Below are 57,671 nucleotides of genomic sequence, written 5' to 3'. Positions count from 1 at the left end.
GGAGTCGTGGGCACGATGGAGCGTTTTACAGCGTTCTTAATTGAGCAGTACAAGGGCGCTTTCCCGGCTTGGTTGGCCCCGACGCAGGCCGTTGTGGCATCCGTGGCAGACGACTTTGCTGCATATGCTGAAGAAGTTGCGGATAGATTGCGCCAGGCAGGCTTGCGTGTCGAAGCGGACGTCCGCCCGGACAAGATTGGCTACAAGATCCGTCAGGCGCAGATACACAAAATCCCTTATACGCTCGTCGTTGGCCAACGCGAGTTACAAGAGGGCACGGTCTCCGTGCGCAAGTATCAAGCTGGGGATCAGGGTCAGATGGCCATTGACGCGTTCGCGGCGCGCTTGCGTGCTGAGGTCGACGCCAAGGAGCTGTTGGTTGACCCGTAAGAACCTTGACTTTCAAAAACATATTGGCTAGAATAGGCATGTTATTGTACGAAGCTGACTAAGCAGAAGCCTGCCGCTTCTCACCTGATTGGCGTATGCTGACAGGTTCCTAGACATCGCGAATCTTATCGATATCGCATGAAATCGATAGGTACGCGCGTGATACACGGTCATCTAGGGAGCGCAGGCACATGTGCCTGCGCTTTTGTGTTGCGGTTTGGGTCGGATTTCATGGAGGTGACACCAGATTAGCAAAGAAGGGTATCAGGTAAACGAAGGTATTCGCGCTCGCGAAGTGCGTGTCGTTGACGCCGAAAACCAGCAGTTGGGTATTATGCCTTTGCGCGATGCACTGCGGCTGGCTGAAGAACGAAACTTGGACTTGGTCAATGTTGCGCCCAACGCGAAACCGCCTGTTTGCCGCATTATGGACTACGGTAAGTTCAAGTACGAGCAGAGTAAGAAGGAAAAGGAATCCCGTAAGAACCAAAAAGTTGTTCTGCTCAAAGAGGTCCGGATGACGCCCAATATTGACGAACACGATTTGAACGTCAAATTGAAGAACGTCATCAAGTTCTTGAAAGAGGGTTCGAAGGTCAAGGTGTCCGTTCGTTTTCGTGGACGGGAGATCACGCACCAAAATCTCGGTCAAGAATTGTTGCTGCGGTTGGCCAAATCAGCGGAAGAGCAGGCGATTGTCGAGCGCATGCCGAAGCTGGAAGGCCGCCACATGGTGATGATCCTCGCCCCGCGACAGCCGAGTGCTTGACCTCTGCACTGTTGCGAAGATACGAAAAGATCTGCCGGGATGCCGGCTAATCAATATTGGAGGACAGAAACGATATGGCGAAGGTAAAGATGAAGTCGCACAGCGGTCTCAAGAAGCGCGTCAAGCGGACGGCGTCTGGCAAGCTGAAGCGTCCGCACGCGTTCGCATACCACAAGGCTGAACACAAGGCACCGGGACGCAAACGCCGCCTGCGCGGTACCACGCTGGTCTCGCCGAGTGACGTCAAGCGCATCAAGCAGTTGGTCGCTTATAAATAATTTCCGGAGCACTGAACGTACCAGCGCCTGGCTCGTCATGAGCGGGCGATCCAACTGAGGAGGATTTGCAACTATGGCACGTGTGAAAAGTGGTAAGGTGACGCGTCGTCGCCACAAGAAGATTTTGAAGCTTGCCCGCGGTTATCGCGGTTCCAAACATACGCTGTTCCGTACGGCCAAACAGCAGGTTATGAAGTCGCTGATGTACGCGTATCGCGACCGTCGGGTTCGCAAGCGCGACTTCCGCCGTCTCTGGATTCAGCGCATCAATGCAGCAGCGAGATCGAACGGATTGTCTTACAACAAGTTCATGTACGGCTTGAAGCTTGCCGGCATCGAGGTAAACCGCAAGATGCTCGCTGATCTGGCTGTGACGGACGGCGCCGCATTTACGCAATTGGTCAACGTGGCACGCGAAAAGCTGAACGCCTGATGGCAGAGTCCCGGTCGCTGGCGACCGGGTCTTTTTCTCATTTGCGATCCGGACGGAAGGCGGTGACGGCGTGTATATCGAATCGATACATAATGAGCGCGTACGAGCCTGGAGCCAATTGAAGACCAAGAAAGGCCGCCTGAAACAAGGGCGCTTTCTCGCCGAGGGGAAGCGATTGGTCGCCGAATTGCTCAACAGTGCGTATGAAGTGGATGCCTTGCTATGGGATACCGGATCGGACGAAGTTCCTTTCGAACTGAGGGAACACCCGAAAACGTTGAACAAGTGGTTTGAACTCTCGCCCAACGCGTTTGCTGCCGTTGCCGATACGACGACGCCGCAAGGGGTGATTGCCGTCGCCCACATACCTCATCCGGCTCCGACCATCGGGGCGCGTTGCGTCCTTTTGGATGGCATCCAGGATCCGGGCAATGTCGGCACGCTGTTGCGCACAGCGGAGGCATTTGGATACACGGCAGTTTGTTGCGGCAGTCAAACTGTCGATCCATTCGCGCCAAAGGTGGTACGCGCCTCCATGGGCGGCATGTTTCGACTTGACCTGTATACCGAGGACAGTGTCACCTTCATCGAACGTTGGCGCCGTTTGCACCCAACAGGTCGTGTGGCTGTTGCGGCGGCAGAGGGATCAGATCCGTGCTACGAGGCGAATCTGTCTGGCGATCTGCTGGTCGTGATTGGCAGTGAGGCACAGGGGGTCAGCGTGGAAGTTCGCCATCTCGCCGACATGATGACTGCGATCCCGATGGCTGGAGAAGCAGAAAGTTTGAACGCCGCCGTCGCTGGCAGCGTCCTTTTGTACGAATCGTTTCGGCAAAGTGTCGATGGAAATCGCTAGTAGAAAGGAGCGTTATGGCTTGCTGCACGTGTGGTCAGACATGTGGGCCGCGCCGCTCGTGGCGATGATTGTCGCCCAATTGTTGAAGCCGGTGTTTATCATGATCCAGATGCGGACTTGGGATTGGCGACAGGTACGAAATTCGGGCGGTATGCCAAGTTCCCATACAGCAGCCGTGATCGCACTCGCTGCTGAACTTTGGATGCACTCGGGAGGATCTGACCCTGTTTTGGGGATTGGCTTCTTTGTTGCAGCCGTCGTGATGTACGATGCGGCCGGCGTGCGCTGGCAAACGGGGCGGCAAGCTGCTGTGCTCAATCGTCTATTGCGCGATCTCCGCGGACAACATCTGCTCGAACACAACGGTGAAGGCGGGGAGCAACACCCGCGCGATGCGCTACACAAGCCCAGCCCAGGTGAGCGGGTGGCTGGTATTCGCCCTTTGTCGGTGGTCAAGGTGCCTTGGTGGCTGATCGATTGGCCTGTGTTGAATGAGCAGGTGGGCCACAAACCGATTGAGATCCTTGGCGGCATTGTCGTTGGCGTGATCGTCGCGATCGCGCTGCATGGTTGAGCGAGGCGTTGTCGTTGGCGTGAAAATCTCGTCGAAACGGTGGACTTTTCGTTATCCCATCTGCATATAGATTGGCTGAACACGCCATGACAGGAGGGGATTTGTCCACCGTGGAAAGAACGCCGTCACAGTGGCGCGTCTATCGATCCTACCACAGTCCGTTTGATCCATGCCCACCCCGTACAAGATACTTCAATGTTCCTCCTAATGTATTACAGCCGTTTCAAACCAGTGCTCGCAAACAGTTTGCTCCACACGAGGCGCTTCGCAAGGGAACGTTGTGGCCCGAATACTTCAGCCCGTATCCACCAGAGGCGCGGGGAGGCGAAGCCGAATGAGCGAGACACCGTCACAAATGCCCAAAGCCTATTACCAATACCTTCACGAGTTGCAGTCCATTGATTTTGTCCTCTGCGAGTTGACGTTGTATCTCGACACGCATCCGGACGATGAGCAGGCCCTTGCGCAGTTCACTCAGTTTCAGAAGCGAAAGCACAATCTGATGACACAGTTTGAAGCTGCATTCGGACCCTTGTATGAATTTGGGGTCAGTCCCATCAGCGGCAACAAGTGGACGTGGTCGCAGACTCCTTGGCCATGGCAGGTCTAATCCGTGTCGAAATGGCACAGGCCACAACCTAGGGGGTGAAGGCCATCTGGATCTATGAAAAAAAACTTCAGTATCCCGTCCGTGTAAGCAAGTGCGATCCGAGACTCGCGAAAATGCTCATCGAGCAATACGGTGGTGCGGACGGTGAATTATCTGCGGCGCTCCGGTATCTCAATCAACGCTATTCAATTCCAGACAAGGTCATCGGGCTGCTGACAGACATCGGTACGGAGGAATTTGCTCATCTCGAGATGATTGCGACAATGGTCTATAAGTTGACGAAAGATGCTACACCGGAGCAATTGCGGGCGGCAGGATTGGCCGATCACTATGTCAATCACAGTCATGCGCTGTTTTACCACGACGCCGCAGGGAATCCGTGGACGGCAACATACATCCAGGCTAAAGGCGATCCAATCGCCGATCTGTACGAGGATATCGCTGCCGAAGAAAAGGCGCGCGCGACATATCAGTGGATCATCGATAACACGGACGATCCGGATATCGTAGACAGTTTGCGATTTTTGCGGGAGCGAGAAGTGGTCCACTCACTCAGGTTCCGCGAAGCAGTCGAAATTTTGAAGGAGTACAATCATACGAAGAAGGTGTTTTAACGAGTGAGCCGCCCCAGATGCAGCAGGCGCAGGGGCGGCGCATGCGTTTCTGTTCAATCGTTCATGCCCTTGCCCTGCAGGATTTTGTCCATATACTTGTCGATCCTGGCGCTGCGCGTCTTTGTCTGTTTGGGCTGTGCAAAATACAGGAGATACGCACGCTGGCGACCGGGTGTAAGATTTCCAAACGCGTCCTTCAGCTCAGGTATTTCGGCAAACTTGACTTGCAGTTCCTCTGGAATTGGGAAGTCATCTGTGTGCTTGCGTTCGATTTTCAGGCCGGCCTGTTCGACGGCAATGGCGCTTTGGATGTACTCTTTGAGCACGTTTTCCATGGCTAGGATATCTTGAACAGTCGTAAACCGAACTTGCCGCGTCGATTGCACGTTTTCGGTTTGTTGGACAAGAATCTGCTTGGGATCCGCCAGCAGAGCCCCCTTAAAAAACAAAAGCGCACAATACTCCTTAAACCCATGTATGAGAACAATATTTTTCCCTTGTGCCGTATAGCAAGGCCATCCCCATTTGAGCTCTTCTGTTAGACCACAATCGAGGGCAAGGGACCGCATAGCGGTAAATTCTTCTTTCCATGTTGTTAGCTCTCGAAAAAAGGCATCGACCTTGGGATGGGTGACGTGTGCCGCCATCGTCTGACTCTCCTTATATTTCATGTGCTCAAGGACATATTTGCGTGGTTTCATGATACTGAATGGCTGGGTGTCCGGACAAGACTCGGTATCGGCACTTTCGATGTCCAGTGTTCAAGCAAGACTCGGCAAACGGATTTCCTGTGGAACCGGTCAGATAGCTTACGCAAGACGGCAACGGTGAGAATGGAAAATTGGGCATAATACAATCGAGATCGAAACGAAAAGGAGTTCAAAACAGGTGCCTTCCTTTGCCGATGTTGAAACGACCCGCAAAGCTTTGTCGCACTTGCTGTACGAGCATTGGGTAAGTCACGAACTGTTTCGCTGGCAATGGTGGCTGTCCGTTGTATTGCTCTTGGTGCCGTGGCTGGTGTGGATTCGTTTTGTGGATACCCGGCGTTTGTTTGAAATGCTCGTGTATGCGTCATGTATCGGAATCACGGCGAGCATTCTCGACGTGATCGGTACCAGTTTGGCGTTGTGGGGCTATCGCCAACGACTCGTCTGGTTCATGTATCCTCCCTTGTTGCCCATCGACCTGTCCATTATCCCGGTCGTGTTCACGCTCGTATATCAGCTGTGCCCGACCTGGTCGAGGTTTGTGTCTGTTGTCGCCATCCTTGGAATCTTGGCTTCGTGTGTCGAACCGCTTTTCACATGGGCGGACATCTATCAGTCGTACGATTGGAGTCCTTTATATTCCATTCCCATCTATGTTCTATTGGCGAGCGGGGCGAAGTGGGGGGTTCAACGATTGCTTTCGATTGAGGAGAAATCCCGATCGGTCGCAGCCAGATCAGCAATGAGACGACCACATAGGTGATGGCCACTTGCCTCGGTTATATGTTTCAATGTGATGTAGGCGGCAGCAACCTTTGAGGGAATCTTAGGACTGCCCGCTCGAAGAGGAGTCCGAGGAGGCAGGCCATGATTCAAGGAATCGGACACGTGGCGTTGACGGTTGCAGATATGGAGACATCGTTGCACTTTTATTGCGATGTTCTCGGTTGTCATCGGGCGTTTGACATTCATCGCGAAGACGGCACGCCATGGATTGTCTATTTGCGCAGTCCCGATGGACGCTTTATTGAGTTGTTTTATGGCGGTACATTGAAAACGCCTTCGGCGCCGAATCGCGTCGGGTTTGCACACCTCTGCTTTGAAGTCGACGATATCCATGTCGTTGCACAGGCGTTGCGCGATCAAGGCGCACCACTGGATGTCGAACCAAAGCAGGGCCTAGATAGGAACTGGCAGTGCTGGTCGCATGATCCGGATGGCAATCCTATCGAATTCATGCAACTCGATCCCACATCTCCGCAGGCCGCTGCTCGTGCGGCGTTGGCAGGTGAGGTTCAAGTATGAAACCGTGTCTACATCCGTCGCTTGTCGAAATGAATGAGTTGGAAGCTTATTTGGACTTGGCGGCACATTGCGGTTATGAATGGGTGGACGTGCCACTTCACTGGATTCAACAGGAAGCGGAGAAACGAGGAGCATCTCGCGTCGAAGACATGTTTCAATCGCGTCGTCTTCAACTTGCAAGTTTTGGCTTGCCCGTCAACCTCTACGCTGATGAGGCTGACTATGTGCGCGATCTCGCTCTGCTGTCAGAACGGGCGGCTTTCGCTGTGCGCGTGGGTGCCGTTCGCTGTACCACATTTCTCTGGCCGTCGATCGATGAGCGGCCGGTTCCGTATGCTGCGCGCCTGGCCCGTCGCCTGCGGCAATGTGCGGTCACTTTAATGCCGCACGGCGTGCGTTTGGGCTTGGAATATGTCGGCCCGCATCACTTGCGGAACAAGGCATATCCGTTCATCCAGAATCTCGCGGATCTAGCTGTTTTTCTGGAAGCCGTCGGCGCACCCAACGTCGGTTACTTGCTCGACAGCTTCCATTGGTATACGGCCGAAGAGTCGACGGACGACCTCGCTCTCTTGAAACCGGAGCAGATTGTGCATGTCCATGTCAATGACGCCGTGGAAGAGCCTTCTCTGGCGCATGATCAGAAGCGGCTGCTGCCCGGCGAGGGGCGCATTCCACTCGTTCCATTCCTGCAGGCTCTCTATGAAGCAGGATATCGCGGGCCGGTATCAGCCGAAGTGTTGCATCAGGAGCCGCTTGCCGGAACGAGTGAGCAACGCGCACAGACTGCGTATGACCGCCTTATAGAGATGATTGCAAACGCGAAAGGAGATTGTTAAGTTGGCTGAAATCGGACTTCAAATGTACACATTGCGCGATTTGCTCGCGGCGGACTTTGCAGGTACCTTGAAAAAGGTTCGCGAGATCGGTTATCGCGTCGTCGAACTGCATACCTATGGTGGCTATACGGCTGCTCAGTTGCGTGATTTGCTCGACGAGTTGGGTATCCGCGCCGTGTCCTGCCACGTTCCGCTTGTCCGTTTGGAATCTGAGTTGGACAAGGTGATCGAAGAGGCGAAGCAGCTTGGCCTTGACTATGTCGTTTGCCCGTGGCTGCCGCCGGAACGCCGGCAAACGAAGGCGGACTACGACGCATTGTTTGCCATTTTGCATAACGCGGCTTCGACACTGCAAGAGGCCGGTCTTCGTTTGGCTTACCATAATCACGATTTTGAGTTTCAGAAATTCGATGGTAAAACCGCACTCGATTCATTATTGAGCGGACTTGCCGCAGATGGGGTCCAAATGGAGCTGGATGTGTATTGGGCGCACAAAGCTGGGTACAACCCAGTTGATTATCTCAACCGTTATGCAGGGCGTGCCGATTTGTTGCACATGAAGGACGCAGACGGTGAAACGGGGGCTTTCGCTGAGGTCGGATCCGGTGTGCTCGATTGGTCTGCCATCATCGCAGCGGCTGAAGCGGCAGGTGTTCGCTACTATATCGTCGAACAAGACGTATGCCCAGGGGATCCGCTTGCGGCGATTCAATCGTCCCTCGCGTTTTTACAGTCTCGAGCGAAAGCGTAACCATGAGAATCCATTGAATACAAGAAGGAGGATGCGTATGAAACTTGGCATTTTTACGGTCTTGTTTGGAAACATGCCGTTTTCCGAGATGCTCGATCACGTTGCCAAGGCCGGCGTGGATACGGTCGAGATCGGGACAGGCGGTTATCCAGGCGGAGCGCATTGTGATCGCGAAGGGCTTTTGGCGAGCGCAGAGAAGCGCAAGGCATTTTTGGATGAAATTTCGTCTCGGGGACTTTCCATCAGTGCGCTCAGTTGCCACTGCAACCCGTTGCATCCGAACGCGGCGAAGCGCGAACTGGCACAGCGCGAGCTGCGTGAAACCATCGAATTGGCCGCGTTACTTGGCGTCGATACGGTCAACACCTTCTCAGGTTGCCCGGGTGAGTCGGAACACTCGCAAAACCCGGTGTGGGTCACCTGCCCTTGGCCGGAGGAGTTTTCGCAGGTACTCGAGTGGCAGTGGAATGAGAAGGTCATCCCGTACTGGACGGAGATGAACGCATTCCTGAAAGAGCGCGGGGTTCGCGTCGCAATCGAAGCACATCCAGGCTTTGTCGTCTACAACGCAGAGACGATGATTCGCCTGCGTCAGGCCGCCGGCGAGCAGATTGGCGTGAATTTCGATCCGAGTCACATGTTCTGGCAAGGTATTGATCCGGTGGAGGCGATTTATGCGCTTGCGCAACATCAGGCGATTTTCCATGTGCATGCCAAGGATACCGGCTTTCATCGCCACAACACGGCAACCAACGGTGTGCTCGACACGAAGCCGTATGCGAAAGAGCGGGATCGCTCATGGATTTTCCGCACGGTGGGCTATGGCCATGACAGCCAGACCTGGGTTGACATCATCAGCGCCTTGCAGCTTGCGGGCTATGAAGGTGCCGTCTCCATTGAACATGAGGACAGCCTGATGTCGATTGAAGAAGGATTCCAAAAGGCGGTCGACTTTTTGAAGCCGCTGATCATTCGTGAAAAACTTCAACAGATGTGGTGGGCATAAGGAGGAGCTTTTCGATGGCGGAGACATTGCGTGTAGGTATTGTGGGTGCTGGCGGGATCGCACAACAGGTGCACATTCCCAACTACCTGAAATGTGGCGACAAGGTGGAAATTGCGGCGATTTGTGACGTCGCCTTTGAAAAGGCACAGGAAGTCGCAGAAAAGTTTTCGATCTCGAACGTGTATCACACGGTCGACGAGATGTTGGCAGGCACCAAGCTCGACGTCGTGAGTGTATGCACGCCGAACAAGTTCCACAAGGACGCGACGATCGCGGCGCTGAATGCGGGTTGTCACGTCTTGTGTGAAAAACCGCCAGCGATGACGGTGGAAGAGGCTGAAGCGATGGCCGATACGGCGAAGCGGGCAGGGAAATTCCTCTCGTATGGGTTTCACTATCGCCATTCGAAAGAAGTCGACACATTGAAGCGTTTCATCGACGCCGGGGAGCTCGGCGATATCTACGCCGCAACAGCGATTGCCGTGCGTCGGCGTGGTATTCCGGGTTGGGGTGTGTTCACGAACAAGGCGCTCCAAGGCGGTGGTCCACTCATCGATATCGGCTGCCATATGCTCGACGCGGCGCTATTCTTGATGGGCTATCCAGAGCCGACGATGGTCTTTGGCGCGACATATCAGAAATTGGGCACCCGTAAGGGCGTTGGCTTGCTCGGTGACTGGGACTATGAAAACTTTACCGTCGAGGATATGGCGCGCGGCTTCATCCAGTTCGACAACGGCGCGACACTCGTCCTGGAATCGGCATTTGCTGCAAACGTCAAAATTCGCGATGAGATGAACGTCAAGCTGATGGGTGACGCGGGTGGAGCCAACGTGTTCCCGTTGGAGATTTACCAGGAAAAGCACGGTGCGCTCATCGACGTCAGCCCAGCTTACCTCCCGGAAATTTCGCCGTATGAACGGGAGATCAAACGGTTTGTCGACGCTTGTCTGGGTGGTGAACCACCGCTTTCGACGCCGGAACAAGGCGTGAAATTGCAGCGGATTCTAAATGGCCTGTATCGATCCGCTGAACTCGGAGAAGCCGTGCGGCTCTAATGGGCATGTGCGGTGTGAAGGAGGATCGACATGTCGAAACGTGCTCTTAGGATCGGCATGATTGGCTATCAGTTTATGGGCAAGGCACACAGCCACGCCTTTCGCGATCTCGACTTTTTCTTCGACTTGCCTGTGACGCCTGTGTTGCAGGCAATCGCGGGGCGCAACGAAGAGGCGGTGCGGCAAGCGGCTGCCCAGTATGGTTTCGCCTCGTTTGAGACCGACTGGCGGCGGCTTATCGAGCGGGATGACATCGACGTGATCGACATCGTGACGCCGAACGTCGCTCATGCGGAGATGGCGATTGCGGCGGTACAAGCAGGGAAGCACGTAATCTGCGAGAAACCCTTGGCGATGACGGTCGACGAGGCGGTTCGGATGCGTGAGGCTGCTGCGGCAAACGGTGTGCGTGCCCTGGTGTGTCATAATTATCGCTATGCACCGGCGGTGCAGTACGCCAAGCGGCTCATTGAAGAGGGGCGGCTCGGCAGAATTTATCACATCCGGGCCGAGTATTTGCAGGATTGGATCATGGATCCAAACTTCCCGCTCGTGTGGCGCTTGCGCAAGGAGGTCACGGGATCAGGTGCGCTTGGCGATATTGGGGCACACATCCTAGATCTTGCCCGCTTTTTGGTAGGAGAGGTACGTGATCTCGCCGCAACGATGGAGACGTTTATCAAAGAGCGGCCGCTTGGTGAGATGTCGGGCGGCTTGGAAGCAAAAGCGGATCACTCACGGACGGGTGAAGTGGACGTCGATGATGCGGTCGCATTTCTTGCGCATTTTGAAAACGGGGCGCTTGGTGTGTTCGAGGCGACCCGCTTTGCGGCCGGGAACCGCAATGGGAATCGGTTTGAAATCAACGGTGAGCGGGGCTCCCTGCGTTGGGACTTGGAGAATATGAATAACTTGCAGGTGTACCTGGAGGACGATGAACGCGGGATGCAGGGTTTCCGCACCATCAACTGCACAGAGCCGGTTCACCCGTTTGCAGACAGGTATTGGCCAGCCGGTCACATCATCGGTTATGAGCATACGTTCATGAACCTGTTTGCCACGTTCTTCAGAAGCCTGGAAGATGGTTCACCCTGCAAGCCGGATTTCGAAGATGGAGTTCGCAACCAATGTGTTCTTGACGCTGTGGAGCGAGCGGCTGCGAGCAAACAGTGGGAAACTGTTATATATCGTTAAGGCGGGTGCTCAGCGAAGCTTATCCGCAGCTTGCGGACGGTGTGTTGCTGGTTAACATGCTGGTGTGAAATGTGGAATTGTAAAAAGAGTCAATCGACACACGTCGATTGACTCTTTTTTAAAGCAAGCCGCGCTTGATGTGAATTTTGTCTGTCAGCTGTTCGCCCTTTGCCATGAGCGAGCGCGACACATGCGAGATGCGATGCCATGTGGCAAAGCCGATGGCTCGGCTGTACTTGCCGTGATCTCCAGTGATGCTCAAAAAGCTCATCAGTAAAAGCGCAGCCGACAGTGTCAACGCCGTGAGATGTCTGCGCCGGGCGTATCTGACCGCGCGAGTGCGGATGTCATTTCGCCAGGGGCGAGGGAATGGTATGACGTCTGCCAATTTCCGCTGTTTTTGATCACGCATCTCCGCTTCCGGCCGAGGTTCGAACATGTCAATCAACTCTAGGTATTCAAGTACGTCGCGCTGGCAAGTGTGGCAATGCCCAAGATGACGCTCAAACCGCTTTTTCAGAAGTTCATCCGACAATTCTCCCAACGCATAATCGACACACAACGAACAGATGGATGGGTTGTCCAACCGATTCCCACCTTCTTCAAAATGTGTACAACGTCCCGACACTGCCATTGGTCTCAGTAAACCACGAAAAGCGACTGTTGAGAAGCCCCTTTCTTCACCTTGTGGGAAGGTGTAGAGTGGCATTGAGAAGAGTATATGTGGGGGGATGTATGTGGTTCGTATACTGTCGACGAAACCGCTTCGTGCTGCCGAAAAGGCCAGGCTCGCTGCCGCAGGTGATGTCGTCTGTTGGGAGGGCGAAGGCCTCCTGCCCAAGTCGTTCCTATTCGATGCCATTGCCGACGTGGACGCCCTTCTCACGAGCGGCACACGTGTCGACGAGACATTGCTCGCGTCTGCGCCCCGTCTGCGCGTGGTCAGCACGTCTTCAGTCGGTTACGATCACTTCGACATCCCAGCCATGCGCAAACACCGCGTGCTAGGAACACACACGCCAGGTGTCCTCGACGAAACGGTGGCCGATCTCGCTTTTGCTCTCGTCCTCGCAGCGGCCCGGAGGGTCGTGGAACTGGATAACTATGTGCGGCAGGGACATTGGCAACGGGGTGACGACGAGGCGCTCTACGGTGTCGACGTCCATCACCGGACACTGGGTATCGTCGGTATGGGGCGGATTGGCCATGCCGTGGCACGGCGAGCACGCCTCGGTTTTGGCATGAACGTCCTCTACCACAGTCGCTCCCGCCACGAAGATGTAGAGCGGGAACTGCAGGCCGTGTATCTCGACCTGCCCGATTTGCTCGCGGCATCCGATTTCGTCGTTTTGCTCACGCCGCTCACGAAAGACACGGTTGGCTTGATGAACCGCGAGATGTTTGCCAAGATGCAGCCCTCCGCCATCTTCATCAACATTTCTCGCGGCAAAACGGTCGACGAGAGCGCGTTATACGAGGCGCTCACGAGCGGACGCATCCGGGCTGCAGGGCTCGACGTCTTTGAGCAGGAGCCGATACCACAAGATCATCCACTGCTCAAACTACAAAACGTCGTTGCATTGCCGCACATCGGCTCCGCGACGCACGCGACGCGGGATGCGATGCGTCAACTGGCCATCGACAACTTGATCGCCGTGATCGAAGGGCGTATGGAGGATGCTAAAATCGTGCCAGAGCTTCAGGATCTCGCAAAGGAGTTATCGCAGTCATGTGGCCAGTGAAATTCACGCCTGTGGCGATGCCGCGCATCTGGGGCGGGCACGCGTTGAAATCGATGTTTGGGGTACAAGTGGACGACCCTATCGGAGAGTACTGGGTGCTGTCTGGGCATCCAAACGGCATGAGTGTTGTCGCGGATGGTCCGTTTGCAGGACGGACACTGGCGGAACTCACGAAAGAGTACCCGACAGCGTACCTGGGGCACTCTCCGCAAGGGCGGTTTCCCCTCCTCATCAAATATTTAGAGGCAGAGAGCGATTTGTCTGTGCAAATTCACCCCGATGACGAATACGCCAGGGAGCACGAAGGCGATTTCGGAAAGACTGAGGCGTGGTACGTGCTTGATGCAAAGCCGGATGGAACGGTGAATTATGGACACACGTTCCCCGATCGCGAGACGTATCTGCGTGCGGTTGCCGAAGGAAAGGTACGCGACTATCTGACCTATCAGCCGATTCAGCAGGGAGATCTGGTGTTTGTCCCGGCTCGCACGTTGCACGCGCTGTTAGCCGGCACCAAGGTCCTCGAGATTCAGCAGACTTCCGATGTCACGTATCGTGTGTATGACTGGGATCGCGTGGACGAAAACGGGAAATCTCGCGAACTGCACGTCGACAAGGCGGCCGACATCATCGTATACGGAGGGGCTGCGCAGCCGATGCCGCAACCTCAAACGCTGCAGGAGGAAGCAGGTTTGACGTTGACCAGGCTGGCCGCATGCCCGTATTTCACCATTGATCGCGTGCAATTGCGCGGGCGCTCTGCCTGGCTTACGCATGGTGTGTCCGGTAATCCAGATGTTGTGATCGCGGTCGAGGGAACGGGCGAACTTCGCTTTGACCCGGGGAACGACAGCGGCGAGCACGCGATGCCTCTTGCCCCGGGCGACACGGTGTTGATTCCGTCTGACATCAACGGCTACACGCTGCTTGGCGCAGAGCATTTCCTTGCGATCCGGACATTTTACGGTTCGGGCGGCCGCCCGTAACGTATGTTTTCGTATCGCCGCAACAGCTCGGCATCGGTTGCCAGCCGCTCATCGGCTGGCAACCGTTGCTCAAACGCCCGCGGCGTTTCGGCTAGCCCGATGGTATGTCCGTGCGTGTGCCAGGTTCGTAGACGCGCCTGGAACTCTTTTCGCGTTTCGTTCTCTGTTGTGCGCAAGCGGAATCGTTCCTCTGCCGGGCGGCGGACAATTGTGACCACGGCGGCGTTCGGTTCGCCAATGTCGCTGACAAGTCGCCTTTGTTGGTGCAACAGCCAGAGAATGGCGATCGCTGCGCAAATGGACACTGTACCCCAGATCAGCCACGATGTACCGCCGGTCCATGCGTGCACGGGTGAAACAGGCCGCGGCAACTGGCTGTGAAGCGGGGGCTTAGGCACGGCTGGCGAGCTGCGTCCGGCAAGGTGTAGGTGGCTGACAAAGTGCATGAGCAGGGAAGCCAGCCCAAGCATGCCAAGTGCGATGGCCAACCCTGTCAGCCAGTAACGCACCATAGGACGCAGATACTTGAGTGTGCGCGGAAGTTCGACAAGTGCCAGCGGCGCATACAGGATCGCGTGTTGCGAAAGCTGTGTCGCCTCCGCCTGGGCTCGGCGGATGATCGCCACCTGGGCGATGACCAAGCCAACGGTGAAAACCAAAGTAAACGCGATCGCGCCGGCATGGCGTGCCGCCGGCTCGCGCGCCTGAACAAGGGCGTAGAAAATGACCCCAAATGCCGAGATGCCTGTGATCCATCGCAGATTGCGGGCACCGGCGTGTACGGCGTCTCCCTCAAACACATAGGTCAGATTCAGACCCGCTGCGAGCAAGGCAGAAAGTATCGTCGCGGCCATCCATCCGGCACCTGCACGTATGGTGACAAACGGCACGGCAGAAAGAACGGCGGCTGCGGTAAGGCCAATGAGCAAGCTCACAGGCGGCCGCAGCTTGCTCATCAGAGTCGCGGTCGCCAGACTTGCGGCCGTACACGCTAGCCATGCAAAGAACACGGCGGGCGTCGCCGACTTGTGATCCCAGGCCAGTGTCGCTGCGAACAGGGTTCCTGCGCATCCGTTGAGCACACCTACAGCCATGCGCAGTCCGCGCGAAACGCTCGGCCAGGGCAAGTAACCCCCATGATCGAGATGTACGACCTGACCTCCTGGAGCACTGTTCACTTTCCACTCACCTCTTCCCTCTCCCCGTGCGGGGTCGCTTGCTCCAATGGAGCGCGGACAACCTCGACGCGCTTGCCTTGCCTGCGTAACTGCTCCAGCAGATGAGTGTGGACGGGAGATTCGTACGCGCTCAGGACGAGGATTTGATCTGGCACATCGGCTCGCCGCGAAGCCAAAGCGCGCAGCAGTTCGCCGAAGTCCGCCGCCGCTAATGGTTGCGCGTGTGCTAGGAGCGACGCGATTCGCAAGACCGGCATGGTATCGACGACGAGCCGCGTCCGGGCGCCGCAGGCGGCGTTGGTGGCAAATAGGATGCGTCCGCCTGCGCGGTCGACTTCTCGTGCTGCTTGCAGCGCGTGGCCGCAGAGTGGCTCAAATGTGTCGCCATGGACACTCATCCAAAACGGATCGCCCGTTTGGGCGTTCAGCACGATGGCCGTGTTGGGCTCGGTTGCGCTGAAGTATTGTTTGGAAACGAGTTGGCCGAGCCGAGCGCTGGCGCGCCAGTGAATGGCATGTGCCGGATCGCGATGTTCGTAGGGGCGGACACCCTTAATGAGGGTCTCGTCCGGAAATAACGGGCGTTCGAGAGGGTGCCTACCCTGCATCGCGATCGGCGGCCGTAGCCCCGGCAGCGGCAGTGGGTTGGGCCGGACTGCAATGCGCACCGGTTCTGGCGGGCTTACGTACACCTTGCTGATGCCAAAACCTTCGTGCATTTGGATGGCCACGTCGGCGACGGTCGCGGGGCCGCGGCGCTGTCCATACACCGTGATGGCTATATCGATCCGGCTGCGCGAAAGGATGTACGTCCCGAATGTCATCCGGCTCTTTTCCATCGTGGCGTCAAACGACAATGGAGGCGGCAGACTGACGCGTATTTCCGCAAATGGAATGGGTAAAAACGAGCGATTGATAAGCGCGATCTGCAGTTGTACGGGCTCGCCGATATCGCACTCGTGCCGGGGACATGCGAGCGAACATGCCACTTTGCCATGCACACCTGCAGTAAAGGCGCGTGGCCACACCCATACGGCGAGGATAAGAAGAACCGGGATCCACAACAGTGCAAGCATACTGTTAACCTTCTTCCCGCTCGTGAGGAACCGGTACGGATGAGACGATTTCGGTAAGGACGCGATCGACGGCATTGCGGTCCATCCAGCCGATATCGGTCTGCAGGCGATGTGACATCACAGGTGGAAACGCACGACGGACGTCATCTGGCGTCACGAATGAGCGTCCTGCCAGAAATGCGATGGCCTGTGTCAGTCGCGTCAACAACACGATGGCCCGCGGACTTGCGCCTAGGATGATCTGATCGTGGTTACGCGTGGCGCGGCTCAGTTCGATGAGGTAGCGCAACACGTCGTCGCTGATATAGGTCTGCCGGACGGCGTCCTGGGCAGCCAGTACCTTGGCGGGTGTGAGCATCTCCACCGCGGGCGCATCGTGACCGAACGCGACGCGCTTGACCATGGCCATTTCGAGATCGGCGTCGAGATAGCCTAGGCGAATTTGTACGAGAAACCGATCGAGTTGAGCCTCCGGAAGTGGGAACACGCCCTGTGATTCGACGGGATTGGCCGTTGCGATCACGAAAAATGGCTGCGGCAGAGGCATCGTCTCACCGTCCGCCGACACCTGTCCCTCCGCCATCGCCTCCAGCAATGCCGATTGCGTCCGCGGTGTCGCGCGGTTAATTTCGTCCATCAGCAAAACGTTGGTGAATATGGGGCCTGGGTGAAAGCGGAACTGTTCTTCCGCCGGGTGATAGATGGTCGTTCCGACGACGTCTGCGGGCAGGAGATCCGGTGTGCCCTGGACGCGATGAAAGGACAGACCTAAGGCCGCGGCAAGCGAGGACGCCAGCCTTGTCTTGCCGGTGCCAGGGACGTCCTCTAGGAGCGCGTGTCCGCCCGCAAGGCATGCGGCGAGCAGGAGCTCAATCGCTTCACGTTGGCCGATGACCACCTGGCTGAGACTTTCCACCACAGACTTGAATTCCTTGTGCAACGCCTCGGAGGATGCTCTCCATTCCATGGGTTCCGCCATTTCCAATCCCTCATTTCCGCAGTCGACAGCTCTTGCATTGCATTGTACCGCAAAACGTCCTACTGGAAGAACCAGCCGTGGCTGAACAGCGCCGATCCGAGTGTTGCGGTCGCAGCAAAAGAGGTGAGCGCCAGCCAAAAGACGGGGGTGGCGCGGTCTGCCTGTGGCCAGCGCGCAACAGGGAGGAGCGCCGGCCAGAGGATAGCGTAAAAGCGAAGCACGCTTTCCAGCGGATTGTTCGGCATGTTGGCGCACAGCCCCAAGACAAGAATAGCCGTCATCCAAAGGCATGTTTCCAAACTACAGATGATGCCTTGACTTGGTGTTGCCCACAGGCGGACATCGCAACGGAGCGCGACGTATGCCTGAACGGCCACCAGGCAGGCGAAGGCAAGCGTGATCGCCGTGATGGTGGTAAAATGGCCGCGGGCGATGGCGTCGAACGCGTTCACCAGTGGGGCACTCCAGTGCCGATGCCAACTGTCTTCTGCGGTCAACAGCGCGAATGGCGTGTGAAAATGACTCCATAAATACCACTCATAACAAGCTGGTACAAGCGCGAGGCATGCGAGAAAGCCCAAGCCGCGAACAGGCATGCGCAGGCGAAACAGGCGGATCGAAAAGAGCGCGGCGAAGGCGCCGAGATCGTGAAATGCGCTCGCCATGCATGCACCGATGCACGCGATCCAGTAATGCCGCGGGGATGTCGGGCTCTGGAGGCCGAACATGATAAGTAGCATGGCAAACAGCGTGAAGGTTTCGGTATATAGAGAGCTGAAAATAATGGCACATGGACCGGCCGCGAACAACAGAACCGCAGGAAAAGCTCGAGCCGGCCGTTCGTTCTCCACGATTCTGTACATCAGGGCCAAAGCGCACAAAAATAATAGATTGACCAACACAAGCGCCAGAATGGGGCCCAGGACGCGCAAGACTGCAGGCAGCCCCGGCAAAAATGCCGCGCCTTTGAAGGCGGGTGTAAATGGAACGGCGTTACCCGTGGGAATAAACGTCTTTTGTACAGTGATAGGCAGCAGATACCCGTAACGGGCGATATCGACGAACCATTGACTGTCCCATTGGATGAAGTTGTCCGCAAACGTGCCCGTCATCCGGATACGGCTGGCGGCATCGCCGACAGGCGCAAAGATGCCTGCGAAAATCACGGCGTAATGGGCGATGGCGGCTGTGGCGAGATGGCGCACGCGAGCGCTTTTGAACATCGTCTGTCTCCGTTCCCTCGGTTGGCTGTCTCAGGTTTTGCGTGTAAATTCCGAGTGTGGTATACATAGAAAACGGAAATGGGAACGTGACTGTCCCGATCTATTCATTCTCTGACATCATGGTCGAATTCCTGCTTGGAAATTCTCCGTGTTGTCCATGCAATATTCCCGAAAAAGGAGTATTGTATCTCTTGGTGCGCCCAGAGATATGGAAGAGGGGTTTACGATGGAGAACGAGCAGCCTGTACCGTTGCAATCATTCTGGCAACAATTCTTCGGGCCGAATTTTGGGTACTTGCTGGAACTGTATGAGGAGTACAAGCGCGATCCGAACGCCGTGAGCGCGGAAACGCGCGAGATGTTCAACCGTTATGGCGATCCGGGGCAAGCCGTCTTCGCTTCGTTGCAAGAGCGCGAAGTCTTTACTGCTGCCGGCGGGACAGGTGTGTCGCCGGACGTCGTCACACGCGTTGCAGAATACGTGCGCAGCATCCGTACATACGGACACCTCGCTGCCGACACCGATCCAATGTTTCCTGCCGAGTCCTCCCCTGAGTTAGAACTGTCCACCTACGGCGTCATCGAGTCTGATTTGTCGAATTTGCCAGCATCCATCGTCGGCGGGCCGGTTGCGGCAGAAGCGCGCGATGCACGGACGGCTGTAGAGGCGCTGAAGGCCGTGTATTGCCGCGATCTCGGCTACGAATTTGCGCATTTGGCCAATCGCCAGGAACGCGAATGGCTCGCCGAGCAAGTGGAGAGTCGCCGCTTTCACACGCCGCTGAGCGTGGATGAGCAAAGGCAGTTGTACCGCCAGCTGGCCCAGGCGGAACTGTTTGAACGGTTTATGCACAGGCGCTTTGCTGGACAAAAGCGGTTTTCTGTCGAAGGTCTGGATGCGCTCGTGCCAATGGTGGATGCGCTTGCATCGCTTGCCGTTGATTCAGGGTGCCCCAATGTGATTGTCGGCATGGCCCATCGCGGCCGCCTCAACATACTTGCACATGTCCTGAACAAGCCGTATGAACGCATTTTTGCGGAATTCCACACGGGCAACGAACTCGCGAGCGACGACGAGTTGGCCGAGTACGAGCGCGGCTGGGGCGGAGACGTCAAATATCACCAAGGATGGACGCACGTCTTTACCGACGCAGGTGGCCGCAAGATTCGCTATGTGCTGGCAAACAACCCCAGCCACCTGGAAGTGGTAAACCCCGTGATCGAAGGAATGGCGCGCGCCGCGCAGGAGGATCGGACGCGTCCGGGGCAACCGATTCAAGACGTGCACAAGGCGTTTCCGATTCTCGTTCACGGCGACGCGGCATTTCCGGGCGAAGGTGTTGTCGCGGAGACGCTCAATTTTTCTCAAATTCCTGGATACTACACAGGCGGCACCGTGCACATCATCGCCAACAACCACGTCGGTTTTACGGCCGATCCGGATCAGGGCAGATCGACGCGGTACGCCAGCGACATCGCGAAGGGTTACGATATGCCGGTCGTGCATGTCTCCGCTGACAATCCGGAGGCTTGTATCCGCGCCATCCGGCTCGCGTTCGCATTCCGCGAGACGTTCCACAAAGATGTCGTGATCGATCTCGTCGGCTATCGCCGCTGGGGCCATAACGAGTCTGACGATCCGAGCATGACGCAGCCGGTGCTGTATACGAAAGTTGCGTCGCACCCGACGGTGAAGGAGTTGTATGCAGGGGAACTGCAGTCGCGCGGCGCCATCGACGCGTCGGAAATTGCGCGGATCGATCAAGAAATCGACGAACAATTGCTTAAGGCCTACAAAGCATACCCGGATGTTCACGTAACGGCGAAGGTGGACGACTTCTCCGAGCAAACGGAGGAGGCTCCGTCGGTCTCGATTGACGACCTGCGCGAAATCAATCGCTCACTCCTCGATACGCCGCCGAACTTTACGGTCTATCCGAAGTTGCGCCGCATTTTGGAACGCCGCCGCGATGCGGTGGATAGCGGGGACATTGACTGGGCGCATGCGGAAGCCCTGGCCTTTGGCAGCATTTTGCGCGAGGGCACACCGATTCGCTTGACGGGTCAGGATTCGGAGCGCGGGACGTTCGGTCAGCGCCACCTCGTGTTACACGACGTGAACAACGGCCACAAGTATACGCCGCTGCAACATCTGCCGGGTGCCAAAGCGAGCTTCGTGGTCTATAACAGCCCGCTCTCGGAAACGTCGGTGATTGGTTTTGAGTACGGGTACAACATCGAGGCGCCGGAGACGCTCGTGCTGTGGGAAGCTCAGTTTGGCGACTTCGCCAATGTCGGACAGCCGCTGTTCGATCAGTTCCTCGCTGCGGCGCGGGCGAAGTGGGGGGAAGCGTCCGGATTGGTGCTGCTTTTGCCGCACGGGTTCGAAGGTCAGGCATCCGAGCACTCGAGCGCTCGTGTGGAACGGTTCCTTCAATTGGCGGCGCGCAACAATTTCGTCGTGGCGAACGTCACGACGTCCGCACAGTACTTCCATTTGCTGCGCCGTCAAGCGGCTCGCCTTGGCAGTAATGCACGGCCATTGATCGTGATGACGCCCAAGAGCTTGTTGCGCAGCGCCGCTGCCGCGTCCAAAGCCGCAGAATTCAGCGAAGGGCGCTTCCAACCGGTGCTGTACCAGTCGATCGCGAAAGCGGCCGCGAAGAAGGTCCAGCGACTCGTCCTGTCCAGCGGCAAGGTCGGTGTCGAGTTGACGGCCGAGATCGGAAAGCGCGATGCGAGTGAAACGGCCCATCTCGCGACCGCCCGCATCGAGCAATTGTATCCATTGCCGACGAAGCAGTTGCAGGAAGTTCTCGCGGCCTACGAGAACCTTAAAGAAGTGGTTTGGCTGCAGGAAGAACCTCAAAATCAAGGGCCTTGGGCTTATATCCGGCCCCGCCTGCAGGCTCTGTTGCCGGAAGGCGTACGTCTGCGTTACATCGGACGGCCGGAGCAGGCGTTTGTCGCCGAAAGTTCACCAGACGTCCACAACCGGGTGCAGGCGGACATTTTACAAGCTGCTTTGGCGAACGACATCAACTGAGTGCGATTGGGGAGGAAACAAACGTGGCAGAGGTAAAAGTACCTTCTCTGGGCGAATCGATTGTGGAAGCGACTGTCGGTCAATGGCTCAAGCGCGAGGGAGACGCTGTCGAGTCGGGAGAAACCATCGCCGAGCTGGAGACGGATAAGGTCAACGTCGAAGTTATCGCGGAACAGGCAGGCGTTCTGAGCTCCATCCTGAAGCAGGCTGGTGAGATGGTCGGCATTGGCGACGTCATCGCAGTGATCAGCGAAGGGGCGGCTGCGCCCGCAGGGGTTGCCCAGACTCCAGTTGCGCAGCCGGCACAAGCGGCGCCAGCTCCGGCTGCATCGGCCCCGGCGGAGCCTAAGGCGGCGGCACCCGCGCAAGCGGTTCCGCCTGCAGCGCCGTCGACGGTGCGGGCAACGCCGTCTGTTCGTCGTGCCGCGCTCGAGCAGGGCGTGGATCTGGGGCAACTGCAGACGGGGCGGATCGAAATTGCCGATTTGGCCCGCGTCGCGTCGGCGGCTTCCACATCAGCACCATCTCCGCAATCGGCACCGGCGATCACCAATCGCCCGGATGAAGAGAGGGTGCGCATGTCGCGTCGGCGCGCGACGATAGCGAAGCGCCTCGTCGAGGCGCAACACACGGCAGCCATGTTGACGACGTTCAACGAGGTCGATATGAGCGCTGTCATGGACGTCCGTAAACGCCGCAAGGACAACTTCAAGGAGAAGTATGGTGTGGGCCTCGGCTTCATGTCCTTCTTCACGAAGGCGGTCGTCGGTGCGCTAAAGCAGTTCCCGCGTTTGAATGCCGAAATCCAGGGCGAAGACATGATCATCAAGCACCACTACGATATTGGCATCGCGGTTGCCACGGAAGGCGGACTGGTGGTGCCGGTGGTGCGCAACGCCGATAGGCTGACATTTGCCGATATCGAACGTGAAATTGCGGATTTGGCCGCAAAGGCTCGCTCTAACAAGCTTGGACTGGAAGATTTGCAGGGTGGCACGTTTACCATCACAAACGGCGGTACATTCGGGTCACTGCTTTCGACGCCGATTTTGAATGCGCCGCAGGTCGGCATTCTCGGGATGCACAATATCGTTCAACGGCCGATTGCCGTCAATGGCCAAGTTGAGATCCGACCGATGATGTACATTGCGTTGTCCTATGACCACCGGATCGTCGACGGCAGTGAAGCGGTGCGCTTCCTCGTCGCCGTCAAGCGAATGATAGAAGATCCCGAATCACTGCTCATCGAAGGTTGATGACACAGTAGACAGCGTTCGATCATCAAGACAAGGCTGCGGATTTCCTGACACTCAGGGAAATCTGCAGCCTTGTTTGTTGTATGTCCGGGATCGCGTCAACTCACGGGGGTGTTTGTGTCCGAGTTGGTTGTCGTGTTGGATGGTGTCGGTGCGGTTGTGTTGCCAGTCGCCGCTGGATTGAGACTGTCGAGAACCTGATCCGTGGCTGTGTCCTCAAGACCGATCCGCCACTGGGCGATGCCGCCCAGCGCGAACGCGCCAACTTCCTGAATGCGGGCCGACAGACTCGAAGGCGTTTCATAATACACGGTATGCGTGATCCCGTTTCGCGAATAGGTGAGCATGGGCGTTGCGGTCGTCGCATGGTAGGACACAGTCGTACCTGGTTGGGCCGCAAGATTGTCCACCTGTTGCAGGGTCAGAACCGTAGGATTATGGCTTTGGCCCCAGTCGTAGGCGTAGGTATCGATGCCAAGCAGGACTTTGTTCGCAGGTGTTTGTGATACCGCGTAGGCAATGGTGCTGATGACCCACGGCAGCGGGGCGATGGGACCAGGTGGGCTGCCTGGATAGCTGTAGTCGTAGCTCATGAGCACTTCTTTATCGGCGATCTCACCGATTTGCTGCAGATTATAGGCTTCGTCCCAGGTATCGGATGTTGGGTCGTCGATGGCGGGAACGTCGATGGTCAGCCACTTGTCCTGATTGGCGAGCAGAACGTGTAACTGCTGCAGGAACGACAAAAACGACACTTGCGCGGAGGGCGGGAGCAACTCAAAGTCGATGTTCACCCCGTCGTAGCCACCTGCCGCGACAGCCTGTACGATGCGCTGCGCCAATGCCAGGGCCTTGTGCGGATTGGCGAGTAGATTCGCCAGTTGCGAACCATCGAAACTGTCGACGCGGGCGATGGCAAGCATGCCATTCTGGTGCGCATAGATGCAAGCCACTTGGCCCTGATCCTGACTTAGGGTTCCGTCGCTGTTGAGGTCGAACGCGTTCACAAACAGGACATTGACATGTTGGCGGTGCAGGCGGACATCGTTCACGGACGGCGTATCGCCGTCGATGAATGCACTGTTCCACAATCCTGCTTGCAATGGCTGGGGTAAGTTGGATTGATAGGCTAGGGACCAAAGGCTGCCGTTCCACGCGCATGCAATGCCGGCGCGCTGCAGCATCTGCATCACGTACCATACGGGTATGTAGGTGGTTGGTTTGCCACTGTTCGGGTCGATCGCGACGATTGGATTCACCATCGAGACAAGACGTCCGTTTACGTATAGGGCTACTTTGCCTGAGCCGATGACAAGATTGTCCCAGTCTATCGACTGCGGATTGGGCACCGAGAACAGCCAAGAGGATCCGTTCCATTCGTTCGTGCATCCAAATTCGTTCAAAGCTTGCATGACGTAGTATACAGGCATGTACGTCGTCTTGTCTTGGATGATTTTATAGACGTGTGCGGTGTGTCCGCTATAGCTGATGGTTGCAGGCGAAATATGGAGTGGAGGCTGCGCCGATGCTGCATGTTCAAAGTGTGGGAAAGCGGCGAGTGCCAATGTCGAGCAGGCGGCAGCCACAAAGCCGACGCCTGCCTTGCGACGACGAAGTATCTGCATCAGCGCGCGTGTCCTTTCCGTTCGTAGTGCGATGGTGTCGGTTGTTCCGACCCTACATCGATAACACTACGAAACGGCGGATACGTCGACAAGCGGTGAATCTTGACAGAGCAAGTTACGTGTCAAAAATTGTTGGTCGGCGGCACTTCGCGTCGTGCGACGCCCGACTTGCGCGCAGCCTCGGCGACTGCGTCCGCGACCCGCTGTACGACCGATTGGTTGAAGACCGACGGGATGATATAGTCCTCGCGCAGTTCGTGATCGCGAATCGTGGAAGCGATGGCTTCTGCCGCCGCCAGTTTCATGTCCTCGTTGATGGTGTAGGCGCGCGCCGTCAATGCACCTTTGAAAATACCAGGGAAGCACAGCACATTGTTAATCTGATTTGGATAATCCGAGCGGCCCGTCGCCAAAACCCGTACGTGAGGAGCGGCGAGTTCAGGCTCGATTTCCGGATTCGGGTTGGCCATGGCAAAGACAATCGGATCCGGCGCCATCTTGCGGATATGGTCAACCGTGAGCACGCCCGGTCCAGAGACACCGATGAACACATCGGCGCCGGCGATGGCGTCGTCCAGCGTCCCCGTCACATTGTCCGGATTTGTATGCTCCTTGTACCAATTCCACATCTCGTTTTCGTACGTCGCACCGCGGTGGATAATGCCATCCAGGGTGACGCCCAAAATGTTGGTGACGCCCGCTTTGAGCAGCATCTTTGTGCACGCGACCCCGGCTGCGCCAATGCCGACGACCACGACTTTCAAGCTTGGCAATGGCTTGCCCACCAGCTTCGCGGCGTTCAGCAGGCCAGCCAGCATGACGACCGCTGTGCCGTGCTGGTCGTCGTGAAAGACGGGAATATCCAGTTCCTTGCGCAAACGTTCCTCAATGTAGAAGCAGCGCGGTGACGAGATATCCTCCAAATTGATACCGCCAAACGCGGGTGCAATCTGCTTGACCGTTTCAACGATTTCATCTGGGTCTTTTGTGTCGAGGCAGATAGGGAATGCATCGACCCCGGCAAATTGCTTAAAGAGCATCGCCTTGCCTTCCATCACGGGCATGGCCGCGTACGGGCCGATATCGCCCAGTCCCAGAACGGCTGTTCCATCCGACACCACGGCGACGGTGTTGCGCTTAATCGTCAATTGAAACGCTTTCGAGGGATCTTCGTGGATCGCTTCACAGACGCGGGCGACATGAGGCGTATAGACTCGCGACAGATCTTCGCGGTTTTTGACCTGCAACTTTGGTGCAACTTCCAGTTTTCCGCCGAGATGTACGAGAAATGTACGGTCAGACACGGCGACGACATGAATACCTGGTTCGCGATCCAGGATGTCAGCGAGTTGACGGCCGTGCTCTCGGCTGCTGACGTTGATGGTGATATCGCGTACCACCATGTCCGGCGTTACGCGGATCACGTCAACAGCGGCGATGTCACCGCCCGCATCGCCGACAAGGCTGGCCACTTTTGCAAAGGTGGTACCCTGGTTGGTGAGTTCTAAGCGATAAATCAAACTAATTCCAGTTCGCTGCAGTTCCATGAAGAGCCTCCTTCGCCTTACCCCATCATGGACTCAGTGTAACAAACGTGCCGTCGCAGTTACAATCGAGTTAAACTTGTTCTGTAGGCAAAATCGACGTTGCGATCGACAGGGGCGGAAACGATGGATTGGTGGCACGATGCGTTGGATTACTGGGCAAAGGCTTTCGGAGTCGGTTGGACGCTTGTCGAGTGGCCGCCCAGTCACACAGATGTCCCGAGGTTTGGCTGGTGCCAAAGCGAGGACGGCTGGCTGCTGCGGCTGGATGAGGGTAGAGCCATTCGCTTTCTCGATTGGAACGCTCCAGAGCAGGTGCGATCCGCCCTGGCCTGGACGTTGCGCCAGTTGGCGCAAGCGCATAGGTCAGGCAGCGAACGCCCCGTAGGACAGGCGTATCGAAGCTGTCGCGAGATGACGTTTGCGGAGTTGACGGTTGCAGTTGCAAGGGCAGACAACCGCGATGATCGGCGCGATTGGGGAGCGCTTATGCAAAAGAAGTTCCCCGGGTATTTTGTCGCGATCGAATGGACGGCTAGACACGCGAACCATGAGCGACAACTCGAGGAGGATGCCGATATTGCTAGACACGTGACCGAGGCGGTGCTCGGAAGCGGGTGGCATGAGTTCGAAGCAGGAGGTCCGAGTCTCTTGGTCTTCCTTTCCAATGACGATCTCGCTGCGATCGAATGTGATGGGGCTGCATCTACGAGCACCTGTGCACAGCCATTTCCACAGTTGCTGGCTGTTGCAGAACAGTTGGCGGCGGCGGTGCGGGCGGAAGCATTTGTCGATGCAAGGGTTTGGGTATCAATGCCTGTGATGGGTTTACATAGAATTTCTTCCGCGCTTGCGTCTTTGCAGTTGACGGCGCGCATGGGCGAGCGACATAACCGCACGTACGGGGTTTTTGGGGATGACCCAGGGTTGTACCTGGTCAGTGTGGTCGATGCTTTGCAATGGAACGTGTTGCAGGCGATGTTGACGGCGCGGGCGGTACAGCCTTTGACGGAATGGCCTGAAGGCTGGCGCGAACTGACGGCGGCCATGTTGAAGGCGAATCTCAATGCGAGTGAAGCCGCGAGATCGATCTATGTGCACCGGAACACGTTGCTTGCACGGATCGAGAGGCTGCACGAAGCGAGTGGATTTGACGTCCGCCGGGGCGAGGACGCGATTGCGCTGTATCTTGCCGCTTGCTCCACGCCACAACAAGTTGCTTCATCTTGACGGTGCGATTCCGTACAACCTGCACATAGGCCCTGTGCGTGCACTTTGCTACACTAGCCACATCACAGCGAGACTTGGGAGGTTGACGATTCGTGGCACGTGTGTTGCTCGAACATATTTACAAGACGTACAGTGGTGCGGCGGAACCGACGGTTAAAGATTTTAATCTAGACATCCAGGACAAGGAATTTGTCGTGTTTGTCGGACCGTCCGGCTGCGGTAAGACGACGACGCTGCGCATGATCGCAGGCCTTGAAGATATTACGGATGGAAACTTGTACATTGGGGAGCGCCGCGTGAACGACGTCGCACCGAAAGATCGCGACATTGCCATGGTGTTCCAAAACTATGCCCTGTACCCGCACATGTCCGTGTATCAGAACATGGCGTTTGGACTCAAGTTGCGCAAGGTGCCGAAGGCCGAAATCGACAAGCGCGTGCAGGAAGCGGCGAAGATCCTGGATATCGCGCATCTTTTGGATCGCAAGCCGAAAGCGCTGTCAGGTGGGCAGCGCCAGCGCGTTGCCCTGGGTCGCGCCATCGTCCGCGAACCACAGGTGTTCCTGATGGACGAACCGCTCTCCAACTTGGACGCGAAGCTGCGTGTGCAGATGCGCGCCGAAATCCGCAAGTTGCATCAGCGGTTGCAAACGACGATGATTTACGTTACACATGATCAGACGGAAGCCATGACGATGGGCGATCGGATCTGTGTCATGCGGGATGGCATCATTCAACAGGCGGATACGCCGCAAGTGGTCTATTCGCAACCGAAGAACATGTTCGTCGCAGGTTTCATTGGATCGCCGGCAATGAACTTCATACGCGGCGAAATCGTCGCCGATGGCGACGCATTCTACTTCCGCGCCCCTGCGATCTCGCTGCGCCTGCCGGAAGGGCGTTATGGTGTGTTAAAGAGTTCTGGCGTGATCGGCAAGCCGGTTGTGCTCGGTGTGCGTCCCGAGGACCTGCACGATGAAGAAGTGTTTATGACGACGTATCCAGATACGGTTCTGCAGTCACAGGTCGAGGTCGTCGAGCATATGGGTTCTGAGTTATATCTGCACTGCAGTGTCGGCGAAAACACGTTCATTGCTCGTGTCAATCCGCGTCATATGTATCATGTTGGCAGCTCTGTCAAACTTGCAGTCGATTTGAACAAGATTCACATCTTCGACGCGGAGACCGAGGTGTCCATTGGGTTCGCGGCGCCTGCAAAACAAGAGGCATTGGTCTAAATCGAGGTGTTGTCCATGGTGGAGAAAGTTTTGACGGTCAACTTGGCGCAAGGGCTAGCCGCCCGGCCTGCGGCGGAGTTCGTCAAACTTGCATCGTCGTTCTCGAGCAACGTTCGCGTCGGAAAGCACGATCAGTTCGTCGACGCCAAGAGCGTACTCGGTGTCATGTCGATGGCGATTGCCCACGGCGAAACGGTGACCTTGCAAGCAGAAGGCAGCGACGAGGCAGAAGCCGTAGCTGCACTCGCGGACTTGTTGGGGAAAGAAAGTTTATAATCCGAAAAGCTGCCCAGGCTTGCCTGGGCAGTTTTTTGATCGCGGGAAGCTGCTCGGGCACGTCGGGCAGTTGTTTTATGAAGCAACCGTGTTGGTCGTGATCGAAAAATGCCTGTTCGACTTGAGTCGCCATGCAGGGAAACGTATCGACACCGCGAATACATCAACGTATGGGTTGAAACCGATTACCTTGGAGTGCGTAATCAGACGCCGTCATGGGCGTGCCGCAAGAAGTCCTAGTCATTGGAGTGGGTCACATGAACAAACAGACAGGGGTCCGTATCGTACAATCATGGAACAGCATTCGTGCTCAAATCACGCGTTTGACACCACGTCTACGCATACGTCAGAAATTCATGGTCAATACAGCCTTGATGACTGTGCTGATTGTCGCGATTGGTGTTGCCAATGGGGTGATTGTGCAGAAAATTCACGCGTCCATTGCGAACATGGAGAGTGCTGAGCAGGTTTTGAATATGATTCGCCAATTTGATTACGACATCCGCAGCGCGGATAGCGATGCGGCAATTTATCTGCTGGCTCCCAATGGGCCGGAAGCACAGTATCAGCTGCAGGCGTACAATGCGGATGCCAGCCAAGTGCAAGCGGATTTGAAAGCCTTGCAGAAAATGCACATCAGTTCTCAGGATCAAGCAATTTTGAACTTATTTGAATCTGAATGGCAACCGATCTTATCCCAAAACAAGACGGCTTTTCAAGAGGCCAATACGGATTTGGCACAGGCGCAGACGTACTTCACGACAAACACCATCCAACCGCTTATCCAAAGTTTAATGCAATTTACGGACGATGAGCAGTCGCTGAGAGATGCAGCCCGCAGTCAAGTCGATGCGCTGCTCAAGCAGACGGTCCTGTGGAACGTGCTCATAGCAGTGGTTGCTATTGCCATCGGCTTTGGCGGCGGCTGGATTTTGTCTGTCGTCATCACAAAACCCATTTTGCGCATGCGCAAGTTGGCGTTTGAACTGTCAAAAGGAAACTTGAAAGTGGAAGAGCTAAAGATGACGTCGCGCGACGAATTGGCGGACTTAGCAAATGTGTTAAACACGCTGGCGGCGAACTTGCGCACGTTGATTCTCGGGATTGCCGAGGCGTCCGAGCACGTCGCCGCGTCATCCGAGGAACTGTCGGCCAGCTCGGACGAAATGATGCACGCGACGGAGGAAATCGCGCAGTCCATTGAACAGGTTGCCGCCGGCGCGGCGAAACAGATGGACGAAATCAATCAGACTTCGAGTTCGGTGCAGACCGTGATTCGCGAGATCGACAAGGTGTCGGAACTCGCTGGCGAGTTGCACACAACCGCCGCGACCACGCAGGAACAGGCGGGTACAGGCGCAGGCATGATGGAGTCGATGGCGCATCAGATGGAAACGATTCGCATGCGGGCGGACCGCGCCGCCGATCTCATCGAGCGCCTCGCGGAACAGTCGGCAGACATTCGCCACATTGTCGAGACGATTGCAAGCATTGCCGATCAGACGAATTTGCTCGCGCTCAACGCCGCGATCGAAGCGGCTCGGGCCGGTGAACATGGCCGCGGCTTCGGCGTTGTTGCGGAGGAGGTCCGCAACCTTGCCCAGGGCAGTGCGGCAGCGGCGCGTGAGATCACACAAATTATCAACAGCCTAATGGATGCGACACAGGAAACGGTGCGTTCCATTAGCGACGTGACGTCCGAGGTACAGGAAGGCACCGTGTTAGCGGGTCAGACGAAGGAGACGTTTGCGCGGATCCGGCAATCGATGGACGCGGTTGGCGAGCGCGTCGATGTGGTGACGGAAGCCACGCGCACCATCGCGAATCGCTCTGTCGGCATGGCGACTTATATGGAAGCTGTCGTGCAGCTCGCGCAAACGGCAGCCGCAGAGTCGCAAAGCGTTGTCGCAGCGTCGCAGACTCAATCGGGATCTATGGAAGAAATTGCGGCGACAGCGGGCTCGCTGAGCGATCGTGCTCAAGAGTTGCAGGCGCTCATCGGGCGCTTCCAAATGTGATCGGGTATTTGGCAATTCTGTTTGTTCACACTCATTGCACGTTATCGCTTCGCAGTGTACGCTTGAACGAGAGATACGAGAGGCCGGGGGCGACATGCCCTCGCGTTGAGTGGTGAGATCAGGAGGTATGCCCAATGGCCAACGATGCGCCACTGCATCGGGATATACGCGTGCTGGGCGATTTGCTAGGTGAAGTCTTGGTGGAGCAGTGTGGAACCGAGGTGTTTGCGCAGGTCGAACGCATTCGTCTTGCGGCGAAGACGTTTCGCGCAGAACCATCGCCGGCAACGCGGAAGGCTCTAACCGACGCGGTCGCTGCGGTACCGGCTGAACTGCGCAACGATACTATTCATGCGTTTTCAGTATATTTCCAATTGGTGAACTTGGCGGAGCAAAACCATCGGCTGCGCCGTCACCGGGACTATGATCGGTCGCAACAAGTGTTGCGTGGATCGTTTCGCGACGCTGTGGCGACGCTTGCAAACCGCGGTATGAACGAAGATGATGTCAACCGCCTTTTGGAAGAGGTCGGGATCGAACTTGTGCTCACGGCACATCCGACCGAAGCGTTGCGAAGAAGCGTTCTCGACAAACATACCAAAATTGCAGCATTCCTCGAAGAAATGGATGATCCGCGTAAGACGCCGCGCGAGTTGACCGCGATTCACGAACAGATTCGAACCGAAATTGTCGCTTTGTGGCAAACTCGCTCGGTGCGCAAGCAACGGATCACGGTTTTGGATGAAGTGCGCAATGGCTTGTATTTCCTCGATCAAATCTTGTTTGACGTACTTCCGCACGTCCATCAGAAGCTGGAGGCGGCCGTGCGCGATCAATTCGGTGTGCAGTCATGTGATCTGCCATCGGTTATTCGTTTTGGTTCTTGGATGGGGGGGGATCGCGACGGCAACCCGAACGTAACAGCCGAGATCACACAGCAGACGTTGCTCCTTCATTGCGATCTCGCCTTGAACAAATACGCCTCGCGTCTGCGCGAACTCGGGCGGGATCTCAGTTCCTCGGTCGAGCGCGTCGGCGCTGATGACGAGTTGTTGCGCTCGCTCGACACGGTGTCGGACGAGCCTTACCGAGCCAAAATCAACCAAATGCTGGAGCGGCTGCAAAACACGCGACGCCGCATCCATGGCGAATCGCCGCATGGCGATTACTATGCCACGCCGGCTGATATGATGGCGGACGTCGAATTGATGGCGAAATCTTTGGCCAATCACCGCGGCGAGCGCTTGGTCGAGGCATATTTGCACCCCTTCATGTTGCAGCTGCAGTTATTCGGTTTCCACATGGTCACGCTGGACATTCGCCAACACAGCGGCGTTCATGAACAGGCGGTTGCGGAGCTCTTCCAAACGGCCGGACTGCCCGATTACATGGCTTGTGACGAGGCGGAACGCATGCAGTTATTGTCCGAGTGTCTCGCTTCGCCGAGGCCGATCCGCAATCCGTATCACACGTACTCCGACGTCACGACGGAGGCCTTGGCCGTATTTGACTGTGTTCGCCGTGGACATGAGATCTACGGGCGCGATTGTGTGCGCGACTATTTGATCTCCATGACACAAGGCGCGAGCGATTTGCTCGAAGTCCTGCTTCTGGCCAAGGAATCCGGCCTGTTCGGATGGCCGGAAGGACCGAGCGAACCGCCCCGCAGTCATATCAACGTCGTACCGCTCTTCGAGACCATTGAAGATCTGGAAGCTGCACCGGCCATTATGGAGTCGCTGTTTGCGAATGACGTGTACAGGCGCCATCTCGCCGCCCATGACCACCGTCAAGAAATCATGTTAGGCTATTCGGACAGCAACAAGGACGGAGGCTATTTGACGGCCAACTGGTCGCTGTATACCGCACAGCGCAGATTGCTCGCAATCGCCAAAGAACAAGCGGTCAAAATCAAGTTCTTTCACGGTCGCGGCGGGGCGTTGGGACGGGGCGGCGGTCCGGTCGAGCAGAGTATTTTGGCACAGCCGACTGAAGCTTTGCGCGGTCATGTCAAAATTACGGAACAAGGCGAGGTCATTTCGCAACGCTACGGCCATCCTGGAATTGCCGAGCGCTCGTTGGAGTCGGCGACGGCCGCTGTCTTGATCGGCGCGACTCGGCAAAATAGCGAGCAGTGGCAGGCTGCGCACGAGCGGTGGTTCGCATTGCTCGATCGCGCCTCCAAGCAGAGTTTTCGGGCCTATCGCAAGTTGGTCTTCGAACATCCAGACTTCCTGCAGTATTTTCATCAGGCGACGCCTATCGACGAGATCGGAAAAATGAATATTGGATCGCGTCCGGCAAAGCGCACGAACTCGGCGCGCATTCAGGATCTTCGGGCCATCCCGTGGGTGTTTTCATGGACGCAGAGCCGCCATTTGTTACCGGCGTGGTACGGCTTCGGCACGGCGATGCAACACGTGCTGCAGGAGGATCATGGTCATCTAAACGAGTTCCGGGCGATGTATCGCCATTGGCCATTTTTTCGGACGTTGATCGACAACTTGCAAATGGCGTTGGCGAAGGCCGACATGCTGGTTGCGCGGGAATATGCTCTCCTGGCTGGTGAAGCGGGCGAACGTATTTTCCCGGAAATTGAAGCTGAGTACGAACGGAGTCGGCGAGTCGTACTCCTCATCACGGAGTACGATCACTTGCTCGATAATCGCTCTGTGATCCAGGAGTCCATTTCCCTGCGCAATCCGTATGTCGATCCGCTCTCGTTCTTCCAGGTGCGCCTGTTGCAACAGTTGCGGGAAACGGCGGATGAAGCGGAGCGCGACGCTTTGCTCGCAGATGTCTTGCAGACGATCAATGGCATCGCGGCAGGGCTTCGCAATACAGGCTGATCCGACTCGATCAGCTCTTCGTTGCAAGATTCGCAATCGTCGACTACGATGAAAGAGTCGTGCATGGGGGTGATGGCCATTCGCAAGATTGGCGTTTTGACGAGCGGCGGCGATGCACCGGGAATGAATGCTGGTGTCCGGGCAGTCGTCCGCACGGCGATCTACCACGGCTTAGAGGTGGTCGGCATCCGGCGCGGGTACGCTGGATTGCTCGACGGTGATTTTCGTCCGATGCCGCTTGAATCGGTTGGGGACATTATTCAGCGCGGCGGTACGTGCTTGTACACGGCCCGCTGTCTCGAGTTTATGACTGAAGAAGGGCAGCAGCGCGGTTACCAGCGGTTACAAGACGCTGGGATCGAGGGATTGGTCGTGTTTGGCGGCGATGGTTCGTTTCATGGTGCGCAGAAGCTGCACGAACTGGGCATCCGCACGATTGGCGTCCCGAGTACCATTGACAACGACATAGGAGCGTGCGACGCCAACATCGGGTTTGACACCGCTGTCCAAACGGCGATTCAGGCCATTGACAAGATTCGCGATACGGCCACTTCGCACGAGCGCACGTACGTGATCGAAGTGATGGGGCGCAGCGCGGGACACATCGCCTTGGCCGCGGGACTTGCTGGTGGGGCTGAGTCGGTGCTCATTCCGGAGGTGCCGTACAAGTTGGAAGACGTCGTGGCAAAACTTCAACGAGGTGTGGCGCGCGGCAAGAAACACTCCATCATCGTCGTCGCGGAAGGGGCGGCGCACGGCGTCGAAGTGGGGCGCTACATTGAAGAACACACCGGTTTTGATACGCGTGTGACGGTGCTTGGACACGTACAGCGGGGGGGCGCGCCGAGCGCGGTCGATCGTGTGCTTGCCAGCAGGTTGGGTGCGTACGCGGTAGAATTGTGCATGCAAGGCGTCTCCGGCGCGATGGCGGCGACGCAAAATGGCGAACTCGTTGCCGTCCCGTTCGACGAAGTGTTCCGGTCCGAGCGCAAACCCGCACAGGAACTCTGTGAGTTGGCCGAAATCCTGTCGATTTGATGGAGCGACAGGGAGTCAGTACACAAAGGAGAGATGACATCCGTGATTGATAAGATTCGTGAATATTTGGGAGCCGAGGCAGACAGCCTACTCGAACACAAAACGACGACGATTCCCGCTGCGTCGATCACCGCGCCTTCGCCTACATACTTGGACGATGTTTTCACATTCACCAACCGTAACAACCAAGTCCTGCGTTCACTGCAGTGGATGTTCAATACGGGACGCTTGGCGAACACGGGTTACCTGTCCATTCTGCCTGTCGATCAAGGGATTGAACACTCGGCCGGGGCATCGTTTGCGAAAAATCCGGCTTATTTTGACGCGGAAAACATTGTCAAGCTTGCGATCGAAGGCGGTTGTAACGGAGTTGCTTCGACACTCGGCGTCTTGGCTTTGACCAGCCGCAAATACGCGCACAAGATCCCCTACATTGTCAAAATCAATCACAACGAGATGTTGACCTATCCGAACAAGTACGATCAGGTCATGTTTGCGTCTGTGCAGCAGGCTTGGGACATGGGGGCTGCAGGTGTCGGTGCGACGATTTACTTCGGTTCGCCCGAATCCACGCGGCAGTTGCAGGAAGTCAGCGAAGCGTTCCAACATGCGCACGAGCTCGGCATGTTCACGATTCTTTGGTGCTATTTGCGCAATCCTGCATTTGCTCAGGGTGGCGTCGATTATCATACGGCGGCAGACCTGACCGGGCAGGCGAACCATCTTGGTGTCACCATTGAGGCGGATATCATCAAGCAAAAGCTACCGACGGTCAATGGCGGCTATACGGCGTTGAACATGGGAGAAAGCAGCTATGGGAAGATCGATAAGCGCGTGTACACGGAGCTGACCACAGATCACCCGATCGATCTGACCCGGTACCAAGTCGCAAACTGCTACATGGGTAAGATTGGCCTGATCAGTTCAGGCGGTGCCTCCGGCGACAACGACTTTGCGGAAGCCGTAAAGACCGCGGTCATCAACAAGCGCGCTGGCGGCATGGGCCTGATTTCGGGCCGCAAGGCGTTCCAGCGTCCGATGGACGAGGGCGTCAAGCTGTTGAATGCGATTCAGGACGTCTATTTGTGCAAAGAAGTCACGCTGGCATAAGACTCATTCCAACTGCGTAAGGAGGATGGCGATTCATGTCGACACCGCGCGTGGGTGTCATTATGGGCAGTCAGAGCGACTGGGAGACGATGCAACACACCTGTACCGTCCTGGATGAGTTGTCCATTTCCTACGAACGGAAGGTTGTTTCCGCCCATCGTACGCCCGACTACATGTTTGAATATGCTGCTGAGGCCAGTGAACGTGGCCTCGCAGTGATTGTCGCGGGCGCGGGCGGCGCCGCACACCTGCCTGGGATGGTCGCCGCGAAGACGACTTTGCCGGTGATTGGCGTGCCTGTACAGACGTCGACTTTGCAAGGGCTCGACTCTCTTCTGTCGATTGTGCAGATGCCAGGCGGCGTTCCTGTTGCGACGATGGCTATCGGGCGCGCTGGCGCGGTCAATGCGGGGTTGTTCGCCGCTCGCATTTTGGCCGCGTCCGATCCCGATTTGGCGGACAAGCTTGCCCGGCGGGCCGAAGACATTCGCGATCGAGTCCTTGAAGGAGGCGACCCTGGTGCCGGAAAGTGATCACTCGTCTGCCATTCTGCCTCCTGCGGTCATCGGTATTTTGGGAGGTGGCCAGCTAGGCCGGATGATGGCATTGGACGGGCGACGGATGGGCTATCGTTTTCAAGTTCTCGATCCGACGCCGAACTGTCCGGCCGCTCAGGTGAGTGACGGCCAGGTCGTTGCGAAGTACGACAATGTCGAAGCGGCAAAACTCCTTGCAAACCGCTGCGACGTGATTACGTACGAGTTTGAAAACGTCGATGCCGATGTGGCGGCCGCACTCGAGCATTCGGCGTATGTACCGCAGGGCAGTCGGCTGTTGGCGACGACGCAACACAGGGTGCGCGAAAAATCGACGCTGGCCGAAGCCGGGTTGCCTGTGACGCCGTATGTGCCCATCGCTCGCCTGGACGATGTTGATCGAGCTGTAGCGCAGTTGGGCAATCGGCTTGTCGTGAAGACGTGCCGCGGTGGCTACGATGGGAAGGGGCAGTGGATGGTTCAGGAGTCCTCCGATCTCGACCGATTCTCGCCACAATGGCAGTCGATCATCGAGGCGCGCACAGCTTCCGGCGACGAAGACGATCCGCTCATCGCCGAGCAGTACATTCCGTTTGTCGGCGAATGTTCTGTGGTCGTGGCACGGAATCCCAGGGGAGAGACGGCTGCGTTTCCGGTGGCCGAGAATGTGCATGTGAACCACATCTTGCACATGTCCATCGTACCTGCGCGGTTCCCCGCGGCGGTGCTGGAGCAGGCTAGATCGATTGCTTGCGACGTCGCGCGCAAGCTGGAAGTCGTCGGACTGATTGCCGTCGAGTTTTTCGTCGCGGATGAAGGTCAACTCTACATCAATGAACTCGCGCCGCGCCCCCACAACAGTGGTCACTATACGATGGATGCGTGTGCAACGAGTCAATTTGAGCAACATGTCCGCGCCATTTGTAACTTACCATTGGGCGACGTTTCACTGTTGACGCCGGTTGTCATGGTCAATGTCCTTGGCCAACATGTCGATCCGCTGTTGCGTGCCATGCCTTCCTTGCCAGGACAAGTGAAAGTCCACTTGTATGGCAAGACGGAGGTCAAGCGTGATCGGAAAATGGGCCATGTAAACATCTTGGCCCCGGATGTTGAACAGGCTTTAGAAGTGGCACGTGGTCTCGGCATCTGGCAAGTGCAGGCGTGATGTTGAGGGCTGAGGACGACGCGAAGCCAGGAAAGTCGGCCGCGCTGGCGACTTCCCTGATTGCGTCTATGGTTGGCTCGCCAGTTAGTACACGACGCCGGGAGCGGCTGCAGCCGTACCTGCAACTGCACCGTACGCCGGTACCAACAGGAAGAACAGCACGAAGATGATGAGGAAGACAACCGCCCATTGTGTGTAACCACCGAAAACGCCGTACATAGAAACGCCTCCTTCAAATGCTGTTGCGGCAACCGGGATGATCGCCGGTCACACTGCTACGATATTGTCGAAGCTTTTGCCGGGACCACGACATTCACCCAAAATGCATGGAACTTGGCGAGTTCAGGCTCGTTTTGTACCGTATTGGTTGCGGCATGGTACGACATTGCGTATACTCTTGGATGACATCGGAATAGTTACGGCGATGACGAGGAGAGTAAATCGTGCTGCGTTCTCCAGGGAGGCACACCGCGACTGGAAGTGTGCTGGACGGGGCGATTGAAGTTCACCTTGGAGCTGTGAGGTTGAACGTTGCGGCGGCTTGTTCGCAAGCAAGTAGGCTTCACCGGATCGAAACGCCTCGGTGGCGCACACCGGCTAGATCCGTTATGGCAATGAAGACGGACGGCGGTCAGCCGTCAATTAGGGTGGTATCGCGAGCAGCTCGTCCCTATCTGGGGCGGGTTGCTTTTTCTTTGCGCAAAGACGTCAAAGTCCAGATGGACATCTGGATGGTAACAAGACGCCGAAGGGGGAGCGGGTTTTGTGGATATGGAAGCGTTGATCGTCCAGTTGGGGCGCTTGCAAGAAACCGCATTGTCGGAGTTGAGGGAGATCTCGGCGACGCGAGATTTGGCCCATTGGCGCGTTCAGTACCTCGGCAAGAAGAGCGAGTTGAATGCGCTGTCCAAGCAAATGGGGAGCCTTGGCCAGGAAGAACGCCCGCTGTTTGGCGAACGCGTGAATGAAGTGCGCAAGGCACTCGAAGAGGCGTACGCGCAACGGCAAACGGCATTGGCGGCTGCAGAGCAAGCCCTCCGTCTGGCACAAGAGACCATCGACATCACGTTGCCAGGGAGGGCTGTGTGTAAGGGTGCCATCCATCCGATTTCGCGCGTGATTCAAGAGATTGAGGACATCTTTCTCGGCATGGGATTTTCCATCGTCGACGGCCCGGAGGTCGAAACCGACCATTACAATTTTGAGTTGTTGAATTTGCCTAAAGACCACCCGGCACGAGACATGCAGGATACGTTTTATCTAAGTGATGAGTTGCTGCTTCGCACGCACACGTCACCGATGCAAGTGCGCACGATGGAGCGTATGGAGGGCCACATCCCCATTAAAGTCATTGTGCCAGGGCGAGTATACCGACGAGACGAGGATGACGCGACACACTCGCATCAGTTCACTCAAATCGAGGGCCTTGTCGTAGGAGAAGGTATTCGCATGAGCGACTTAAAAGGCACGCTCGAAGCGTTTGCGAAGGCCTTGTTTGGCCCGGAGCAGCGCGTGCGGTTGCGCCCCAGTTACTTTCCGTTCACCGAACCGAGCGCCGAGGTCGATCTCCTATGCGTGCACTGTCATGGGGAAGGGTGCCGCGTGTGCAAGGGCACCGGTTGGATCGAAATTCTCGGGGCAGGCATGGTCCATCCCCGCGTGCTCGACATGTCCGGTTACGACAGCAATCGATACAGCGGTTTTGCCTTCGGCATGGGTCCAGAGCGCATTGCCATGTTGCGCTACGGCATTTCAGACATTCGTTTGCTTTATCAAAATGACCTGCGCTTTCTGGCGCAGTTTGCCCGGGCATAACAAATACGGCGAAGAGGAGTGGAAACGTGAAAGTCTCATACCAATGGCTGAGTGATTATGTAAATCTTGCGGATGTATCGCCACAGGCACTGGCGGACAAGCTCACCAGCGCAGGGCTTGCGGTTGATGCTGTCGAACCACGCAACAAAGGCGTATCTGGCGTGGTCGTCGGCGAGATCGTCTCTGCGGAGCAGCATCCCAATGCGGACAGGTTGCGCGTGTGCATGGTGGATGCCGGTACGGGCGAACAACTGCAGATTGTCTGTGGAGCGCCCAACGCGCGTGCGGGGCTGCGCGTACCCGTAGCGTTGCCGGGGGCAACGCTGCCCGGAGGCGTCCAGATTCGGCGCACGAAATTGCGTGGTGTGGAATCGAACGGGATGCTCTGCTCGGCTGCGGAAATTGGTTTGGAGACGCGCCTGCTGCCAAGTGGCCAGACGACGGGACTGTTCGTCTTGCCGACGGAAACGCCGATTGGTGAAGATATCGTCAAGGTATTGTGTTTGGATGACGTGGTACTGGATATCGATCTCACGCCAAATCGCAGCGATTGTTTTTCCATTCGCGGCCTTGTCCACGAAGTGGCAGCTATTTTGCGATGCACGCACAGTTTTCCAGAGAGCGTGGAGGCTCCAACGGGCACGGGTGAGGCGCCCATCGCGATCGATCTCGCCACAGAGCTTTGTCCCCGTTATGAGACACAGGTGCTCGATGGCATTCAGCAAGTGGCTTCGCCGCTTTGGATGCAGATGCGCCTTGTTGCCATGGGGATTCGCACGATCGATCTGGTGGTCGATGTGACGAACTATGTCATGCTCGAGTGGGGACAGCCTTTGCACGCATTCGACGCGGACAGCATTGCACAATCCCGTATTGTCGTGCGCCAGGCGCGCGACGGAGAAGCGCTTGTGACACTGGATGGCCAGCAGCGGATGTTGACCCGTGACATGATTGTGATTTCCGATCCTGAGAAGGCGATTGGCTTGGCCGGCGTCATGGGTGGCGAGAACAGTGAGATTACATCATCGACGCGGCGGATTGCCATTGAATCGGCGCGTTTTGACGGCAGCTCTGTCCGGCGTACGGGGCAGCGTTTGGGATTGCGTTCGGAAGCGCAGCAGCGTTTCGAGAAGGGGATCGATCCGGCTGCGGTTACGCCGGCGCTGGCACGAGCGACAGCTTTGTTGGTCGAACTGGCTGGTGCAACACCCATCGGGCCGGCGGTCGCCGTACAGCAGAAGGAATCGGCAACTGGCTTGCGGCAGGTGCCGTTTGTGCCAGAGCGTTGTCGGGAAGCACTCGGCTTTGCGATTTCAAATGATGAGATAGAAAACATATTCCACGCTCTTGGTTTTGCCGTGCGCAGTCAGGACACACCATGGCTTGTCGAGGTGCCTTCTCGCCGTCCCGATGTCACATTGACAGCGGACCTGTACGAAGAAATTGCCCGTCTACACGGCTATGACAACATTCCATCGACCACGACGGTGCTGCCTGTCACGCCTGGGATGCGAGATCGTCGGCAGGCAATGTTGGCCAGGGCGCGCGTGTTGCTGGTCGACATGGGATTGTACGAGGTCCGCACATATGCGTTGACCTCCCCTGATGCGTTGGCTCCACTTGCGGCGTCGTATCAGCCGATCCCGCTATTGTTACCCATGTCGGATGAGCGGCGCGTGTTAAGGACACATCTGTTGCCGAGTCTCACGGAGGTGGCGGTGCACAATTTGGCACACCAAGTACCGGGTGGCGCTATTTTTGAAATCGGCAAGTCATACCTGACCACAAACCTCCCCCTGCGGGAACAGCCTAGGGAACGAGAAGTGATCGCGATGTTGTGGTTTGGGGAATCGGAGGGCACGCTGTACGAAAAGACGCGTCGCTACGATTTTTACGATGCGAAGGGCGTACTGGACAGACTCCTTGCCGTATTTGGCACGGACGTGTCGTACGTCCGATCCAGCATGCCGTGGCTGCATCCGGGTCGTTCCGCCGACATTGTCGCAGACGGTGAAACGATTGGCGTAATTGGCGAATTGCATCCGGACACGGCCGCACAGTTCGGCGTCGCCCGGGCCGTGTATGCCGAGCTCGATGTTGCGCTTTTGCTTGCCACATACCAGGGCGAGATTCAGGCAAAAGGGTTGCCCAAGTTTCCTGGTAGTCGCCGGGATATCGCGATCGTCGTCGATCGCGCTACGCTGGTCGGCGACTTGTTAACCACCGCGCGGCACAGTCTCGAGGCGTCTGGTTTGTTGCAGGGGATCGGCGTGTTTGATGTCTATGCTGGAGAAGGTGTACCGGACGGCAAAAAGAGTGTTGCGATTTCGATGTTTTTCCAGGACGCGGAACGCACACTGACAGACGACGAGATCGAGCAATTGGTCAAAACGGCTACAGAGGCGTTGCGCGTCGATCACGATGCGCGATTGCGGTCATGACCGATTGCAGGAGATTTACATGGTTATGCTGAATCTTGTAGGAAACAATGAATGGAGCGCGGCGGACGATGTCCGCCGTGTAGAAAGGCGGGACATGGATGGACAACAAGTCGGTCAATCGTGTCAAAGTCGTCATCCATGGTATCGAATATACCTTGCGTGGAACGACTTCTGAGCAACACATTCAAGAAGTCGCCAGGATGGTCGATAGGTGTATGGCGGAAATTGCAGCCACGGCTTCGTATATGGACGAGCGGCGCGTTGCCGTCCTCGCGGCCCTTAATCTCGCTGAACAATTGCACCAGCTACAGCGGGAGTACCGTGAGTTGCTCAATTTGTTGGAAGAACAGACGGGGGGCACGTCGCAGTCGTGAATTGGGACGTGCTCGACTTTATTTTCGCGGCCATCATCGTACTCGGGGCCATCAACGGATATCGCCTCGGCCTCATCCGCCAGGTGACACGGTTGTTTGGTGCCATCATCGCATACTTCGTGTCGTATTGGCTTCGGCCTTACGTGGCGCCTGTGATTGCGCACCTACATATCGGCACACAGGTACAGCAGAAAGGCGGGATCGCTTCTCTGTTGTTCAGTAACCTGTCAGGCGCGATTGCTTTCGGTTTAGTGTTTATCGTGACATTTTTACTGTTGCGATATGCAGCCGGTTTGCTTGACGCTCTGTTCAGTTTGCCTGTGTTATCTTTTGTCAACCGACTGGCTGGAATGATTGCGGGTGTGGCCTTAGCAATCATTTTTGTGTACGTGATCGGCTTGATTTTACACTACGTAAACACACCTTCCATTCAACATCAAGTCAACCATTCCGCGATTGTCCACTGGCTGAACAGCCCTTCCTTGAACCAGGCCGTCTCGCGTTGGAGCAAAACCAAATCGCATGGCATCAGCGCCCAATCCCTGTAGATGTACGTTAGGCCCAACTTGGATTTGTGTCCACAAAAGACAAGTCGCCGGGGAGAGTCCCCGGCGCAATTTGCGCAATGTCAATGTTCCTCGCCATGTGTGCGGCGCAGGTTTGTCGGAATGAACAAGTCGATGATACCGATGACCAATGATGCGAGCAACGCCCCCAAAATGCTCGCGTGAAGGCCGGGAACAAACAATTGTGCGACGTAAATGACGATTGCGCCGGAGATAAAGCCAACGATGCCGCGCCCGTACGGCGAAATGCGCCGACCGAACAAGGCCTCCATGGCGAGTCCCAGAAGCGTGATCACGATGGCGGCCAAAATCGCTGACCAAAAGCCCATCACGCCAAAACCAGGAACGACGTATCCGACAAACATCAGCACGAGTGCGGATACAACAAAGCGGACAATATGGCCTAGAATGTGCATATGTCTGCCTCCCTCCTGACGTGTCTTGCTGATATGGTTGCCGGACAGACATCAGTTGATGTGGTAAAATGAATGGGATTTCTGGATTTTGATGCAATGGAGTGCGATACATGTTCACACGGTCCCTTGAGGCCTTGGAATACGATTGGGTGCGCCAGCGCGTGGCTGACGAAGCGATGTCGAGTCTCGGTAAACAACTGGCGCACACCATGTTGCCATGTCCTTCTCGTCAAGAGGCGGAGCAAGCGTTGGCCCAAGTCGACGAGGCCTATCGCTGCCTGCTGCGCGCCGGAACTCCGCCGTTTGCAGGCATTACGCAGATTCGCCCACTGCTGTCCCGCGCAAAGGTGGGCGGTGTACTGGGCGCCGAACAGGTTCTCGCCATCGCACAATTTATTGCCGGTGGGAGAGCATTTCGCCAGTTCATCGAGCACGCGGCAATCGAGATCGAGCTTCCTCTGCTCAGTGCACTGGTTGCGCCGATGGCCGATCTGCGTCGGACGGAACAAGAAATTCGGCAAATGGTCAGTGACGATGGACAAGTGCTCGATCACGCCAGCGCCGTGCTGCTGCAGCTCAGGTCAGAGCGGCGACGCCGGGAAGGCGAGGTACGCATGACGTTGGACAGGTTGTTGCGCACGCACCAAAAGTTGCTGCAGGAGCCGATCGTGGCGATGCGCGGTCCGTACCACTGTTTGCCCGTGCGCGTGGAACATAAAAATCAGATCCGTGGCATCGTCCGCGATGTCTCTTCGTCCGGCTCAACCGTGTTCATCGAACCCCGTGCAGTGAGCGAAATTGGCGAGCGTATTCGCGAGATCGAAGTCTTGGAAGAGCGTGAAATCGAGCGCATTTTGCAGCAGATCAGCGCTGTCATCGCGACCGTTGCTGAGGAATTGGAAGTCAATGTCGGCATTCTCGAGGAGGCAGATCTGATTTTTGCGAAGGCCGGCTATGCGCGGCGGATCGATGGCAAGCGGCCGCAATTGACGGACGGCGTTTGGAGACTATATGGCGCTCGCCACCCGCAACTGCATCCCGAAGGTGTGCCCATCGACGTCGAGCTGGGCGCGGAATTTCGGCTGTTGATCATCACGGGGCCCAATACGGGCGGAAAAACCGTGACCTTGAAGACGGTTGGTTTGCTGACCTTGATGGCGATGTCAGGGCTGTTCTTGCCGACGCGCAGGGAGAGTGAGGTTGGCTTCTGCGCCGACGTGTTTGTCGACATTGGTGACGAGCAGAGTATCGAGCAAAGCCTGTCGACATTTTCTTCCCATATGACGAACATCATTCGCATGCTTCGGGAAGTGCGCGAGAATAGTCTCGTGCTCTTGGACGAGCTGGGGGCGGGCACGGACCCGACGGAAGGATCGGCCTTGGCGATCGCGATTTTGGACCGGTTGACACAGGTCGGTGCTCGTGTGATGGCGACGACGCACTATGCCGAATTGAAGGGATATGCGTTTCACAATCCGCATGCGATGAACGCGAGTATGGAGTTTGACGTAGCGAGTTTGCGCCCTACGTATCGATTGTTGATGGGCGTTCCAGGGCGGTCGAATGCACTGGCGATTGCGCAACGTCTCGGCTTGCCAGATGACATTTTGGCCGCGGCGCGGGAACACGTGGCCGAAACGGACGTCCACGTCGAGGAGCTCATTGGCAAGCTTGAAGCGGCAAACCGCGAGGCGGAGAGGCTGCGCGATGAAGCTGCGCGAGCATGGATGGCAGCACGGGCGCAGCAGGAAAAACTGGATGCGCGCGAGATGGCGTTAGATAAGGAATTGGTGGACGTCCGCGAGCGGGCCCGAAACGAGGCCGCGTCCATTGTGGAACAAGCGCAGCAAGAGGCGGAGCGAATCATCCGCGAATTGCGGCAAATGCGCCATACCTCTGTCAAGGATCACGAATTGGTCGAATTGCGTAAAGGGCTGGAGGCGTTGGTGCCCGAGCGTAGGGCGGCCACAAGGCGTTCTGGCAAGACGAGTCCAAAGCTTGCTGCCGGCCAGCGTGTGCGTGTTGTGTCACTGGGACAAAAGGGGGATGTTGTCGAAGTTGCACCCGATCACAAGAGCGCGCTCGTCCAACTGGGGGCCATGCGCATGAAGGTGGCCGCGAACGATCTGGAGGTTCTCGCAGAAGCAGCTGAACCGGTGGCGATCTCGCATTCCAAAAGGCGGGTCGGCAACAAGGATGTGCGCATGCAGCTCGACGTGCGCGGAGAAACGGTGGACGATGCCTTGATGCGGATCGACAAATACTTGGATGACGCGGTGGTGGCAGGGCTTTCCCGCATCGTCATCATTCATGGCAAGGGAACGGGTGCCCTGAAGGCGGCCATCCGACGCCATTTGCAAGGACACCCGCAGGTGAAGACGAGCGAGCCGGCTGCTCAAAGCGAAGGCGGAGACGGTGCCACCGTCGTATCGGTGCGCATCTAACGCAGGGGCGTATCACTGGCCGCCAAGCCCTGGGAGCCAGTGCTGCGCTGCCTTTGCTTGATGTGTTGCGTTGTTTGTGCTGCCGCTGGCTGTCCCTGTACGGTCCGGCTCGTTGACCCCCGTTTCCGCTGGGCGGTTTGCGCTGTTTGCTGTGTCAGGAAAGAGCCCGGTGGCGCCGTTTGCCGTATCGTTGGCGTTGTTCACCACGTCGCTGTTCGAACCACCGTTTTCCGCTTGTACCTGAACTGCGATCGTCTGGGACGCTTGCGAAAGTGCGACGCTCGATTCGGCAAACACTTTGTAATACAAGGTTGCCTGGCCAGACGGCAGAGTGGAATCTACATACCAGGGCACGTCGTTTGTCCCAATTTGCACATACGGGCCGTTCGGGTCACTTGCGCGATACACGTCATACTGAGTCGCTCCTGCTACGCCCTTCCAACTCAGTGTCACATCCGTCCCGTCAAAGGTTCCGGTTAAACTCGTTGGTGCTGCTATTTGCGACGGATTTACGACAGGCGGTACACTGCCGGCGTCGAGTACTGTGCCACCTCTGGGATCAGGCGCGGTCGGTGCCAAGTACGGCGTATCGTCGGTCATTCCACCTCGAATCTTGTGCTCCCAATCGAGGATTCTCGTCGCTGGCAGTTTGATGAAAACGCCCGTGCGCACTTCGGACGGTGGCGTATGGGTTGTGGCCAAATATTTCTTTCCCCTAATGACCACGTACTTCACTTCGACGTCCACGTCGTCGTACTGCGTCGGCTCCGTTCCCTGTACGAATGGCTCGGTTGTGATTTCGCCATGCGCTGTCGACAAGGGCGTAGGCAACAAACCACTCGTGCTGCTGACAGCTTTGGTCACGACATTGGCGGGTTTTGGCCAAGGGTGCTTGGCCGGCGAAGCTGCAAGTATCGGCGTCATGATGTCGTTCCAAAGCGTAAATTTCAAATTGTATTCAGCGCCGGGTGATATGAGTTCGTGATTGTTATATCCCATCCAGATGCCAGCGGTGTATTGCTGTGTATAACCGATGAACCAGCCGTCGCCGAGGGAATCGGTTGTTCCCGTCTTGCCGGAAATGTATTGCCCTGGGAAATGAGCGCCAATCATCGTCGCCGTGCCGCCGGCGTGATACAAAACATCGTGCAACATGTCGGTCACAATATAGGCGGTGGCTGGTGAAAACACCTGATGTGTCTCTGGATCCGCTTGATACAGGACCCGCCCGGTATTGTCCTCAATTTGGCTGATCATATAGCTCTCGTGCCATACCCCTTGATTGGCCAGGGTTGTATAGGCGCTTGTCATCTGTTCGACTGTCGCGCCGTTGTCGAGACCGCCAATGGCCGATGCCAAGTGATTTTCGTCGTCCGCGACGATTGTCGGTTCGCCGTCGAGTGTCTTCGCTTTCGTGCCAAGCCCCATTTGGCTTAAATAGCTGAATCCGACTTGTGGCGTCAGCTCCGCCAAAATGTCGATGGCGGGTACGTTGCGCGACTCGTAAAGCGCCTGACGAGCCGACAACAGACCCGCAAAATCGGGTTCGTCGTCGTGTGGTTCATATGCTGGCTCCCCGCCGCTGCCCGGGAACAAAGTGGGCGCATCGTAGAGCACAGTGCCAGCCGTGATGAGACCTCGATCAATCGCTGGTCCATAGTCGAGCAGCGGTTTGATGGAAGAACCCGGTTGCCGAGGGATATCCGCGTGATCGATAGCGTCTTTCAGATAGTTCCGGCCCCCGCCGATCGCAAGGATGCCACCAGTCTGGTTGTCGATTAAGGTAAAGCCTGCTTCGTACAAATCGGTTGCCGTCTTGCCGTTTGCGAGCCTATACGTTTTGTCTGTGCCCGCGAATAAGGCATCGTTGGACAGCACCTGCTCCACTTCATTCTGCTTGGTCAAGTCGATGGTCGTATAGATTTTCAACCCGGCCACTGGCAAAGCAGACTCGGCTTGTACCGCGTTTTCGTACACACCCGCTTGCACCAGCGCTTGAATGACGCGGGGTTTAATTTCGTCGAGCATCAGGTAGGGATGAGCAGGCAGGCCGCTCTCTGGAGCTGGATGAATGTGTTTCAACACATCGTAGTGATATGCCTGTTCATATTCGGCATGACGAATGAGCTTGTCCGCCAGCATTTGATCCAGGATATAGTGTTGGCGTTGTAATGTGTGTTCGGGAAATTCATACGGCGAAAAATACGACGGGTTGTTTGGCAGTGCTGCCAGGAAGGCCGCCTCGGGCAAGTTTAAGTCTTTAGGGTTTTTGCCAAACAGAATTTCCGACGCGCGTTTAACACCATATACGGTATCGGTGCCCATTCGGCCCATGTATACCCAGTTCATATAATCTGTTAAGATTTCATCTTTCGTGAGAACATGATTGACTTCAATCGCCAGGGCGATTTCTTGAATTTTCCGCCGCATCGTTCGTTGTTGTTCCGGAAAGACGGCGAGTTTGACAGTCTGTTGCGTGATGGTGCTGGCGCCACTTTCGATGCTGTGCCCGGCCAAATCCTGCACGAGTGCACGCGCCATGGACAACGGATTGATGCCGATGTTTGTAAAGAACGTCTTGTCTTCGGCTGCGACAAACGCGTTGACCAAATAAGGGGACACCTGTGAGATGGACGTGATGGGCTGGCGGTCACCATCGCCCGTGAATCGTCCAATGAGCCTGCCATTGCGATCATACACGACGGACGCCGCACTGTTGTTGACAAACGTGGCTGCATTGACCTTGGGCAAACCTTTCAGCAGCGAAGCGACATACCCAGCGCCCGCAGCGCCGCCGAGGACACCGAGACTGCCTAAAGAGAACAGGCTGACCCGTATCGCCTTCCAAAACCGCGAGGAGGTCCCTTGTTCCCGCTTCCGCGCTGTTTCACGAGGATTGCGAACAACGATGGTCTCCTGACCGACACGGTCGCGTCGCTTCTTCACGGGCGCCCCTCCCTTCGTTGCCAAGATTATATCACACGACAAAATTGGACATCATGGTAAGTTTTTCGCTATGATTTCGTGCGTATGAAACATCGCGCGTTGACAGTGCAAATGGCTTGTAGTTATATTGAGTAAAATTGCCATACGCATACACGCCTTCGGCTTTTCATGAGGCTTTTTGTGTATACCGGTTGCTCATTCCTGGAGTGGCGCTGGTCGAAACGGCTAGAGAGGATGGTTTACATGGAGTGGCAGCTCACGCCGGCGCAAGAGGCGGAGGTCGAGCGCCAGCTCGCGTGGATTCGCCGCGGTGTTGCTGAAATTGTACCGGAGCAGGAATTGGTTGGAAAAATACGTATGTCGGTCGCCACAGGCAAACCGCTGAAGGTGAAGCTCGGCATGGATCCGACAGCGGCCGATATCCACCTTGGGCATACCGTGGTGCTGCATAAGGTGCGCCAGTTTCAAGAACTGGGTCACCAAGCGCATCTCGTGATCGGAAACTTTACAGGTCGTATCGGCGATCCGACGGACAAGTCGGAGACGCGCAAACAGCTGAGTGCTGAAGAAGTTGCGGAAAACGCAAAGACGTACGTGCGCCAGGTATACAAGGTGTTGGATCCGGCAAAGACCGAGATTGTTTACAATGCCGACTGGCTCGCGCCGCTCGACTTTGCGGATGTCATTCGGCTCGCCTCGACGGTAACTGTCGCGCGAATGTTGGAACGTGAAGACTTTACGAAGCGCTTTCGGGACAACCGGCCCATTCACATCCATGAGTTTTTCTACCCGCTGATGCAGGCTTACGATTCTGTGCATCTGGAGACCGACGTCGAGTTGGGCGGAACGGATCAAAAATTCAATCTCCTCATGGGCCGCACTTTGCAGCGCGAATTCGGGCAGCCAATGCAGATCGCTGTGATGATGCCCTTGCTCGAAGGGCTGGACGGTGTTCACAAGATGTCCAAGAGCCTGGGCAATTACATCGGGATCGACGAATCGCCAAACGACATGTTTGGCAAGCTGATGTCGATTCCCGATTCACTGTTGTTCAAGTATTATGATCTATTGTCGTTGCGCGAGGCGGCAGACATCGAACGGGTGCGGCAAGCTGTCGAGACCGGACAAATGAACCCACGCGACGCCAAGATGGAGCTGGCCAAGGAGTTGGTAGCCCGGTTTCTCGGTGACAATGCCGCTGTGGAAGCGGTCGACCATTGGCACAAGGTCTTCCAGGCGGGAGCCTTGCCGGAAGACATGGAAGAGGCGTCGGTTGCGGACGGTCCTATTTGGATCGTCAAGCTTCTCACGGATCTGGGTCTTGCCAACAGCAACAGCGAGGCCCGACGGGCCATTGCTGAAGGCTCGGTGCGATTGAACGGCGAAAAGGTGCTCGATGTCGATCTGCAGTACGAACCGCACGACGGCGACGTGTTGCAGCGCGGCAAACGCCAGTTCCGACGCCTGCGCGTTACGAGCGGATAAGAGTAAGCGACATGAATAGAAATTCCCCCGCGTACGATGGGACGAGGGGGAATTTCTGTGCCACGGCGTTTTGTTGCGCGCCCAGTTCGATCCGCCAGTCGGCGCGACGGGACACACGTATCCAATGGGTCACCGCATAGGCGCCTACCTGTTTGGCTTTTGCCGGTTGCGTGCGCCATCTTCTTACTTGTCGGAAGCATTCTATTGATTGATTATCGCTTGCGTCCTATCGCCATCAACACGTCATCGGCACTGGCACAGCGCATTGGCAGCGAGGCGTTGAACGAGGCGCTCGTCGATGCTATTTCGGATTATCCGGATGCCAAGTCGCTCGTCCATAGCGAGATCGAACGCGGGGCGGGCGGCACGTCTCTGACGGTGACAAGCGTCGACATGGCGAAATTGGCGGCACTCCAGGGTGTTGCCACGCGCGATGCCCAGAATCGCTTGCGCGAATTGTCCCACCAACATCTGCGGTTGCCTGTACTGCAACTGCTCAGTGGCTCCCTCCTCTCCGGCTATGCTTTGACGGTGCCCGTGCGCTTTTCCTTAATGGGAACCGTTCACTCCACTTTACAGACGGATATCGAATCGAAAGGCGTGAACCAGGTGGTTCACGTCGTCTATCTCGAACTGACCGCCAACGTGATGGTGATCGCGCCGCTGGTTCACGTGCCGACGACGGTACAAACGAAGGCGCCGGTTGTGTATTTGGTGATGAGTGGGCCTGTGCCGAACGCGTATTACCAAGGGGCACCGGTCGTCCCCGGCCGATGACCGGATCGGCGTAGCGCGAGTGCCACTTCCTAGGCGAGTGCATATACTGCTGCAGTGATGCGACTGCCCTTTCGCCTAGGAGGTTTTGTAGATGAAGAAGTATGTCGTGAAACCGGGTGAATCCCTGTATCAAATCAGCCGCAAGACGGGGGTTCGCCTGCCTTTATTGCTTGCAGCCAATCCACAGATTCAGAACGCCAATGACATTGTACCGGGTATGACCATTGTCATTCCTGAGTTGGGCAAACCGGTGAAATCCGGGAAAGCGAAGAAAAGCGCGACAGCGAAAGCGACCAAGCAGACCAAAGCCAAGCCGTACTTCGGGTTCGTCTGGCCGCATCACGTGCAAGCGGGTGAGACATGGACGGAGATCGCCGCGCGTTATGGAACGTCGGTGGCCCAGCTTGAGCATCTCAATCCGACGTTTGCGGGGCAACCGTTGCAACCCGGGATGATCGTCTATGTGCCACTGTCCCACGCTGCCGCGCCGGATGGTCAGGTGCCGACACCAGGATACGCCTCGCCGGGACCGGGCCATGTTCCAGGGTATCCGCAGGGACCAGGATACGCTGCGCCAGCACCGGGCTATGTTCCAGGGTATCCGCAGGGACCAGGATACGCTGCGCCAGCACCGGGCTATGTTCCAGGGTATCCGCAGGGACCAGGATACGCCTCGCCGGGACCGGGCTATGCCCCAGGGTATCCGCAGGGACCAGGATACGCTGCGCCGGCACCGGGCTATGTTCCTGGTCATGCACACGCGCCTGGGGCTACCTCGCCTGTGCCGGGAATCTCCACTCCTGCACAGACACCTGCAGATGTTCCGACCATGCCGACGCCTGGTATGGCGACGGGTGCGGCGGATGGTGTGATGGCTCCTTTTCAACCGACAGAGCCGATGCCACAAACTGGGGCACCAAGTGAAGCTGGTCCGCATACGCACAACCCCTATCGCTTGACTGATGAAACATGGTTTGCACCAGCCGCGCCTGACGAGCCTCACTTGCGGGCTATCGATTCGGCGCAGGACGACCAGTGGCGGTCAAACGAAACGCCGACGGCGGTGCCGCAGCAGGACGCCAAGGCGTGTGACAACGCTGAAGTGCCGCAGACGGACGACGACGGATGGTCGCGGCCTTTTACCATTCGCCTGCGCGAGGATGAGTAGGCATGGACGTACCGGATGTGGCGTCAGTCGCGAGAGACGCGTATGGCATTCGCGCGGAGTGCATTGTGCGCAAGCGAACGGTATACGGCATTGTCGCAGCGGATGGACGGCAATACATCTGGAAGCAGGCGGCGCTCGGTGACACAGAGGAACGTTTGCAGGCGCTCGCTCGAGCTCTTGTAGCTTACGATCGCGCCGATGTGCAAGCGGCCCGTCCGTTGCCGGCGCGCAACGGGCGTGTGCTCGTAGAACAAGAACATGGAATTCGCGGCTATTTGCAGCCATGGCTGCCCGGTCGGCACGTCCTGACGGCGAGCCGCGACGAGAGACTGCGGGCGATCGCCGCCGTCGCGCGGGTCCAGCGGGCCGTGCAAGCAGCCGGTTACCCAGAACACCGGGCGTTGCGCCGGGGGTCGCTGTACGGCAAATTGCGCGTGAAGGTGAACGCGATGGCCAAAATCTGGCCGCAAGCAGCCCGCGAGTTGCCGCGCTTTGCGCCGTTCGCGGCAGAGGTGCAAGCGCGGGCAGAGCGAACGCTCGCGCGGTATCGAGCGAATCTGGAGCAGGTGCGGACGCAATGGCGCAGCCGGGCGACGTTGTGCCACCGCGACCTGGCGCCGCACAACGTCCTCATCGATCGCGACGGGCGCATCGCCTTCATCGACTTTGACCACGCCGGCTACGACGACATGTACGCCGATCCCGTACAATTCATCAGTCACACGTTGTTCTTAAATGATCTGAAGGCGCCTGAGTATCAAGAAATGTGGGAAGTGTATGCGGAGCACGCGGCTTTGGGGCGCAGCGAATTGGCGGTGCTCCTGTGTCTGGGCGAGTGGCCAGACATTTGGGTGCGCGCGCTCGCTGAGTGGGGCAAGGCCGAGGATCGCAGCCATGCCGCAGCACGAGTGGCATACGCGGTCGCGTGCGAGCGACGGCGATCCGAATTAAACGCGCGCGTGCTTGCCAACCTGCGGCTCGAGGCGTAATCTCGCCTCGGGCCAGGGCCTTTCTTCCGTTTGCGAGCCAGCGCATGTATACTGTTTGGGTATCAACGGTACTGGGGGAATGGCCGTGGCTTCAGACATCCAGCGTGTGGCGATCGCGCAGATTGCGCCTAAGTTGGGCGATCTCGGCGCGAACCTAGAGCGCCATCACGAATACATACGCGAGGCGTCGGCACAGGGCGCCCAGTTGATTGTGTTCCCTGAACTGGGACTCACTGGATATCAGACGCAGGATTTGACACTGGAGGTGGCCCGCTCGGCGACGAGTCCAGAAATCCAATCCATCGTCGACCAGAGTAGGGAAATTGACGTCTTGTTTTCGTTTGTGGAGGAGACGCAGGATCACCTTTTCTACGTGACGGCTCTTTACGCTTCGCAGGGGAAAGTCGTACATAAGCACCGCAAAGTGTACTTGCCGACTTACGGCATGTTCGACGAACGTAGGTATTTTGCGCCTGGAGACCGATTTGACGCATACGCAAGTTCCCTCGGGACAGCCGGCATACTCATCTGCGAAGACGCTTGGCACTTATCCGCCCCATATCTGCTTGCGATGCAGCAGGCAACGCTTCTCTTGGTGCCAGCATCGAGTCCCTGGCGAAACACGATGGCGGCGGCCGAATTTGGCTCGCACGCGTTCTGGCGGCATCTGTTACAGATGTATGCCCAACTTCTTGGCGTGCACATCGTCTTTGCAAATCGCGTCGGCTACGAGGACGGCGTGCATTTTTATGGCGGGAGCGGGGTTGTCGCACCCAATGGCAGTTGGCTGGTCGAGGCCGCAACCGGCGAAAGCGAACTGGTTGTCGCCGAGATCGACCGCCGCTTGACGCGCCGTATGCGGTATACGACGCCGCTTGTGCGCGATGAGCGCGTGCATTTGGTTGCGTCCCAGCTACATGCCTTGTTGCAAAGGGGGGATTTCCGTGCGCCCGGACATTGAGCAGGCTCTCTGTCTGCGCGAAGATTTGACCGCGTCGGTGCTGGAAGGATTCCTGCGCGACGAGGTTCGGAAGGTTGGCTTCGAACGCGTCGTGTTCGGCTTGTCAGGCGGGATCGACTCGGCCCTGTCCGCGTATCTTGCGACGCGGGCACTCGGCCGCGAGCAGGTGCACGCGGTGCTCATGCCGTATCGCAGCAGCAGTCCATCCAGTCTCGCAGACGCTATGGAAGTGGTACGCGATCTCAACATTCCGCATACGGTGGTCGAGATCACGGGGCCGATCGACGCCTACTTTGAACAGATGGACAAGCTGTTGGGCAAACAGGCTTCACCCTTGCGGCGGGGCAACCGCATGGCGCGCGAGCGGATGGTGACCTTGTACGATTTGTCGGCTGCGATGAACGCGCTGGTTGTCGGCACGAGCAACAAAACGGAGCTGTTGCTCGGGTATGGAACCCAGTTTGGCGACATGGCGAGTGCAATCAATCCAATTGGGGATCTTTACAAGTGTCAGGTTCGCCAATTGTCGGCATATGTCGGCGTTCCGCAAAGCATTTTGAACAAGGCGCCAAGTGCAGATTTGTGGGCGGATCAAACGGACGAAAAAGAACTCGGCTTTACGTACGACGACGCCGACGAGATTCTGTACCAATGGGTCGATCTCCGCTTGAGTCCCGATGAAATCGTCGAACGTGGCTACGACGAATCACTCGTGCGCCATATCGTCCAGCGCGTTCAGCGCAATCAATACAAGCGCAAGCCGCCTATCATTGCCAAACTTTCTGGGCGGACGATCGGTATCGATTTTCGCTATCTTCGCGACTGGGGACATTGATTTCGCAAAAGGGTGAGGGGTATGTCAGGACATTCGAAGTGGCACAACATACAGCGACGCAAAGGCAAGCAGGACGCAATCCGCGGTCAGCTGTTTACCAAGCTTTCGAAGGACATCTACCAAGCAGCGCGTGAGGGCGGCGGCAATCCAGATACAAATTTTCGGCTAAAAGTCGCCATTGAGCGGGCCAAGGCGAATAATCTTCCGGCCGAAAACATTTCGCGCACCATAGCGAAGGCGACGGGGACACTGGAGGGTGTGACCTACGAGGAACTGCTTTATGAAGGGTATGGACCTCACGGTGTCGCGTTGCTGATCGAGATCGTTACGGATAACCGAAACCGGACGGCGGCGGAAGTCCGTCATATTTTCCGCAAACGAGGCGGCAGTTTGGCAGAGTCGGGGGCTGTCGCCTGGATGTTTAAACGCCAAGGTCAAATTGAGATATCAAAGGCGGGCGTAGACGGCGATGAATTGATGATGCTCGCGCTGGAAGCCGGCGCCGAAGACGTGATTGAACAGGAGAACGCGTTCGTGGTCGCCACCGCTCCCGAAGACTTCAAGCAAGTGCGCGTGGCGCTCGAGGAGGCTGGCGTCAAATACGAGGAAGCCGAGCTTGTGTATGAGCCGGCGACGAAAATCGAGCTGTCAGACGAGGCGCTGGAAGAGGTCTATGAACTCGTCGAATCCTTGGAGGCTTGTGACGACGTCCAGACCGTCTGGACGAATGTCAACATGGACGACGAAGAGGAAACGGACTAATCTTGCATAACTTGTTTGCAGACGCACACATTAACGGCGAGGAGCAATGGCTGTGCATGCAGCCAGAGAGGTGAGGGCTTTGTCCACCATACGCCAGGCTCGAAAACATCGCCGGATCGCAAACCCGTGTGCCTATGCGTTAGCCGCCTTCTTCACGGTGATGTTCAGTGTTGCAGCACCGGCTGTGGTACGGGCGGATACGCCGTCTCTGACCGATTTCGGCCAAAGCGATCGGCCGACGCACGTGCATCGAACCTTGCACACCGCACTGTTTGTGACTGAAAGCCGTGAAGGTACAGTTGCTTGGGAAGAACATCGGGTGCGTGACGATGCGATTGTCGCATTCGTCGCCGAACATCCAGTTTGGCGGTTAAATGTGCCACTTTCGTGGTACTTTATGGAACCTGTTTATGAACGCAATGCGGCGCAGGGAGCGCAGCAACGCGAGTTAGCGATATAGGCGGAAGCTTGTTGTTGTCTGGGAGCGTCACGCAACGCTCCCTTTTTCTTCGTATCTAGAACTTTTTTCACTCGTAGATTGGGTAGGAGATTTGCGAGAAGCGACGAATGTCTAAACGAACAAGAGGAGGCATGCGGGTGGATGCGCAACGCATCATGGGAATCGATCCGGGCCTCGCACGGCTTGGCTACGGTGTCATTGAAAGTGTGGGCGGCAAACTTCGCCAGATTGTGTATGGATGTGTGGAAACACCGCCGCACGTGCCGCTGCCACAGCGATTACAGCAAATTTATCAAGAGTTGACGGATCTCATCGCCGCATATCACCCCCAGGTGTTGGCGGTCGAAGAACTGTTTTTTAATCGCAACACGACGACGGCCTTTACGGTCGCACAGGCGCGCGGAGTTGCCCTGTTGGCAGGGGCGAACGCCAACTTGGCGGTGCACGAATACACGCCTATGCAGGTCAAGCAGGCTGTGACAGGGTTTGGTCGCGCAGAGAAGCAGCAGGTCCAGCAGATGGTCAAGGTGCTGTTGTCGTTGTCTGCCATTCCCAAGCCGGATGATGCGGCCGATGCGCTCGCTGTCGCCATCGCGCACGCACACACGGGGCCCATTGCGAGGCTCGACGATGTCGTGCGCGAACGGCGCAGTACGGGCTGGCACTGGGAACGGAGGGGCGGCCGATGATCGCGTTTTTACGAGGGCTGGTGGTAAGTCACGGAGCAGGTTATCTCGATCTCGATGTTCGCGATGTCGGTTATCGCGTGCATGTCGCGGATGGCGCCATGGCCCAGTACCCAGTCGGGGCACAGGCATTTTTGTATACCTATCAGCACGTCCGCGAAGACGGCATCGTCTTGTACGGGTTTGCGACGGCTGAAGAACGGACACTTTTTGAAAGGTTGCTTGTCGTCTCCGGGATCGGCCCTCGTTTGGCGTTACATATCACGGGAGCGGCCAGTGTTCCGTCTCTCGTCGCCGCAGTTCAGTCGGAGGACACAAACTATCTATGCACGCTGCCGGGCATTGGGAAAAAGACAGCGCAGCGCATGGTGCTCGATTTAAAAGATAAATTGGATGATCTCGCGCTGGCATGGCCAATGGCCACGGAACACACGAGCTTGCCTGCAAAGGACAGAACGGACGATGTCATCGCTGCGCTTGTCGCCTTGGGTTACAGGCCGCGCGAGGCACAGCAGGCTATTGCGGCGATTCATCCCGAGCCCGATGAGCCGGTCGAGGATGTGGTAAGAGCCGCGCTCGCTTGGCTGTACGCGCAGCAGGGCAGCCGTGCGTGACGGTTGATTACAGTCGGCATGAGATCGGTTTTGCGAGAAGGAGGGGGAGCGTATGGACGATCGCGTTGTGTCTGCAGAGTGGAGCCGCGAAGACATGACACTGGATTCGATTCGGCCCCGTTTTCTCGACGATTACATCGGCCAACGGGCCGTCAAGGAAAATTTACAAATCTTTATTCAGGCCGCGCGGGAGCGTGGCGAGTCCTTGGATCACGTTTTGCTCTATGGGCCGCCGGGGCTTGGCAAGACGTCGCTTGCGATGATCATCGCCAACGAGCTCGGCGTTCACATTCGCGTGACGTCGGGGCCTGCCATCGAGCGAGCAGGTGATCTTGCGGCGATTTTGACGAATCTACAACCGGGAGACGTGCTGTTTATCGACGAGATTCACCGACTTTCGCGAAGTGTCGAAGAGGTGTTGTACCCG

The 57,671-nt window shown here is 56.9% G+C and carries 56 protein-coding genes and 1 other annotated feature (2 of these 57 cut by a window edge); of the genes, 45 read left to right on the top strand and 11 right to left on the bottom strand.

Annotated features, from left to right (window positions below):
• The 9 genes from thrS to C7445_RS00485 all read left to right on the top strand — a co-directional run.
• Positions 1-390: the 3' portion of a threonine--tRNA ligase gene (thrS, locus tag C7445_RS00525; protein WP_134158102.1), read on the top strand. The gene continues 1,557 nt to the left of window position 1, outside the view; only the last 390 of its 1,947 coding nucleotides appear in the window; its start codon lies off the left edge, out of view; it ends in the stop codon at positions 388-390.
• A gap of 247 nt (positions 391-637) precedes the next feature.
• The gene (gene infC / locus C7445_RS00520; protein WP_074691198.1) at positions 638-1,159 is read left to right on the top strand and encodes a translation initiation factor IF-3; all 522 of its coding nucleotides are present in this window, start codon (positions 638-640) and stop codon (positions 1,157-1,159) included.
• Positions 1,160-1,233: 74 nt separating this feature from the next.
• Positions 1,234-1,437 (top strand): 50S ribosomal protein L35, encoded by a 204-nt coding sequence (gene rpmI, locus C7445_RS00515; protein ID WP_134158101.1) that lies wholly within the window; start codon positions 1,234-1,236, stop codon positions 1,435-1,437.
• A gap of 73 nt (positions 1,438-1,510) precedes the next feature.
• Positions 1,511-1,870: a 50S ribosomal protein L20 gene (gene rplT / locus C7445_RS00510; RefSeq protein WP_040290619.1), complete on the top strand. Its 360-nt coding sequence runs from the start codon at positions 1,511-1,513 to the stop codon at positions 1,868-1,870.
• A gap of 70 nt (positions 1,871-1,940) precedes the next feature.
• Entirely contained in the window at positions 1,941-2,726 is a 786-nt protein-coding gene (locus C7445_RS00505; protein WP_243834852.1) for a TrmH family RNA methyltransferase, read from the top strand.
• Between the two features lie 28 nt (positions 2,727-2,754).
• Positions 2,755-3,300, top strand: coding sequence for a divergent PAP2 family protein (locus C7445_RS00500; RefSeq protein WP_243834881.1), 546 nt, complete (start codon positions 2,755-2,757; stop codon positions 3,298-3,300).
• Between the two features lie 86 nt (positions 3,301-3,386).
• Entirely contained in the window at positions 3,387-3,638 is a 252-nt protein-coding gene (locus tag C7445_RS00495) for a spore coat associated protein CotJA (protein ID WP_279586200.1), read from the top strand.
• Positions 3,635-3,910 (top strand): spore coat protein CotJB, encoded by a 276-nt coding sequence (locus C7445_RS00490; protein WP_134158098.1) that lies wholly within the window; start codon positions 3,635-3,637, stop codon positions 3,908-3,910. Before C7445_RS00495 ends, C7445_RS00490 begins: the two co-directional genes overlap by 4 nt.
• A 44-nt stretch (positions 3,911-3,954) precedes the next feature.
• A complete protein-coding gene (locus C7445_RS00485; RefSeq protein WP_134158383.1) occupies positions 3,955-4,524 on the top strand; it encodes a manganese catalase family protein in 570 nt (189 codons plus the stop codon).
• 53 nt (positions 4,525-4,577) lie between these two features.
• Here C7445_RS00485 and C7445_RS00480 read toward each other — a convergent pair whose 3' ends face one another.
• Positions 4,578-5,171: a YdeI/OmpD-associated family protein gene (locus C7445_RS00480; protein ID WP_134158097.1), complete on the bottom strand. Its 594-nt coding sequence runs from the start codon at positions 5,169-5,171 to the stop codon at positions 4,578-4,580.
• Positions 5,172-5,412: 241 nt separating this feature from the next.
• Between C7445_RS00480 and C7445_RS00475 the strand changes: the two genes are divergently transcribed.
• The 7 genes from C7445_RS00475 (at position 5,413) to C7445_RS00445 (ending at position 11,387) form a co-directional block, all read left to right on the top strand.
• Positions 5,413-5,997, top strand: coding sequence for a CBO0543 family protein (locus C7445_RS00475; RefSeq protein ID WP_243834851.1), 585 nt, complete (start codon positions 5,413-5,415; stop codon positions 5,995-5,997).
• Positions 5,998-6,101: 104 nt separating this feature from the next.
• A complete protein-coding gene (locus C7445_RS00470; protein WP_134158096.1) occupies positions 6,102-6,539 on the top strand; it encodes a VOC family protein in 438 nt (145 codons plus the stop codon).
• Positions 6,536-7,378 (top strand): sugar phosphate isomerase/epimerase family protein, encoded by an 843-nt coding sequence (locus C7445_RS00465; protein WP_134158095.1) that lies wholly within the window; start codon positions 6,536-6,538, stop codon positions 7,376-7,378. Before C7445_RS00470 ends, C7445_RS00465 begins: the two co-directional genes overlap by 4 nt.
• Position 7,379: 1 nt before the next feature.
• A complete protein-coding gene (locus tag C7445_RS00460) occupies positions 7,380-8,129 on the top strand; it encodes a sugar phosphate isomerase/epimerase family protein (protein ID WP_134158094.1) in 750 nt (249 codons plus the stop codon).
• A gap of 37 nt (positions 8,130-8,166) precedes the next feature.
• Positions 8,167-9,135, top strand: a complete 969-nt coding sequence (locus C7445_RS00455) for a sugar phosphate isomerase/epimerase family protein (RefSeq protein WP_134158093.1) — start codon at positions 8,167-8,169, stop codon at positions 9,133-9,135.
• Between the two features lie 14 nt (positions 9,136-9,149).
• Positions 9,150-10,193, top strand: coding sequence for a Gfo/Idh/MocA family protein (locus tag C7445_RS00450; RefSeq protein WP_134158092.1), 1,044 nt, complete (start codon positions 9,150-9,152; stop codon positions 10,191-10,193).
• A 30-nt stretch (positions 10,194-10,223) separates the two neighbouring features.
• Positions 10,224-11,387, top strand: coding sequence for a Gfo/Idh/MocA family protein (locus tag C7445_RS00445; RefSeq protein WP_134158091.1), 1,164 nt, complete (start codon positions 10,224-10,226; stop codon positions 11,385-11,387).
• 118 nt (positions 11,388-11,505) lie between these two features.
• On the opposite strand, the gene C7445_RS00440 is transcribed toward C7445_RS00445, so the two are convergent.
• On the bottom strand, positions 11,506-11,973 hold the full coding sequence (locus C7445_RS00440) for an anti-sigma factor family protein (protein WP_243834850.1): 468 nt from the start codon (positions 11,971-11,973) through the stop codon (positions 11,506-11,508).
• Positions 11,974-12,124: 151 nt separating this feature from the next.
• Here C7445_RS00440 and C7445_RS00435 point away from each other — a divergent pair, with 151 nt between their 5' ends.
• Complete coding sequence (locus tag C7445_RS00435) at positions 12,125-13,129, top strand: 2-hydroxyacid dehydrogenase (protein ID WP_166668920.1); 1,005 nt, start codon at positions 12,125-12,127, stop codon at positions 13,127-13,129.
• Positions 13,117-14,115 (top strand): type I phosphomannose isomerase catalytic subunit, encoded by a 999-nt coding sequence (locus tag C7445_RS00430; RefSeq protein WP_134158088.1) that lies wholly within the window; start codon positions 13,117-13,119, stop codon positions 14,113-14,115. Before C7445_RS00435 ends, C7445_RS00430 begins: the two co-directional genes overlap by 13 nt.
• Here the strand turns inward: C7445_RS00430 and C7445_RS00425 are convergent.
• The 4 genes from C7445_RS00425 to C7445_RS00410 are packed head-to-tail and all read right to left on the bottom strand — an operon-like array spanning position 14,091 to position 18,571.
• The gene (locus C7445_RS00425) at positions 14,091-15,293 is read right to left on the bottom strand and encodes a hypothetical protein (protein WP_134158087.1); all 1,203 of its coding nucleotides are present in this window, start codon (positions 15,291-15,293) and stop codon (positions 14,091-14,093) included. The two genes, C7445_RS00430 and C7445_RS00425, sit on opposite strands and share 25 nt — an antisense overlap.
• Positions 15,290-16,369 carry a DUF58 domain-containing protein gene (locus tag C7445_RS00420; RefSeq protein ID WP_166668919.1) on the bottom strand — a complete coding sequence of 360 codons (1,080 nt, stop codon included), beginning with the start codon at positions 16,367-16,369 and terminating at the stop codon, positions 15,290-15,292. The genes C7445_RS00425 and C7445_RS00420 overlap by 4 nt, the downstream gene beginning before the upstream one ends.
• A gap of 4 nt (positions 16,370-16,373) precedes the next feature.
• On the bottom strand, positions 16,374-17,348 hold the full coding sequence (locus C7445_RS00415) for an AAA family ATPase (protein WP_243834849.1): 975 nt from the start codon (positions 17,346-17,348) through the stop codon (positions 16,374-16,376).
• Between the two features lie 59 nt (positions 17,349-17,407).
• The gene (locus C7445_RS00410) at positions 17,408-18,571 is read right to left on the bottom strand and encodes a mannosyltransferase family protein (protein ID WP_134158085.1); all 1,164 of its coding nucleotides are present in this window, start codon (positions 18,569-18,571) and stop codon (positions 17,408-17,410) included.
• 226 nt (positions 18,572-18,797) lie between these two features.
• On the opposite strand from C7445_RS00410, the gene C7445_RS00405 reads away from it, so the two are divergent.
• On the top strand, positions 18,798-21,617 hold the full coding sequence (locus C7445_RS00405) for a 2-oxoglutarate dehydrogenase E1 component (RefSeq protein WP_166668918.1): 2,820 nt from the start codon (positions 18,798-18,800) through the stop codon (positions 21,615-21,617).
• Positions 21,618-21,640: 23 nt separating this feature from the next.
• Positions 21,641-22,873 (top strand): 2-oxoglutarate dehydrogenase complex dihydrolipoyllysine-residue succinyltransferase, encoded by a 1,233-nt coding sequence (gene odhB / locus C7445_RS00400; RefSeq protein WP_134158083.1) that lies wholly within the window; start codon positions 21,641-21,643, stop codon positions 22,871-22,873.
• A 98-nt stretch (positions 22,874-22,971) separates the two neighbouring features.
• Here the strand turns inward: odhB and C7445_RS00395 are convergent, their stop codons facing one another.
• The gene (locus C7445_RS00395) at positions 22,972-24,498 is read right to left on the bottom strand and encodes a glycosyl hydrolase family 18 protein (RefSeq protein WP_134158082.1); all 1,527 of its coding nucleotides are present in this window, start codon (positions 24,496-24,498) and stop codon (positions 22,972-22,974) included.
• Between the two features lie 122 nt (positions 24,499-24,620).
• A complete protein-coding gene (locus C7445_RS00390; protein WP_134158081.1) occupies positions 24,621-26,045 on the bottom strand; it encodes an NAD-dependent malic enzyme in 1,425 nt (474 codons plus the stop codon).
• Positions 26,046-26,168: 123 nt separating this feature from the next.
• Here C7445_RS00390 and C7445_RS00385 point away from each other — a divergent pair, with 123 nt between their 5' ends.
• From C7445_RS00385 to purK, 9 genes are all read left to right on the top strand, one after another.
• Positions 26,169-27,272, top strand: a complete 1,104-nt coding sequence (locus C7445_RS00385; RefSeq protein WP_134158080.1) for a PucR family transcriptional regulator — start codon at positions 26,169-26,171, stop codon at positions 27,270-27,272.
• 92 nt (positions 27,273-27,364) lie between these two features.
• Positions 27,365-28,510, top strand: a complete 1,146-nt coding sequence (locus tag C7445_RS00380; protein WP_134158079.1) for an ABC transporter ATP-binding protein — start codon at positions 27,365-27,367, stop codon at positions 28,508-28,510.
• 15 nt (positions 28,511-28,525) lie between these two features.
• Positions 28,526-28,786: an HPr family phosphocarrier protein gene (locus tag C7445_RS00375; protein WP_134158078.1), complete on the top strand. Its 261-nt coding sequence runs from the start codon at positions 28,526-28,528 to the stop codon at positions 28,784-28,786.
• A gap of 257 nt (positions 28,787-29,043) precedes the next feature.
• On the top strand, positions 29,044-30,804 hold the full coding sequence (locus tag C7445_RS00370; RefSeq protein WP_134158077.1) for a methyl-accepting chemotaxis protein: 1,761 nt from the start codon (positions 29,044-29,046) through the stop codon (positions 30,802-30,804).
• A 134-nt stretch (positions 30,805-30,938) separates the two neighbouring features.
• Positions 30,939-33,653, top strand: a complete 2,715-nt coding sequence (gene ppc / locus C7445_RS00365) for a phosphoenolpyruvate carboxylase (RefSeq protein WP_134158076.1) — start codon at positions 30,939-30,941, stop codon at positions 33,651-33,653.
• Positions 33,654-33,731: 78 nt separating this feature from the next.
• A complete protein-coding gene (pfkA, locus tag C7445_RS00360; RefSeq protein ID WP_243834880.1) occupies positions 33,732-34,691 on the top strand; it encodes a 6-phosphofructokinase in 960 nt (319 codons plus the stop codon).
• 33 nt (positions 34,692-34,724) lie between these two features.
• Positions 34,725-35,801: a class I fructose-bisphosphate aldolase gene (locus tag C7445_RS00355; RefSeq protein ID WP_243834848.1), complete on the top strand. Its 1,077-nt coding sequence runs from the start codon at positions 34,725-34,727 to the stop codon at positions 35,799-35,801.
• Between the two features lie 35 nt (positions 35,802-35,836).
• Complete coding sequence (gene purE / locus C7445_RS00350) at positions 35,837-36,334, top strand: 5-(carboxyamino)imidazole ribonucleotide mutase (protein ID WP_134158073.1); 498 nt, start codon at positions 35,837-35,839, stop codon at positions 36,332-36,334.
• Positions 36,321-37,505, top strand: coding sequence for a 5-(carboxyamino)imidazole ribonucleotide synthase (purK, locus tag C7445_RS00345; RefSeq protein ID WP_166668908.1), 1,185 nt, complete (start codon positions 36,321-36,323; stop codon positions 37,503-37,505). Before purE ends, purK begins: the two co-directional genes overlap by 14 nt.
• Before the next feature lie 84 nt (positions 37,506-37,589).
• On the opposite strand, the gene C7445_RS14880 is transcribed toward purK, so the two are convergent.
• Positions 37,590-37,724 (bottom strand): hypothetical protein, encoded by a 135-nt coding sequence (locus C7445_RS14880; protein ID WP_279586199.1) that lies wholly within the window; start codon positions 37,722-37,724, stop codon positions 37,590-37,592.
• Between the two features lie 196 nt (positions 37,725-37,920).
• Positions 37,921-38,180: a binding site (T-box leader), on the top strand.
• A gap of 96 nt (positions 38,181-38,276) precedes the next feature.
• Here C7445_RS14880 and pheS point away from each other — a divergent pair.
• The 4 genes from pheS (at position 38,277) to C7445_RS00325 (ending at position 42,683) form a co-directional block, all read left to right on the top strand.
• The gene (pheS, locus tag C7445_RS00340) at positions 38,277-39,320 is read left to right on the top strand and encodes a phenylalanine--tRNA ligase subunit alpha (RefSeq protein ID WP_208320810.1); all 1,044 of its coding nucleotides are present in this window, start codon (positions 38,277-38,279) and stop codon (positions 39,318-39,320) included.
• 26 nt (positions 39,321-39,346) lie between these two features.
• Positions 39,347-41,761 carry a phenylalanine--tRNA ligase subunit beta gene (gene pheT / locus C7445_RS00335; protein ID WP_134158071.1) on the top strand — a complete coding sequence of 805 codons (2,415 nt, stop codon included), beginning with the start codon at positions 39,347-39,349 and terminating at the stop codon, positions 41,759-41,761.
• A 98-nt stretch (positions 41,762-41,859) separates the two neighbouring features.
• Positions 41,860-42,135: a cell division protein ZapA gene (locus C7445_RS00330; protein WP_134158070.1), complete on the top strand. Its 276-nt coding sequence runs from the start codon at positions 41,860-41,862 to the stop codon at positions 42,133-42,135.
• Positions 42,132-42,683 (top strand): CvpA family protein, encoded by a 552-nt coding sequence (locus C7445_RS00325; RefSeq protein WP_134158069.1) that lies wholly within the window; start codon positions 42,132-42,134, stop codon positions 42,681-42,683. Before C7445_RS00330 ends, C7445_RS00325 begins: the two co-directional genes overlap by 4 nt.
• A gap of 80 nt (positions 42,684-42,763) precedes the next feature.
• On the opposite strand, the gene C7445_RS00320 is transcribed toward C7445_RS00325, so the two are convergent.
• Positions 42,764-43,117 (bottom strand): phage holin family protein, encoded by a 354-nt coding sequence (locus C7445_RS00320; RefSeq protein ID WP_134158068.1) that lies wholly within the window; start codon positions 43,115-43,117, stop codon positions 42,764-42,766.
• A gap of 110 nt (positions 43,118-43,227) precedes the next feature.
• On the opposite strand from C7445_RS00320, the gene C7445_RS00315 reads away from it, so the two are divergent.
• On the top strand, positions 43,228-45,561 hold the full coding sequence (locus C7445_RS00315) for an endonuclease MutS2 (protein ID WP_134158067.1): 2,334 nt from the start codon (positions 43,228-43,230) through the stop codon (positions 45,559-45,561).
• 12 nt (positions 45,562-45,573) lie between these two features.
• On the opposite strand, the gene C7445_RS00310 is transcribed toward C7445_RS00315, so the two are convergent.
• The gene (locus C7445_RS00310; RefSeq protein WP_243834847.1) at positions 45,574-48,507 is read right to left on the bottom strand and encodes a transglycosylase domain-containing protein; all 2,934 of its coding nucleotides are present in this window, start codon (positions 48,505-48,507) and stop codon (positions 45,574-45,576) included.
• Positions 48,508-48,750: 243 nt separating this feature from the next.
• Here C7445_RS00310 and tyrS point away from each other — a divergent pair, with 243 nt between their 5' ends.
• The 11 genes from tyrS to ruvB all read left to right on the top strand — a co-directional run.
• Positions 48,751-49,992 carry a tyrosine--tRNA ligase gene (gene tyrS / locus C7445_RS00305; RefSeq protein ID WP_243834846.1) on the top strand — a complete coding sequence of 414 codons (1,242 nt, stop codon included), beginning with the start codon at positions 48,751-48,753 and terminating at the stop codon, positions 49,990-49,992.
• A 57-nt stretch (positions 49,993-50,049) separates the two neighbouring features.
• Positions 50,050-50,769, top strand: coding sequence for a sporulation protein YunB (locus tag C7445_RS00300; protein WP_243834845.1), 720 nt, complete (start codon positions 50,050-50,052; stop codon positions 50,767-50,769).
• Between the two features lie 91 nt (positions 50,770-50,860).
• Positions 50,861-51,937: a LysM peptidoglycan-binding domain-containing protein gene (locus C7445_RS14770; protein ID WP_208320794.1), complete on the top strand. Its 1,077-nt coding sequence runs from the start codon at positions 50,861-50,863 to the stop codon at positions 51,935-51,937.
• 2 nt (positions 51,938-51,939) lie between these two features.
• Positions 51,940-52,926 carry a phosphotransferase gene (locus C7445_RS00285; RefSeq protein WP_134158066.1) on the top strand — a complete coding sequence of 329 codons (987 nt, stop codon included), beginning with the start codon at positions 51,940-51,942 and terminating at the stop codon, positions 52,924-52,926.
• A gap of 79 nt (positions 52,927-53,005) precedes the next feature.
• On the top strand, positions 53,006-53,887 hold the full coding sequence (locus C7445_RS00280; RefSeq protein WP_134158065.1) for a nitrilase-related carbon-nitrogen hydrolase: 882 nt from the start codon (positions 53,006-53,008) through the stop codon (positions 53,885-53,887).
• A complete protein-coding gene (locus tag C7445_RS00275) occupies positions 53,871-54,722 on the top strand; it encodes an NAD+ synthase (protein ID WP_134158064.1) in 852 nt (283 codons plus the stop codon). Before C7445_RS00280 ends, C7445_RS00275 begins: the two co-directional genes overlap by 17 nt.
• 21 nt (positions 54,723-54,743) lie before the next feature.
• Positions 54,744-55,484 (top strand): YebC/PmpR family DNA-binding transcriptional regulator, encoded by a 741-nt coding sequence (locus C7445_RS00270; protein WP_134158063.1) that lies wholly within the window; start codon positions 54,744-54,746, stop codon positions 55,482-55,484.
• Positions 55,485-55,536: 52 nt separating this feature from the next.
• Entirely contained in the window at positions 55,537-55,944 is a 408-nt protein-coding gene (locus tag C7445_RS00265; RefSeq protein WP_134158062.1) for a hypothetical protein, read from the top strand.
• Between the two features lie 131 nt (positions 55,945-56,075).
• Positions 56,076-56,633, top strand: a complete 558-nt coding sequence (ruvC, locus tag C7445_RS00260) for a crossover junction endodeoxyribonuclease RuvC (protein WP_134158061.1) — start codon at positions 56,076-56,078, stop codon at positions 56,631-56,633.
• Positions 56,630-57,244 (top strand): Holliday junction branch migration protein RuvA, encoded by a 615-nt coding sequence (gene ruvA / locus C7445_RS00255; protein ID WP_134158060.1) that lies wholly within the window; start codon positions 56,630-56,632, stop codon positions 57,242-57,244. The genes ruvC and ruvA overlap by 4 nt, the downstream gene beginning before the upstream one ends.
• Positions 57,245-57,296: 52 nt before the next feature.
• A protein-coding gene (gene ruvB / locus C7445_RS00250) for a Holliday junction branch migration DNA helicase RuvB (protein ID WP_134158059.1) crosses the window boundary here: on the top strand, positions 57,297-57,671 show its 5' portion. Its footprint extends 618 nt past the window's final position; the window shows 375 of its 993 coding nt (coding positions 1-375); it begins with the start codon at positions 57,297-57,299; its stop codon lies beyond the right edge, outside the window.

Origin of the sequence: Alicyclobacillus sacchari (genome assembly GCF_004366795.1) — a bacterium.
Taxonomy (GTDB): domain Bacteria; phylum Bacillota; class Bacilli; order Alicyclobacillales; family Alicyclobacillaceae; genus Alicyclobacillus; species Alicyclobacillus sacchari.
Note: the sequence above shows the minus strand (reverse complement) of the source record. Positions and strands in the feature narration are given on the sequence as shown.

What these genes read in the sequence shown, in the direction of transcription:
- C7445_RS00375 (WP_134158078.1), top strand. Translation starts at nt 28,526, where the DNA reads ATGGTGGAGAAAGTTTTGACGGTCAACTTGGCGCAAGGGCTAGCCGCC.
- C7445_RS00415 (WP_243834849.1), bottom strand. Translation starts at nt 17,348, where the DNA reads ATGGCGGAACCCATGGAATGGAGAGCATCCTCCGAGGCGTTGCACAAG.
- C7445_RS00385 (WP_134158080.1), top strand. Translation starts at nt 26,169, where the DNA reads ATGGATTGGTGGCACGATGCGTTGGATTACTGGGCAAAGGCTTTCGGA.
- rplT (WP_040290619.1), top strand. Translation starts at nt 1,511, where the DNA reads ATGGCACGTGTGAAAAGTGGTAAGGTGACGCGTCGTCGCCACAAGAAG.
- C7445_RS14880 (WP_279586199.1), bottom strand. Translation starts at nt 37,724, where the DNA reads ATGTACGGCGTTTTCGGTGGTTACACACAATGGGCGGTTGTCTTCCTC.
- C7445_RS00470 (WP_134158096.1), top strand. Translation starts at nt 6,102, where the DNA reads ATGATTCAAGGAATCGGACACGTGGCGTTGACGGTTGCAGATATGGAG.
- C7445_RS00490 (WP_134158098.1), top strand. Translation starts at nt 3,635, where the DNA reads ATGAGCGAGACACCGTCACAAATGCCCAAAGCCTATTACCAATACCTT.
- C7445_RS00395 (WP_134158082.1), bottom strand. Translation starts at nt 24,498, where the DNA reads ATGCAGATACTTCGTCGTCGCAAGGCAGGCGTCGGCTTTGTGGCTGCC.
- C7445_RS14770 (WP_208320794.1), top strand. Translation starts at nt 50,861, where the DNA reads ATGAAGAAGTATGTCGTGAAACCGGGTGAATCCCTGTATCAAATCAGC.
- C7445_RS00465 (WP_134158095.1), top strand. Translation starts at nt 6,536, where the DNA reads ATGAAACCGTGTCTACATCCGTCGCTTGTCGAAATGAATGAGTTGGAA.
- C7445_RS00420 (WP_166668919.1), bottom strand. Translation starts at nt 16,369, where the DNA reads ATGCTTGCACTGTTGTGGATCCCGGTTCTTCTTATCCTCGCCGTATGG.
- C7445_RS00390 (WP_134158081.1), bottom strand. Translation starts at nt 26,045, where the DNA reads ATGGAACTGCAGCGAACTGGAATTAGTTTGATTTATCGCTTAGAACTC.
- C7445_RS00370 (WP_134158077.1), top strand. Translation starts at nt 29,044, where the DNA reads ATGAACAAACAGACAGGGGTCCGTATCGTACAATCATGGAACAGCATT.
- C7445_RS00355 (WP_243834848.1), top strand. Translation starts at nt 34,725, where the DNA reads ATGACATCCGTGATTGATAAGATTCGTGAATATTTGGGAGCCGAGGCA.
- C7445_RS00450 (WP_134158092.1), top strand. Translation starts at nt 9,150, where the DNA reads ATGGCGGAGACATTGCGTGTAGGTATTGTGGGTGCTGGCGGGATCGCA.
- purE (WP_134158073.1), top strand. Translation starts at nt 35,837, where the DNA reads ATGTCGACACCGCGCGTGGGTGTCATTATGGGCAGTCAGAGCGACTGG.
- C7445_RS00315 (WP_134158067.1), top strand. Translation starts at nt 43,228, where the DNA reads ATGTTCACACGGTCCCTTGAGGCCTTGGAATACGATTGGGTGCGCCAG.
- ruvA (WP_134158060.1), top strand. Translation starts at nt 56,630, where the DNA reads ATGATCGCGTTTTTACGAGGGCTGGTGGTAAGTCACGGAGCAGGTTAT.
- rpmI (WP_134158101.1), top strand. Translation starts at nt 1,234, where the DNA reads ATGGCGAAGGTAAAGATGAAGTCGCACAGCGGTCTCAAGAAGCGCGTC.
- ppc (WP_134158076.1), top strand. Translation starts at nt 30,939, where the DNA reads ATGGCCAACGATGCGCCACTGCATCGGGATATACGCGTGCTGGGCGAT.
- C7445_RS00405 (WP_166668918.1), top strand. Translation starts at nt 18,798, where the DNA reads ATGGAGAACGAGCAGCCTGTACCGTTGCAATCATTCTGGCAACAATTC.
- C7445_RS00455 (WP_134158093.1), top strand. Translation starts at nt 8,167, where the DNA reads ATGAAACTTGGCATTTTTACGGTCTTGTTTGGAAACATGCCGTTTTCC.
- ruvC (WP_134158061.1), top strand. Translation starts at nt 56,076, where the DNA reads ATGCGGGTGGATGCGCAACGCATCATGGGAATCGATCCGGGCCTCGCA.
- C7445_RS00270 (WP_134158063.1), top strand. Translation starts at nt 54,744, where the DNA reads ATGTCAGGACATTCGAAGTGGCACAACATACAGCGACGCAAAGGCAAG.
- C7445_RS00495 (WP_279586200.1), top strand. Translation starts at nt 3,387, where the DNA reads ATGACAGGAGGGGATTTGTCCACCGTGGAAAGAACGCCGTCACAGTGG.
- C7445_RS00445 (WP_134158091.1), top strand. Translation starts at nt 10,224, where the DNA reads ATGTCGAAACGTGCTCTTAGGATCGGCATGATTGGCTATCAGTTTATG.
- C7445_RS00280 (WP_134158065.1), top strand. Translation starts at nt 53,006, where the DNA reads ATGGCCGTGGCTTCAGACATCCAGCGTGTGGCGATCGCGCAGATTGCG.
- C7445_RS00430 (WP_134158088.1), top strand. Translation starts at nt 13,117, where the DNA reads ATGTGGCCAGTGAAATTCACGCCTGTGGCGATGCCGCGCATCTGGGGC.
- C7445_RS00320 (WP_134158068.1), bottom strand. Translation starts at nt 43,117, where the DNA reads ATGCACATTCTAGGCCATATTGTCCGCTTTGTTGTATCCGCACTCGTG.
- pheS (WP_208320810.1), top strand. Translation starts at nt 38,277, where the DNA reads ATGGAAGCGTTGATCGTCCAGTTGGGGCGCTTGCAAGAAACCGCATTG.
- tyrS (WP_243834846.1), top strand. Translation starts at nt 48,751, where the DNA reads ATGGAGTGGCAGCTCACGCCGGCGCAAGAGGCGGAGGTCGAGCGCCAG.
- C7445_RS00480 (WP_134158097.1), bottom strand. Translation starts at nt 5,171, where the DNA reads ATGGCGGCACACGTCACCCATCCCAAGGTCGATGCCTTTTTTCGAGAG.
- C7445_RS00330 (WP_134158070.1), top strand. Translation starts at nt 41,860, where the DNA reads ATGGACAACAAGTCGGTCAATCGTGTCAAAGTCGTCATCCATGGTATC.
- C7445_RS00410 (WP_134158085.1), bottom strand. Translation starts at nt 18,571, where the DNA reads ATGTTCAAAAGCGCTCGCGTGCGCCATCTCGCCACAGCCGCCATCGCC.
- C7445_RS00285 (WP_134158066.1), top strand. Translation starts at nt 51,940, where the DNA reads ATGGACGTACCGGATGTGGCGTCAGTCGCGAGAGACGCGTATGGCATT.